The 57,671-nt window shown below is 43.3% G+C and carries 53 protein-coding genes, 3 pseudogenes and 1 riboswitch (1 of these 57 only partly in view); of the genes and pseudogenes, 43 read left to right on the top strand and 13 right to left on the bottom strand.

Going from position 1 to position 57,671, the window contains the following annotated elements:
- The 7 genes and pseudogenes from AC787_RS12485 to AC787_RS12455 form a co-directional block, all read left to right on the top strand.
- Window positions 1–417, top strand: the 3' end of a protein-coding gene (locus AC787_RS12485) for a low temperature requirement protein A (RefSeq protein WP_054025089.1). Its footprint begins 711 nt before the window's first position; only the last 417 of its 1,128 coding nucleotides appear in the window; its start codon lies beyond the left edge, outside the window; it ends in the stop codon at window positions 415–417.
- 162 nt (window positions 418–579) lie between these two features.
- On the top strand, window positions 580–1,521 hold the full coding sequence (locus AC787_RS12480; RefSeq protein WP_054025088.1) for a hypothetical protein: 942 nt from the start codon (window positions 580–582) through the stop codon (window positions 1,519–1,521).
- Between the two features lie 82 nt (window positions 1,522–1,603).
- Window positions 1,604–2,674 (top strand): DUF4037 domain-containing protein, encoded by a 1,071-nt coding sequence (locus tag AC787_RS12475; protein ID WP_054025087.1) that lies wholly within the window; start codon window positions 1,604–1,606, stop codon window positions 2,672–2,674.
- A 193-nt stretch (window positions 2,675–2,867) separates the two neighbouring features.
- Window positions 2,868–3,197, top strand: a complete 330-nt coding sequence (locus AC787_RS12470; protein ID WP_054025086.1) for a PadR family transcriptional regulator — start codon at window positions 2,868–2,870, stop codon at window positions 3,195–3,197.
- Window positions 3,198–3,211: 14 nt separating this feature from the next.
- Window positions 3,212–3,739: pseudogene (locus AC787_RS35360) on the top strand (pentapeptide repeat-containing protein); the annotation flags it as partial.
- Window positions 3,740–4,092: 353 nt separating this feature from the next.
- Window positions 4,093–4,854: an ABC transporter ATP-binding protein gene (locus AC787_RS12460; RefSeq protein ID WP_054025084.1), complete on the top strand. Its 762-nt coding sequence runs from the start codon at window positions 4,093–4,095 to the stop codon at window positions 4,852–4,854.
- Window positions 4,855–5,622, top strand: coding sequence for an ABC transporter permease (locus AC787_RS12455; protein WP_054025083.1), 768 nt, complete (start codon window positions 4,855–4,857; stop codon window positions 5,620–5,622).
- Window positions 5,623–5,727: 105 nt separating this feature from the next.
- Here AC787_RS12455 and AC787_RS12450 read toward each other — a convergent pair whose 3' ends face one another.
- Window positions 5,728–6,621: an AraC family transcriptional regulator gene (locus AC787_RS12450; protein ID WP_054025082.1), complete on the bottom strand. Its 894-nt coding sequence runs from the start codon at window positions 6,619–6,621 to the stop codon at window positions 5,728–5,730.
- Between the two features lie 149 nt (window positions 6,622–6,770).
- Here AC787_RS12450 and AC787_RS12445 point away from each other — a divergent pair, with 149 nt between their 5' ends.
- The 4 genes and pseudogenes from AC787_RS12445 (at window position 6,771) to AC787_RS12435 (ending at window position 9,285) form a co-directional block, all read left to right on the top strand.
- Window positions 6,771–7,679 (top strand): DMT family transporter, encoded by a 909-nt coding sequence (locus AC787_RS12445; protein ID WP_200930743.1) that lies wholly within the window; start codon window positions 6,771–6,773, stop codon window positions 7,677–7,679.
- Window positions 7,680–7,829, top strand: a pseudogene (locus AC787_RS35355) (tRNA-binding protein); the annotation flags it as partial.
- A gap of 632 nt (window positions 7,830–8,461) precedes the next feature.
- Complete coding sequence (locus tag AC787_RS12440; protein WP_063847515.1) at window positions 8,462–8,821, top strand: hypothetical protein; 360 nt, start codon at window positions 8,462–8,464, stop codon at window positions 8,819–8,821.
- A gap of 116 nt (window positions 8,822–8,937) precedes the next feature.
- On the top strand, window positions 8,938–9,285 hold the full coding sequence (locus tag AC787_RS12435; protein WP_054024936.1) for a hypothetical protein: 348 nt from the start codon (window positions 8,938–8,940) through the stop codon (window positions 9,283–9,285).
- A gap of 456 nt (window positions 9,286–9,741) precedes the next feature.
- Here the strand turns inward: AC787_RS12435 and AC787_RS12430 are convergent, their stop codons facing one another.
- A complete protein-coding gene (locus tag AC787_RS12430; RefSeq protein ID WP_054025080.1) occupies window positions 9,742–10,398 on the bottom strand; it encodes a prepilin peptidase in 657 nt (218 codons plus the stop codon).
- A 72-nt stretch (window positions 10,399–10,470) separates the two neighbouring features.
- Window positions 10,471–11,571 carry a tyrosine-type recombinase/integrase gene (locus AC787_RS12425; RefSeq protein ID WP_054025079.1) on the bottom strand — a complete coding sequence of 367 codons (1,101 nt, stop codon included), beginning with the start codon at window positions 11,569–11,571 and terminating at the stop codon, window positions 10,471–10,473.
- Window positions 11,572–11,887: 316 nt separating this feature from the next.
- Between AC787_RS12425 and AC787_RS12420 the strand changes: the two genes are divergently transcribed.
- From AC787_RS12420 to AC787_RS12370, 11 genes are all read left to right on the top strand, one after another.
- Window positions 11,888–12,868 carry a helix-turn-helix domain-containing protein gene (locus tag AC787_RS12420; protein WP_054025078.1) on the top strand — a complete coding sequence of 327 codons (981 nt, stop codon included), beginning with the start codon at window positions 11,888–11,890 and terminating at the stop codon, window positions 12,866–12,868.
- Window positions 12,869–12,947: 79 nt separating this feature from the next.
- A complete protein-coding gene (locus AC787_RS12415) occupies window positions 12,948–13,376 on the top strand; it encodes a GIY-YIG nuclease family protein (protein WP_054025077.1) in 429 nt (142 codons plus the stop codon).
- A gap of 144 nt (window positions 13,377–13,520) precedes the next feature.
- Window positions 13,521–14,339: a hypothetical protein gene (locus AC787_RS12410; protein ID WP_054025076.1), complete on the top strand. Its 819-nt coding sequence runs from the start codon at window positions 13,521–13,523 to the stop codon at window positions 14,337–14,339.
- Window positions 14,340–14,903: 564 nt separating this feature from the next.
- Window positions 14,904–15,368, top strand: a complete 465-nt coding sequence (locus tag AC787_RS12405) for a hypothetical protein (RefSeq protein ID WP_054025075.1) — start codon at window positions 14,904–14,906, stop codon at window positions 15,366–15,368.
- 45 nt (window positions 15,369–15,413) lie between these two features.
- Window positions 15,414–16,031: a VanZ family protein gene (locus AC787_RS35350; RefSeq protein ID WP_082360734.1), complete on the top strand. Its 618-nt coding sequence runs from the start codon at window positions 15,414–15,416 to the stop codon at window positions 16,029–16,031.
- Between the two features lie 432 nt (window positions 16,032–16,463).
- On the top strand, window positions 16,464–16,715 hold the full coding sequence (locus AC787_RS12395) for a hypothetical protein (protein WP_054025073.1): 252 nt from the start codon (window positions 16,464–16,466) through the stop codon (window positions 16,713–16,715).
- 396 nt (window positions 16,716–17,111) lie between these two features.
- Window positions 17,112–17,444, top strand: a complete 333-nt coding sequence (locus AC787_RS12390; protein ID WP_054025072.1) for a hypothetical protein — start codon at window positions 17,112–17,114, stop codon at window positions 17,442–17,444.
- Window positions 17,445–17,851: 407 nt separating this feature from the next.
- Window positions 17,852–18,283, top strand: a complete 432-nt coding sequence (locus tag AC787_RS12385; protein WP_054025071.1) for a hypothetical protein — start codon at window positions 17,852–17,854, stop codon at window positions 18,281–18,283.
- Window positions 18,284–18,577: 294 nt separating this feature from the next.
- Complete coding sequence (locus AC787_RS12380) at window positions 18,578–18,970, top strand: VOC family protein (RefSeq protein WP_054025070.1); 393 nt, start codon at window positions 18,578–18,580, stop codon at window positions 18,968–18,970.
- A gap of 180 nt (window positions 18,971–19,150) precedes the next feature.
- Window positions 19,151–19,657 carry a hypothetical protein gene (locus AC787_RS12375; protein ID WP_054025069.1) on the top strand — a complete coding sequence of 169 codons (507 nt, stop codon included), beginning with the start codon at window positions 19,151–19,153 and terminating at the stop codon, window positions 19,655–19,657.
- Window positions 19,658–19,825: 168 nt separating this feature from the next.
- Complete coding sequence (locus tag AC787_RS12370; protein ID WP_054025068.1) at window positions 19,826–20,206, top strand: hypothetical protein; 381 nt, start codon at window positions 19,826–19,828, stop codon at window positions 20,204–20,206.
- A gap of 305 nt (window positions 20,207–20,511) precedes the next feature.
- Here the strand turns inward: AC787_RS12370 and AC787_RS12365 are convergent, their stop codons facing one another.
- On the bottom strand, window positions 20,512–21,846 hold the full coding sequence (locus AC787_RS12365) for an APC family permease (protein WP_054025067.1): 1,335 nt from the start codon (window positions 21,844–21,846) through the stop codon (window positions 20,512–20,514).
- Window positions 21,847–22,112: 266 nt separating this feature from the next.
- A riboswitch (guanidine-I (ykkC/yxkD leader) is annotated at window positions 22,113–22,220 on the top strand.
- A gap of 78 nt (window positions 22,221–22,298) precedes the next feature.
- Between AC787_RS12365 and AC787_RS12360 the strand changes: the two genes are divergently transcribed.
- The 6 genes from AC787_RS12360 to AC787_RS12335 all read left to right on the top strand — a co-directional run bounded on the left by AC787_RS12360 (window position 22,299) and on the right by AC787_RS12335 (window position 30,421).
- Window positions 22,299–23,021 carry an urea amidolyase associated protein UAAP1 gene (locus AC787_RS12360; protein WP_054025066.1) on the top strand — a complete coding sequence of 241 codons (723 nt, stop codon included), beginning with the start codon at window positions 22,299–22,301 and terminating at the stop codon, window positions 23,019–23,021.
- 1 nt (window position 23,022) lies between these two features.
- The gene (locus tag AC787_RS12355; RefSeq protein WP_054025065.1) at window positions 23,023–23,694 is read left to right on the top strand and encodes an urea amidolyase associated protein UAAP2; all 672 of its coding nucleotides are present in this window, start codon (window positions 23,023–23,025) and stop codon (window positions 23,692–23,694) included.
- Window positions 23,687–27,301 carry an urea carboxylase gene (gene uca / locus AC787_RS12350; protein ID WP_054025064.1) on the top strand — a complete coding sequence of 1,205 codons (3,615 nt, stop codon included), beginning with the start codon at window positions 23,687–23,689 and terminating at the stop codon, window positions 27,299–27,301. Before AC787_RS12355 ends, uca begins: the two co-directional genes overlap by 8 nt.
- Window positions 27,298–29,040 (top strand): allophanate hydrolase, encoded by a 1,743-nt coding sequence (locus AC787_RS12345; protein ID WP_054025063.1) that lies wholly within the window; start codon window positions 27,298–27,300, stop codon window positions 29,038–29,040. Before uca ends, AC787_RS12345 begins: the two co-directional genes overlap by 4 nt.
- Window positions 29,041–29,706: 666 nt before the next feature.
- Entirely contained in the window at window positions 29,707–30,189 is a 483-nt protein-coding gene (locus AC787_RS12340; RefSeq protein WP_054025062.1) for a DUF2975 domain-containing protein, read from the top strand.
- 10 nt (window positions 30,190–30,199) lie between these two features.
- The gene (locus AC787_RS12335) at window positions 30,200–30,421 is read left to right on the top strand and encodes a helix-turn-helix domain-containing protein (RefSeq protein ID WP_054025061.1); all 222 of its coding nucleotides are present in this window, start codon (window positions 30,200–30,202) and stop codon (window positions 30,419–30,421) included.
- Between the two features lie 151 nt (window positions 30,422–30,572).
- On the opposite strand, the gene AC787_RS12330 is transcribed toward AC787_RS12335, so the two are convergent.
- The 3 genes from AC787_RS12330 to AC787_RS12320 form a co-directional block, all read right to left on the bottom strand.
- On the bottom strand, window positions 30,573–31,034 hold the full coding sequence (locus AC787_RS12330) for a DUF2269 family protein (protein WP_054025060.1): 462 nt from the start codon (window positions 31,032–31,034) through the stop codon (window positions 30,573–30,575).
- Between the two features lie 12 nt (window positions 31,035–31,046).
- The gene (locus tag AC787_RS12325) at window positions 31,047–31,775 is read right to left on the bottom strand and encodes an NAD(P)-dependent oxidoreductase (protein ID WP_054025059.1); all 729 of its coding nucleotides are present in this window, start codon (window positions 31,773–31,775) and stop codon (window positions 31,047–31,049) included.
- A 238-nt stretch (window positions 31,776–32,013) separates the two neighbouring features.
- Window positions 32,014–32,346 (bottom strand): winged helix-turn-helix transcriptional regulator, encoded by a 333-nt coding sequence (locus tag AC787_RS12320; protein ID WP_054025058.1) that lies wholly within the window; start codon window positions 32,344–32,346, stop codon window positions 32,014–32,016.
- Window positions 32,347–32,543: 197 nt separating this feature from the next.
- On the opposite strand from AC787_RS12320, the gene AC787_RS12315 reads away from it, so the two are divergent.
- The 4 genes from AC787_RS12315 (at window position 32,544) to AC787_RS12300 (ending at window position 34,918) form a co-directional block, all read left to right on the top strand.
- Window positions 32,544–33,044 (top strand): DinB family protein, encoded by a 501-nt coding sequence (locus tag AC787_RS12315; protein WP_054025057.1) that lies wholly within the window; start codon window positions 32,544–32,546, stop codon window positions 33,042–33,044.
- Window positions 33,045–33,070: 26 nt separating this feature from the next.
- Window positions 33,071–33,466 carry a VOC family protein gene (locus tag AC787_RS12310; RefSeq protein WP_054025056.1) on the top strand — a complete coding sequence of 132 codons (396 nt, stop codon included), beginning with the start codon at window positions 33,071–33,073 and terminating at the stop codon, window positions 33,464–33,466.
- Window positions 33,467–33,818: 352 nt separating this feature from the next.
- Complete coding sequence (locus AC787_RS12305) at window positions 33,819–34,352, top strand: hypothetical protein (RefSeq protein WP_054025055.1); 534 nt, start codon at window positions 33,819–33,821, stop codon at window positions 34,350–34,352.
- A gap of 131 nt (window positions 34,353–34,483) precedes the next feature.
- On the top strand, window positions 34,484–34,918 hold the full coding sequence (locus AC787_RS12300) for a hypothetical protein (RefSeq protein WP_054025054.1): 435 nt from the start codon (window positions 34,484–34,486) through the stop codon (window positions 34,916–34,918).
- 104 nt (window positions 34,919–35,022) lie between these two features.
- Here AC787_RS12300 and AC787_RS12295 read toward each other — a convergent pair whose 3' ends face one another.
- Window positions 35,023–35,916, bottom strand: a complete 894-nt coding sequence (locus tag AC787_RS12295; RefSeq protein WP_054025053.1) for a carbohydrate ABC transporter permease — start codon at window positions 35,914–35,916, stop codon at window positions 35,023–35,025.
- A gap of 15 nt (window positions 35,917–35,931) precedes the next feature.
- Entirely contained in the window at window positions 35,932–36,900 is a 969-nt protein-coding gene (locus AC787_RS12290; RefSeq protein ID WP_054025052.1) for an ABC transporter permease, read from the bottom strand.
- 188 nt (window positions 36,901–37,088) lie between these two features.
- On the opposite strand from AC787_RS12290, the gene AC787_RS12285 reads away from it, so the two are divergent.
- The 5 genes from AC787_RS12285 (at window position 37,089) to AC787_RS12265 (ending at window position 45,647) form a co-directional block, all read left to right on the top strand.
- Window positions 37,089–38,648 (top strand): response regulator, encoded by a 1,560-nt coding sequence (locus tag AC787_RS12285; protein WP_054025051.1) that lies wholly within the window; start codon window positions 37,089–37,091, stop codon window positions 38,646–38,648.
- Window positions 38,623–40,353 carry a sensor histidine kinase gene (locus AC787_RS12280; RefSeq protein WP_054025050.1) on the top strand — a complete coding sequence of 577 codons (1,731 nt, stop codon included), beginning with the start codon at window positions 38,623–38,625 and terminating at the stop codon, window positions 40,351–40,353. Before AC787_RS12285 ends, AC787_RS12280 begins: the two co-directional genes overlap by 26 nt.
- Before the next feature lie 140 nt (window positions 40,354–40,493).
- Window positions 40,494–42,131 (top strand): ABC transporter substrate-binding protein, encoded by a 1,638-nt coding sequence (locus tag AC787_RS12275; protein WP_054025049.1) that lies wholly within the window; start codon window positions 40,494–40,496, stop codon window positions 42,129–42,131.
- Window positions 42,132–42,349: 218 nt separating this feature from the next.
- Window positions 42,350–42,565 carry a GH36 C-terminal domain-containing protein gene (locus AC787_RS12270; protein ID WP_161807535.1) on the top strand — a complete coding sequence of 72 codons (216 nt, stop codon included), beginning with the start codon at window positions 42,350–42,352 and terminating at the stop codon, window positions 42,563–42,565.
- On the top strand, window positions 42,558–45,647 hold the full coding sequence (locus AC787_RS12265; protein WP_054025047.1) for a discoidin domain-containing protein: 3,090 nt from the start codon (window positions 42,558–42,560) through the stop codon (window positions 45,645–45,647). The genes AC787_RS12270 and AC787_RS12265 overlap by 8 nt, the downstream gene beginning before the upstream one ends.
- A gap of 114 nt (window positions 45,648–45,761) precedes the next feature.
- Here AC787_RS12265 and AC787_RS12260 read toward each other — a convergent pair whose 3' ends face one another.
- Window positions 45,762–46,649, bottom strand: coding sequence for an AraC family transcriptional regulator (locus AC787_RS12260; protein ID WP_054025046.1), 888 nt, complete (start codon window positions 46,647–46,649; stop codon window positions 45,762–45,764).
- Between the two features lie 119 nt (window positions 46,650–46,768).
- Between AC787_RS12260 and AC787_RS12255 the strand changes: the two genes are divergently transcribed.
- Window positions 46,769–50,110, top strand: a complete 3,342-nt coding sequence (locus AC787_RS12255) for a DUF5107 domain-containing protein (protein WP_054025045.1) — start codon at window positions 46,769–46,771, stop codon at window positions 50,108–50,110.
- Window positions 50,111–50,246: 136 nt separating this feature from the next.
- On the opposite strand, the pseudogene AC787_RS33250 reads toward AC787_RS12255, so the two are convergent.
- From AC787_RS33250 to AC787_RS12245, 3 genes and pseudogenes are all read right to left on the bottom strand, one after another.
- Window positions 50,247–50,381: pseudogene (locus AC787_RS33250) on the bottom strand (IS3 family transposase); the annotation flags it as partial.
- Window positions 50,382–50,399: 18 nt separating this feature from the next.
- Complete coding sequence (locus AC787_RS12250; RefSeq protein ID WP_054025044.1) at window positions 50,400–51,368, bottom strand: metal-dependent hydrolase; 969 nt, start codon at window positions 51,366–51,368, stop codon at window positions 50,400–50,402.
- A gap of 51 nt (window positions 51,369–51,419) precedes the next feature.
- The gene (locus AC787_RS12245; protein WP_054025043.1) at window positions 51,420–52,604 is read right to left on the bottom strand and encodes a glycosyltransferase family 4 protein; all 1,185 of its coding nucleotides are present in this window, start codon (window positions 52,602–52,604) and stop codon (window positions 51,420–51,422) included.
- Window positions 52,605–52,893: 289 nt separating this feature from the next.
- Between AC787_RS12245 and AC787_RS12240 the strand changes: the two genes are divergently transcribed.
- The 5 genes from AC787_RS12240 to AC787_RS12215 form a co-directional block, all read left to right on the top strand.
- Window positions 52,894–53,847: a D-2-hydroxyacid dehydrogenase gene (locus AC787_RS12240; RefSeq protein WP_054025042.1), complete on the top strand. Its 954-nt coding sequence runs from the start codon at window positions 52,894–52,896 to the stop codon at window positions 53,845–53,847.
- A gap of 40 nt (window positions 53,848–53,887) precedes the next feature.
- Window positions 53,888–54,220, top strand: a complete 333-nt coding sequence (locus tag AC787_RS12235) for a cupin domain-containing protein (protein ID WP_054025041.1) — start codon at window positions 53,888–53,890, stop codon at window positions 54,218–54,220.
- A complete protein-coding gene (locus AC787_RS12230; protein WP_054025040.1) occupies window positions 54,220–55,218 on the top strand; it encodes a Gfo/Idh/MocA family protein in 999 nt (332 codons plus the stop codon). The genes AC787_RS12235 and AC787_RS12230 overlap by 1 nt, the downstream gene beginning before the upstream one ends.
- Window positions 55,219–55,754: 536 nt before the next feature.
- A complete protein-coding gene (locus tag AC787_RS12220) occupies window positions 55,755–56,546 on the top strand; it encodes a class I SAM-dependent methyltransferase (protein WP_054025039.1) in 792 nt (263 codons plus the stop codon).
- Window positions 56,547–56,876: 330 nt separating this feature from the next.
- Window positions 56,877–57,671: helix-turn-helix transcriptional regulator (locus tag AC787_RS12215; RefSeq protein WP_082360731.1), on the top strand; the 795-nt coding region annotated here is incomplete at its 3' end.

Here is a 57,671-nt window from a genome sequence, read left to right as displayed (position 1 = left end):
ATATTAACTTTTTTATTAATTATTGCTATGTGGTGGCAATATTTTGATAATGTTGAAAAGAAAGTGGACAAGACCATAGAGACCGCCGGGCAAACCATAATTTATGGCCATTTATTTATTTATATATCCTTGTGTATGATTGCAGCTTCGATTCAATTGCTATTTTTAGAACAATTAAATTATACATTTATGTTATGTTTTGTTTTTGGGTCTGTACTGCTCTACTTCTTCTCTACCTCGTTGGTCTTCCATAAATATAGACACTTACATCAAAGATTAGGGATATTTCATTTAGCGTTATTATTAGGCTTGCTTGGAGTTTTTTTTACAGTAGATTTGTTTTTCCTTATACCAAATTACCTGATCATTGGAGAAATGATGTTATTCTTTGTTGTATATGCAAAACTAACGACTTGAATTCTTGTTTGTTTGATTCTGATAAAGATCCGATTTTCAGGACAAAACACTGGCATAATTTGGAATGAATACGAAGTATCGAGGCATTGGTTTCTTAGATACTAAGGCGCCTCCAATTTTGGGGCGTTTTTTATATTTATTTAGCAATGGAGGGTGAAATTTATGGAACCTACGCTTTCAGCCGATCTTGAAAGAATCCTGCGAAAACTTGAAAAAGCTGATTTAATTAATCTTTTAGTTGATAGGATATCCTCAAGTGACTTGAATTCACTTCTCTTAAAAGTATTCAGCGAGAAAACAAAAACATCTTCTCCGAATGATCTACTTAAAAGATATCGGGAAAACCGTTTTGTACACCCAGCTGAGGTCGATGTAATCTTGCTTAAGAAGTTGGAGATGGACGTTTTAGAAATTGCTTCTAAACATTATATTTCACCAATTCAATTATCTCCCGTTGCACCTTTGGGTTGTTCTTCTGTGCTAGGAACGGTTGATCAAAACAAAGCGATCTCAGCCCTTAGAGGAACGGAAGTTGTATCAGATGCAACTAATCTCTTAGCATTACATATCAGTGAATTAATAAAAACAAATAATTCAAAGAATAAGAGAGATAATTTTATTCGTTTCTGTACAACCCATAGACATGTCCGAGCGCAATTCTTTGGAGATGCTCCAGGGATGCTGCCACATTTCCATTTATTTTGTATGGTGACTTCTGGAGTAGATGAAGGTTCCTACAGCTTCGAAAAACAATCATTATGGGAACATATAAAAGTTTACCAAAGTATATTCAAAACTCTTTTTGGATCTGAAATCGAGATCATCTTAAGTGCACGTAATGGTTACAAAGATACTGATGGTCTGGTTTCTAGGATCATAAAACACGGGCATGAACTGTCAATGAATGTGTCGGTAATTGCAGGTGAGCCGAATAAGGAAAACCAGTATTACAAAGGATTGCAATTTACTTTAAAGACATTTATAGGTGAAACGGAGTATTTCATTGGCGATGGTGGCTTTGTAGATTGGACACAAAATATGTTAGGTAGCAGGAAAGAGCGGCTATTAATTAGTGCAATTGGTCTGGATAGACTAATTTTATAAATTTCTACAAGCTGGAGTGAACATTTACCCAAACAGAGTTCGATCAGGCATGAGAATTTCATTAGACGTGGGGGGAATGAAGATGTCTTTTATAAATGGAATAGAATTATGTCGTCGATTTCATACGGAAGTCGTTGAGCCTGTCATGACGGACTCCTACCCTTTATTGTCCTATTCATCGGCTCTAATGGGTCCCGGCAGTGAAGTGCTGGGATATGATACGGAAATGTCAACGGATCATGATTGGGGACCCCGGGTATATCTTTTTCTTAACGAACAAGATTTCGGGTATTCCGAACGAATTCAAGTATCTCTACTCGGGCGAGCTCCGGGACGGTTTTATGGCTTCCCGGTTGATGTACGAATGAGCGTGATTACAACGGTGCCAAGGTTTATTGAAAGCTACTTGGGTGTTAACAGAGATGAACCCATAGAGCCAGTGGATTGGCTAACTTTTCCTTCGCAGTCGCTTCTTGAGATAACAAGGGGAGCAGTTTACAGGGACGATCATCGTCTACTTTACACGCTACGCAATCAACTCGATTATTACCCACAAGATGTTTGGTTGTACCTAATAGCATCAAATTGGCAGCGCATTGGTCAAGAAGAACATCTGATGCTTCGTTCCGGCTTTATAGGAGACGAACTTGGCTCAGCTATTATTGCTTCACGCCTTGTCCGTGATATCATAAACCTTTGCTTTCTAATGGAGCGTCAATATGCCCCTTATCCGAAATGGTTTGGTACTGCATTCAAGCATTTGAAATGCAGTGATCAATTAATGCCTTATCTTTGGACTGCGCAAACGGCAACTACATGGAGAGAACGTGAGCATGCATTTAATAATGCTTACAAACATTTATCAAATATGCATAACGGACTAAAGGTCACAGAAAAGATTCCTAATGACGTTTCATACTTCTATGATCGCCCCTTCAAAGTGATGGATGGTGAAGGAGTCGCTGGACTTATTGCGAATCAAATTGTAGATGCTGATATTAACCAGTTAGCAGAAAAACGTTTGATCGGTAACATAGATCAGATTACAGACAATACTGATTTTAGAAAAATAAATTGCTGGTCTGATGGAGAAGGACAATACGCAAGAACGGCTTTGAAAAATCTATTTATGCCTATAAAAAGAGATCAATAGTTCCACAACCTGATCTGCGACGGCATACTTTTGTTAAGCTAACTGGGAACGATAGTTGAATAATACACATTAATGAGCAGGTGCTACGGTACCCTGCTCTTTTTATTTTCCTAGGCAAAGTAATCAATTTAAAATACTACCTTGACAGTCATAGTAGTATGTCGTATTATAAAAATGCGAGGTGAACATATATATGAGTGAAAACAAAATTACATCCGACCTGCTGCGTGGACATACCGATACGATGATCTTACGGCTCTTATCCGAAGCTGACCGCTACGGTTACGAGATCGTCAAACTGATTGCCGATCGCTCGGGCGGCGAGTATGAATTAAAGGAAGCCACGATGTACTCCAGCGTCCGACGGCTTGAGGCGGACGGTGATATAGAGTGGTATTGGGGTGATGAATCTCAGGGTGGACGTCGTAAATATTTTAGAATTACCGAAAAGGGTAAGACTGCTTACGCCCGCAATAAAAGCAACTGGGAGTATGCGAAGCGCGTGCTTGAAGACTTATTATAAGGAGAGATGAAGTTATGAATCAGAAATTGACGAATTATTTGAACGGTGTATTTATGCCATACGATGGAGTAAAAAGCGCCACCGAATTAAAGGCCGACCTACACTCCGATTTACAGGAGCGGTTCCGTGAACTCAAAGCTGAGGGCAAGGACGATGAAGCAGCGTTTAAGATGACTATTGAGAGTATCGGCGACATCGAGCAAACGATCCTGGAGGTCGCCAACCTCTCCCGCTCGCTGGAACGTCAGGTAGTGACAAACTTTAGCGCAAGCAACCTGGCGAAAAGCGACTTTGCCGGCGTTACGGCCCATAAAGGACAGTTTAATGGTAGCGCGTTGCACGGTTCCGACTTTTCGGGCGCAGATTTGACCGGCAGTTCGTTTAAGAGCAGCGACGTACGCGAAGCCATTTTTGACGGCGCGAATCTGACGGACTGCAGCCTATCCGCACTTGACCTGACAAATGCAAGCTTCAATAAGACGATCCTTGTACGAACCAATTTCAGCAAGTCGGGGCTTGACGGAGCGAAATTCACAGGAGTAAGACTGACCGACGTGACGTTAACGCTGACCGATCTTAGCAAAACGATTTTTGAAGGTTGTTTATTTGATGGGGTTGACTTCAAGTACTCCGCCTTGGGTGGGCAGCGTTTTGACGGGCAAACCTTTATCGGCGTTAAATTTGACAAGGCGGCATTAAACGAAGTTTCGTTTAGGGGAGCAACGCTTAAAAATGTGTCTTTTATTTCAGGTTTTACGTTAACGAAGAAATATTATCGCATCATAAAAACGATCTGCTTTGACGGAGCGATGATGGATAAGTTGACTTATGCCTCTCTTAAGGGCATGGAGGCCAATCTGTCTAAGGTTACCGTAATTTAAGGGGGGATAAAAATATGCTAAACAAATCAATTAAAGTAACAGGACTCATAAAGTCCTATAAGGATCTTCACGTCCTGAAGGGTGTAGATTTTGAGGTGGAAGAGGGCAGTATCTTCGCGTTGCTCGGGTCCAACGGGGCAGGCAAGACTACGGTTGTCAAAATCCTCACCACGCTGCTCAAACAAGATGGCGGATCCGTTACCGTAAACGGATTCGATGTTGCTTCAAAACCCGAGAATGTGCGACAAGCGATCAGTCTGACCGGTCAATTTGCCGCCGTTGACGAATTATTGACCGGACGGGAAAATCTTATCTTGATTGCCAAGTTACGATACCTTAAAAACCCACGACAGGTTGCAGACGATTTGCTTAAAAGCTTCGGCCTGACAGAAGCCGCAGACCGTAGAGTATCCACTTATTCGGGTGGTATGCGCCGCAGGCTCGACATCGCCTTGAGCCTTGTGGGAAAACCAAAGATCATATTCCTCGACGAGCCGACCACAGGACTCGACCCTGAGGCACGTATCGAGGTATGGAAGATTGTCAAAGAGCTTGCGGGCGGCGGTACGACGGTTCTTCTAACCACGCAGTATCTGGAAGAGGCAGAGCAGCTTGCCGACAAAATTGCCATTTTGCATGAGGGTAAGATTATTGCCAGCGGCACGCTTTCGGAGCTGAAAAAGATGTTCCCACTCGCAAAGGTGGAGTATGTTGAAAAACAGCCGACATTAGAGGATATTTTCCTTGCAATCGTCGGCAAAAGGGAGGGAAAGTAAATGGAGGGAGTAAAGAAACACTTCTTTAGCGATATGAGCATTATGCTAGGACGTTCTATGCGTCATATTTCTCGCAGCATGGACACGATTATTACGGTCACCATCACGCCGATTGCGTTGATGTTGCTGTTCGTCTATGTGTTCGGCGGTGCCATTCAAACGGGAACGGATAACTATGTGAATTACTTGCTACCAGGTATACTTCTAATTGCCATTGCTAGCGGAATATCCTACACGGCTTTTCGACTGTTCAACGATGTGCAGAAGGGCATATTCGAGCGGTTTCAAACCATGCCCATTTCACGTTCCGCATTTCTTTGGGGACATGTGCTCACCTCACTAGTATCCAACGCTATATCCCTTATCATAATCATTCTCATAGCTTTGATTATGGGCTTTCATTCGTCTGCGGGGATACTGTCGTGGCTTGCGGTTGTCGGCATACTCGCTCTGTTTACGCTGGCATTAACTTGGCTAGCGGCCATTGCAGGTCTGTCAGCAAAAACGGTCGATGGCGCAAGTGCCTTTTCCTACCCGCTTATCTTCCTACCGTTTATCAGCTCGGCATTTGTTCCGACCGAGTCGATGCCGAAGGTCGTTCGCATCTTCGCTGAAAATCAGCCGGTGACCTCGATCGTAGAGGCTATCCGTGCGCTGCTGTCAGGTCAGCCGGTGGGCAATGATATATGGGTCGCTCTTGCTTGGTGCGTCGGAATTTTGTTCGTAGCCTATTTCTTTGCAATGAGGGTGTATAAAAAGAGAGTGTGAAGAAGGACATCATTGTCCGAATGAAGTCCGCGGAAACCGCGGGCTTTATTTTGTTCTTTGTTTATAGTGAAGTGAAGGTATAAATGTAGTGTCATCCTTTTTGATTTAATGAGTCTGTTCATTTCTAATTTTTCTGAACTCCTTAGGAGTTATGTTTAGATGTTTTTTAAAAGACTGAATAAAGTGATTTGCATTATTGAAACCAACTCGCTGTGCGATTTCAGTTATCATATAGTCAGTTGATATTAACAACTCACAGCTTTTTTTAATACGATATTTAACCAAGTAGAAATACGGAGTCATATGGATGCTTTTTTTAAAACCGCGAGTGCACTCCGATACACTTAAATGCGCTACATCAGCTATTTCCTTCAATGTCAAATGGTTAGAATAGTTTTGGTGAATAAAGCTAAGCATCAATTGCAGTCTCTCTTGGTGGAGTCTGTTGTATTTAGATGACTCATCGGAGGAAAGTGGAAAATTTGATATAAGAATTAACCATAACTGAATCGTTTTGATGGAAACCTCATACTCCCACCCCCAGCTTTTTTTCGATTCAAATTCTTTTTTCATATCCCAAAGAATTTTTAGAATTTGATTATGCCAATCTGTATCCCCTTTGATTTCTATACTCAACAAGAAAGAATTGGTATACGGAAGTACATATTTTTTTTCCATAGCACTATCTGAATAAAAAGCGAGCAACTTCTCTGGGAAGTTAAAACTGACATATTCACCATCTTGGTTAAGGGATGTAACAATGTGAAGAACGCTCTTATTAATAAATATGGCCTGGCCCGTTTCTAAATCATAATTGATTCCATTGACTTGTATTGTTAGTTTCCCTTTGGTCACTAAAGTAATTTGTAGTTCTGCGTGCCAATGTAGATCGTTAACGCCTCTGCCTTTAGGAATAGATCCATGATTGGTATGAGTGTACATGATGTATGGAAATGCCTCGTCAGGATACTGAATGGCTTCGTGTAATTGTTTATTCAAAGTAATTCTCCTTATTAGACGATATTTCGATATAAATTAAAGATTTAATTGCACAAAATAGGCGCCTGTGATGATATTATTATATCCAGCTTAGGCTTATCATTCAATTCTGTGCACAGGAATTATATCTACATCTTGGAGGAACTATGATTAGTTCAAATAAACCTTCTTTACGATTTCATCCGTTTATTTTGTTATTTATCAGTATATTGTCCGTTTCTATCTCTTCCATCATGATTAAATTTTCAGATACACCAACTTCTGTGGCTGGGATGTACAGATTGTTTATTACCGTAATCATCATGCTCTTTTTTGTACCTTGGAAAATGTTTCGCTCTATTGAGATGAATAAAAAAGAGTGGAGTATCGTCATTTTAGCCGGCCTTTTTCTAGGGTTACACTTTTTATTCTGGATGGAATCATTAGTCTATACATCAGTTGCAAGTTCCATGGTCATCTTAGCGTTACAGCCATTATTTGTTATGACCGGTTCCTACTTTTTGTTCAAAGAACGTGTTAAACTACTGACCATTTTTTGCTTGATCGTTGCTCTTTTGGGTTCAATCGTTATTGCGTGGGGAGACATAGGGATTTCGAAAGATGCGCTAATTGGTGACGGATTATCGTTAATAGGCACATTCTTTGCTTCAGCCTATCTGTTGGCGGGACAAAAAGTAAGCCGCAAAATCAATGCAAATGTGTACAGCATTTTCGTCTTTTTTATTGGTGGCAGCGTCATGCTCGTCTACAATTTGATAAATAATTTCTCATTAATTGATTACGACACATCAGATTGGACTTATTTTTTATTGCTTGCAATAATCCCAACTATTTTTGGACAATACATTTTTAATCTTTTATTAAATTCAATTGGAGCTACAACTGTCTCGGTTGGTATTATTGGAGAACCGATTCTTGCCATTATTCTTGCGTATTTCTTATTAGGTGAAACAATTTCTTCATTTCAGTTCTTAGGTGGCATGATGACCTTAATCGGTATGGGAATGTATTTTTGGTCAAAATCTTTAAAATACAAGGTGCAAGATGTAACTGATTAGAAACAAATCATAGGAGTGGTTAACTTTCCAGCTCGAAATATTGCGGGTTTCCAATCAGAAGTATTAGTTCTTGGAGGAATACCGGAAAAGGGGGAAGTCATTCTCTTGAAACCAGATATCAAATTACTTAATGGGACGCCTATTGGGTGATTTAGGGGAAACGTAGTATTAAACTAACGAGGAACTATAGCTTAACTACACACAACGATGAGCAGGCACTGCGGAAGCCTGCTCATTTTATTATACTAACGGGCAGTTAAACGTAATTACAAGAGCATGAATAGGTTGGTTAATTCCAATATGTGGTATTATAGTCTAGCAAGTGTTTGTACGTATAATTATTGAATGGGGAAGTCGTATTTTGAACCAATGGAGAGAGTTTACGGACAGAAAGTGAAGAAGTATATGCTACAGTGTCGGATACATCATCAATAATTTCTAGGTTAGGGGAAAAAACTAATGGCTTTTTTATTTGCTTTATTGGCTTTTTTATTTATGTTGTTTTTTTTAAGTACATTCCGTGCTCTTATTAATAAAGAAAACAGTACTCAATTGACTATTATTACTTCATTACTTTTTGGGGGGCTATTTTGGGTATGTATACTAATTTGGGATCAATAGAGTTTTTGAACTAACGGGCAGGATAGTTTAATAACTTCGCGAATACCTTAGGCAAGGCGATTTTACTAACTTCGCGAAAAAGATGTTAGAAGAAATCGGTGGAAGCAATAAAACCACCATTAAAGAACAAGATATTAGACTTTTAAGAAGGTGGGTTAGGTTTGAAATTTAATGAACTTTCAAAAATATTTGTTAATGAATTCCCAAAATTCAAGCTTAACCTTATTGAACACGAAGCAAAATTTAAAGAAGTTCTTAACCATGTGTTTTTTGGTGACTTAAATGATTATTTAATCCGATTACTAAGAAAAGATATAGAAACCGAGTTACTAGTACGATTGTTTGAATTTTATGAGAGGATGGAATTAAAGGGGGATACATTAGTTAAAGAAGTTTTGTCTTGTACTATTCTAGAGAGGCTTGGGGACGAAAAGGAAATACTAGAAATTGCTTATAAATATATGGGTAAGGAAACAAGAAAAGCGTCTGATAATATTGAAAGAGAATGGGGGAGATTATGAGAGCAACGAGCCATTCGGAAAGATTTATTACGCTAACGGGAAACGATAGTTCAATAAACTTCAGCTCCTTATCTATCTATCTATATAATCAAAATGATTCATTATGGGGGGAGAGTATGCCTTGTGCCCATGAATTTGGGATACTTGATGATTTAGACAAACTGAAAGATTACAATGATTATGAACCACTCAAATATAACTGTATTTCTGTTGATGATGAGAGTATAACTWGTGTAAATAAACATTTATCTATCATGAAAACCTACTTTCATTCTTTTAATCGCCCTGAATTTGGTTTAGCCTATTGGGGAATTACAATTATTCCACCTGAGTCATTGTCATTGTTTTATGATGTTGTCACGTCTTTAGAGCACTTTAAGAAATCAGTTGGGCTTAATGAACTAGCATCAAAAATTTTACAAGCAAAAGAAAAACAGAAATATATGATACATTTCGGAATTTGAACTTAATGTATTGTGTGGTTATTGAACTAACGGGTAACGTTAGCTCAATAAGCACGAAGAAACGGCAGCTGATACATGGCTGCCGTTTTCTTACAGGATCTTCGAAATTAGGAAATATGAACTTTAAGCGGAGATCGCATCTCGGTATATAATCGGGTAGAGATCGCGCACTGTAATCTCTGTTAATATTGTTCTTTTTCATATTCACTACGATCTCCCTCTATTTGAAGAAGATGATATGCAAGCTTACTTTGCTCGAGTAAAGACAATCTATCGAAAGGTAGATCACTTAAACCAGGCTCTAACTTCATTAGTAGTCCGCTTAGTTTTTTGAACTCATTTCTTTTCAATTTGTCCTTGAAGATCTGAATGATATTTAATCATGTAAAATTTAATAAATAACCCCTTAGTGTTGTCCCCATTTTCTTGATAATGCTTCGGCCTTCTTACTCGAGACTAATAGAAAGCCGCCCAATAGATCATATGATAGAGATTATCTCCCCAAATGTAGCTGATAAAACTTGCTGCTGTAATAAAGGGGCCAAATGGTATGGTTGTATCTTTTTTATAGCCACCAATAATCAATAAGTATAAAGCGGCAAATGTACCCATAAAACAAAATAATAAAAATGACAAAAGGGATAGTTGTATACCAAGAACTAATCCAGTTAAAAAGAGCAATTTTATATCACCGCCGCCAATGACAGGAGCGCGATTTTCTTTATAACAAATTAATGCAATAAGATAAAATATACCCGCTCCAATTAACGCTGCAAATAAGTAGTTCCAATAGGGGAGTGGATGAATAAAGATTCGAATGAGTGTTAGGAATAGTATACCTGGTAAGATTATTATATCAGGTATAATTTTCTGGCGTAAATCAGTTATTGTCACCATAACGGCAGTAAGTACAAACGGTAAGGCAATTATCCATTCTGTTGAGAACTCGTAAAAAAATCCAAGTATTCCAAATGTAGCTCCTAACAATAAACGAACTCTGAGTGTGGAAGTTGAGTGAAGATTATTGTGAATAAGCCTATTACAAATATGATCGACTTTTCCGCCAATCATAAGACCGAAGAGCAAGGCGAACAATCCAAATAGTAGATACATTATATTTCACTTCCTGCAGCAAATTTATTGTTTAAATGTCAGCTTGTCTTGGAAACAAATAACCAAACAAAATTATTCTTGATGTTCACCAATATCAAGATCTACAAAATCACTTACATCTCTTTCTTTCTTCAGTAGTTTGCTGAGGTAATTTTCTTTAGTAATAGTGGAAGAGGAGTGACCTAATGTCTCGGAGATCCAATCCAAAGGAGCTCCTTGTGTGTAAGCAGTTTGAGCGAAATAATGTCGAAGATAATGGGGGGTTACCCGTCCACCGTAAATTGTCGTCAATTTAGCATCTGCCATTTGTTTAGATAAATAAGTCGAAAGACTAGATAGACTATAATGCCGACCAAACCGATTTGGATAAAAGGGTGTTTGATCGTCAGCATTGATAGCTATATTTAAGCCAAGCCGTTTCCTGTATTCAATTAGTACCTTAAGCGCATAATCCTTTATATGAGCATGACGCACCTTATCCCGCTTCGTTAAGGTTTTTAAGTAATACCTTCCTCTTTTCTTGTCAAAGTACAAATCTCCCCACTTAGGAGTAATGACTTCATTGAGTCTTAATGCACTTATTCCTAGAATGATAAGTAATGATTGTGTTTTGGGATGATCTGCGTAATAGATAATGGCTCTCTTTAAATCCGACTCCTCAATATCCCGCTCCGGTATATTAGGTTTACTACTCGCGATCGATCTTAGCCCTCTACTAATATTCTTAGTAAGATATCCTTCTTCAAAGCACCAAGTGAGAAACGAACGTATGATGACTAATTTCTTTTCACTTGTTTTAGGTTTTGTATATTTACGAATAAGAAGAGAGTGTAAGGTCTCCATGTCAAATCGGGAGAGTTCTTTTATATTTGCTTTTCCGATAATTCGAACATACTCAATAAATTTCAATAACTCTCGTACGTATTCAACCTTGGTCTGGATTTTACGTTTTCTTCCACGGTTATGTACATACAGATAGACCATGCCAATATTAGAAATAGAAGAATAATCGTAATTCCCTTCTGAGTCCTCACTGATAGAGATACGATCAAGCATATCCTGCAGGTGACGACCATCCAAAACCATTTTCTTAATTTGAATATAAGGTTCATCATTTGAGACTTCTATTAAATTAGAATTAGTATTTTCTATTAATAATTGATTTGAATACATACTTTATCACCAACCGAATCAAGGTATATATTTCTATTATATCAAATAATCTTTCGAAAAGTATTTCGATAGATAAAATTCGAAATATAAATCTAAACAAAAATAATAGATTATTCTTTTAGGTTTAACATAAGTATCTAAAAGACTTATTAACTGAATAGAGAATTCATTAGTTTAAAATATCTGTAATTAAGTAATTAAGCGTTACTCGAAGCTGTGGTATACTTAATAGTACATAATAATAATTGATAAATTTTAAGAATTGCATTCAATGAGTAATATAGAATTAGCTGAAGAGTAAGGGGAGAGAAAAACGATGAGTGAATATCTTAATGTAGCAGAAGCCGCAGAGGAAATTGGAGTGACTACAACGTCACTCTATAAATTGGTTAATCATTCGGATCAATCAAAGAGACTAGAACCAGTTAATAGACAGACTCATCGCGGAGATGGGGGATTTCGCTTCACAAGAGAAGAGATTGATCGTGTTAAAGTGCTCTATAAGAAGGATGACTTAACTTCAGCTGAAGCAGCTAAACGGATGGGACGATCAACTACTTATATCCATAAGTTAATCAATGATAATTCAATTGAATTTTACGAAAAAGAGTATCGTGGAAAAAAAACATATTTCATAAAAGAGGTTGATCTGAATCATTATTTAGAACTAAACCCCGATGCGGGAAAAACGGAGACACTTTTTGATAAGAGGAGTGGTATATTTCTTTACCAGCCATATTCCAAAGAAGGTAATATAGCACGTATTACGCGGTTAAAACGAATAAATCATCGTAAAGTAGAAGCCTTCCTTCAAACAAATGACGATCGTATGATTACACATGATACGGCTATCAAAGAAGGTTGGCAGCCAGTTATTCAACTCAAGGAAAAGAAGACGTTAACTTCCTATGGTTATGCAAAATTCATATTTCCAATTCCGAAGACGCTGGACTCGGTTATATATGCCGTTCTAGAAGAGTTTTTCATACACGCAGGGCCAGCAAATATGAGAATATCTGTTGAAGATAAACTTGTAGTAGAAGTTCGTAAATCAGTTTTGCTTGGTATCATGCCTGCGACACATCCAGATTTAATAGACAAGTTAAAACTTTTCATCGTTGAGGGCGAAGTAATACCGAAGTACGATGGCGTTCTCATTGATACTGGATTGTCACCCATCACCTTTTTCTTACCGGAGCAGCAGAAGTATGCACTTAATATTTTAGCTGCGAAGGAAGGGGTAAGTTTACAGGAGTGGATCGCTAAAAAAATATCTTTAATAGAAGAAATTCACTAGGTAATTAGGGATAAGTTGGTTTTATAGAACGTAAGGTGAATAACTCAGAGTAAAGCATGTGTTAAATAAGGAGGAAATCATGAAAATTGATACTGAGTGGAAGAATCAACTTGAGGGATCGTTAGACCATTTTCTTCAATTAACACCATTGATTATCAATACACTGAATAGGTCTGATTTTCCTCTTACCGGTGGCTTATATATGTTCTCAAGACTTGATGATAAAGAGTGCATTTATATCGGGAAATCAGGAAATCTACGTAACCGTGTATTTGATGCCCATTTAAAAGGGAACGGAAAATCAAGTTTTAGGAATGCGTTACTCGGATTAAAGAAGACTAGGAAACATGCAGCAGTGACAACAGAAGAAACGCTTGATGATTATATCAAAACGAATTACATTCTACGATTTCAAGAAGTAACGGACATTTTATATCGAGGCTGCCTAGAGGATTACGCTAATGCAGTGCTAAAGCCAGAGTATTCTGTGTCATTAAGTATGAAGTAGTTTATGTGAGTTTTGTGGTAATGAGGATCTTCTGATTTTTGGAAGGGGAAAAATGAACGATGTGTTTGACGATCACTAGAAAAGTAGAAAAAGTAACACTCGTTTATAACCGTTGATCATTCATCATTGTTGTTGGAGGAAGCTATGGATAAAAAGGAAATTTTTCTTAATGATATAAATTTCATAAATAGTAAATGGTTAAGAATTTTTGTCGTTTGCACGACAGTATTATTTATAATAACCGAATTCCTGTTTATTACTAGGGTGGAAGCTCCGGAACCTTACATATTTAACACTGCTGCTGTGTATATACTTATTCAATACTTCGCAACGCTCTTCGTAGATGATTTATATGAAGGCATGACCGGTTTAATGTTTAAGTATGCTGTCTTTCCAACATTTATTCCTCTTATAGTTACATATTATCTAATAAATGCAAATGAGCCATTGGCTGATAATTCGCTTATATTGTTTGTGAGCTGTATGTTATCGTATTCGCTACTTCAAATTTCGTTTCTATGGTTTAACACATATAGAAAGTTCAGTGGACACCGACATCTAAAAGAAGATGACTTAATAATATATCAATTTACGTTAGATAAGGTTAAAGCATCTACAGGTTTTGTTGCACCTATTTTTGGAATTATAGCACCATTTGTACAGTATGTTCCTGGTGTCACAAGTTATATTGATAAAGTGACGTATTTTATATCAATCGGTATCTTTCTAGGTATTTCTGCGATTTTCAGGGCTTTTATTGACTTATGGTTACTGGAACTTAATAACGAACGTAAGAAATATGTGGTGAGAACCGATAATCCAAGAATAAAAAATAAAAAATGGATAATATATAGGCGTAAAACGAAAATACTTACAAAAATACAATTAATCCAAAGTAATGATAAAGTGAATTCTGATGAAGCAGCAGTTGACTCTTTGGTTACAGACAATGGAACGTGTTGATGTTGTCGTAGACTTGGTGTTCTTGGCCATGTAATGATTTAATAGCTTCCGCATTGGAACATATTTCTTGCAGCACGCGATGAAACGACTCCATAAGAGCGTTTATAATAGGTGTACAAGTTTTACCTATATAGAATTAATCATATATTTGATTTAATGAGACTATGACACTGGACGACGTTTTTGGTAGAATAACCCGTTTTTCGTAGTAATAGAAGGTATGAAATCAAAAAGCGAATTTCCTTCAAGTTAAGCATTTCTCAGGTAAATTAAGCTAATTATATTAAATCGATAAAAGATATCTAGAATGAATATATAAAGAATTTTTTTGAAAATTGAAGACTTTTTAATGCGTATGTTAGAAAAAATACAGATTTTTCGGTATTTTACATGGGAAAAGTACAGTATATTTCATTTAATACAGTATTAATTTGTGTAGTTTTAATGTGATAATAATGACTCACAGCGAAGATAGTGGAGAGGAGAAAAAAAGCTAAGGACTGAGTAGAATCACAACTACCAGTTATTTCAACAAACTGCATACCAAGAAAGGGGTTTATTGTTTTGTTTAAAAAAATAGGACACGGATTGTTTATGTTGGTTACAATGGTTACCGTACTTGCGTCAGTTCCAGTTTATGCTGCTTCTGCTTCCTGGAGTATAGACATGTCATTTTATTTTCTTGATGGACAAGCAAATGGTCAATTTCATAATTTGGCAGACACATCTAGAGGAATAACGGTTTCAGGCACTCTTAAATCAGCTGAACGGTTACCCGGTAGTACCCCCAGTCCTCGAGAAATTTCTGTTAACATTAGTGATGATGACGGGGCTTTCGGTGATGATTTTATTGGGAATTTCAAGGTCAAGCCGGCCGCAAATGAAGGTGCTTCTATGACGTTTAGTGAAGAATTCCCTTCGGCCTCATCGGTAGATGATGAAGATAACATCGGTGAATATTATATGGTTTGGAATAAAGGTCTGCATGATTATTGGAGAATTACGGGTTCGGGTACAGTTACAAATTAAAAATTAGGATCGGGTAAAGGACCGTGAAAACGGTCCTTTACCTTTATGGAGGATATGTTACGCATGATAGATATGAGTCTTACATTGCTTTATATCTACTTCTTTCCATTACTTCTTGTGATTTTGTTAGTCGGGAAGTTTCTAAAAAAAATGAGCTTAGAGTACTTATTCTTTTTATCGATATTCTTTTTTTACATGTTGTCCGTATTAAAATTAACTTTATTACCTATTCCCTTCGGTGGCCTCTTAGAGAGTCTAAGGCAAGATGTTGAGGGCACACTGTTATTCATTAATTTTAAGCCACTTTGGCTAAAAGAGCATTTTTCATTTCTGTCCAGAGAACAACTATTAAATGTTCTATTACTAGTCCCATTTGGTTTTTTGATAAACTATTTAATTAACTCAACATGGAAAAAAGTAATATTAAGCGGACTAGTATTGACGTTAACTATTGAAAGTCTTCAATTAGTATTGTCTCTGTTGTTACGTTATCCTTATCGGATAATTGATATTAATGATATATTTTATAACTTCGCCGGTTCTTGTATTGGTTTCATTTTCTTCAAGCTATTTTCATCTGTATATGTGAAATATGTAAAAAAATATAATGTTAAATTAGATCCTTTCTCACAATATATATTCAATGCTGGAAACAAGCCATGATAAGAACATCGTCGATTTGGAAGGGCATAAAGGTAGCGCTAACAATTTGACGTTTGTATACATAGCCTACATTAATGACACTAAAAAGGGGCTTCAGATTAGCGATCTGAAAGCCCTTTTTATGCTCTTACCAAAATAATGCTTTTCTATGAAACTTTCATTGTGGTATAGAACTGCCGCTGTTTTATTGAACTAACGGGCAGGTTTACGTAACTTTCCAAGGTTTGGAACCGTATAAACTGACTATAACAGTCGGTACACGGAGGTACACGAAACTGTATCAATATTTCATCAATATTTTACACAATCCTTAGTGCGCTTCTGCTCATATTAGTCGTAATGTTTGTAATTAAAAGCTTTAGGAGAAAAAAACTAACCCCTTTTAGAGCTCAAAATTAGAATTCGAAAGATTTTCATTGAGGAGACAGAGACTTGAACAAGTTTGTAGTCCATATAGTTACATGTGTCTTATGTATAATAATACCGCTAGTCGGCCTTGTATATGTGTATTGGGATATTCATCAACCTAAAACAGGACCTGTAGGAGACGGCAAACCAAATTATCCCACGATACCTCAATTGTTACCTATTATATCTTGTTTTCTTCTTGGAGTTGGAAATTTACCTCTTGCAATTATGCGCTACAAACAAAACATAAAGAATCAAAAAGACAAAAAGATTTAATTTATTTGTTTCGCTAACGGGTCACGATAGTTCCACCCCCGAAGGGCTGCTTTATGGCAGCCCTTCGCTACGCTAACGGGCAGTTTGACGTAATAAAATGCTTTTATATACGTTTAATGTTATAAGAGGTGAACACAATGATAAGTATTTCAGACACAACCCATACTTGGCAGCATCGAAGATATCCTTTGCATCTAGAGTCCACAGTCTGATGACAACGGAAGTCGAAGATGATGAATAGCTTCGTCTATCACTCTACGGAGGGAGATTAGGCGAACTTGCTTATCTAGCTTTATGAGAGGGATATGCGAGTGAGTGGATTAGGAGTCAGCTGAAACCACTTAAAGATACTTTAAAACCATTTATTGAAATATCAATTCAAAGGGGTGTTATAATTTGGATTCTCTTTCGTATATCGAAATAAATAGATCATCACAATATGTAAATAAAATAAGGAACTATATAGTTATGATAAATGATTTCGAGAAGGGAACGATTGAAGACGGTGGTGCTCTTAAAATTGAATTAGAACCAGGAAAATATGAAGTATACTTGAAAATTGATTGGTGTAGAAGTAATAAATTGAAAATAATAATAAAAGAAAATGAAATTATAAAACTAAAATGTGGAAGTCCAATAGAGGGATTGAATTATCTAAATCCTTTTATCATGCCATATTATATTTTCTTTAATAGAGATAAATATCTGTACGTAAAGAAATATGATTGAAGCCCATTCGAAGAAGATGTGGCATCAGTTAACACAACATTCCTACTGCGGGCATTCGCCTTTGATCGTTAAGAAGGATTTCCAAGAAGTTTATTCAGGCGATACATTCAACCAGCTAAGTCTGACGACCCGTTCCCTGCGGTCACTTAAGCTGTTTGGACGTCGGTAATGCACGAACGTTACCTGAAAAATCTGGAGAGGAACATTTAAAGAATTTGTGCTAACGGGTAACGATAGTTCAACATCGAGAGGGCTGCCACTTGGCAGCCCTTCGCTCAACTAACGGGCAGGATAGCTTAATCAGTTCGCGAATACTTATGGAAAGAGTAATTCACGAAGTTCGTAAATAAGACGTTATGTGAAATACAAGCAAAGCGTGAAATATATAAATGCCAAGGAGTGAATTAATGAGAAGATTTATGCAGATCCTGCTTACATCTATTCTAATTTTAATTCTTATTGGATGCAGTAAGAATAATCCACCTGAAGATGTGGTCGATGACGGTTTAGTTATTAATTCAATATCTTTTGGTCTAGGTGGAGATTTAAATAAAACCCTAGTATCTTATAACTTTAATCTTTGGAATAAAACTAGGAAAGCAATATTAATAAAGACCGTTGAGCCCATATTATCAGACGATCTTCGTAAAAGATTAGAAGACAATGAGCTAATAAATGAAATTAACAAAACCATTAATGGAAGTTCTTCAGAAGTAATTTCGGGCTCATTTTATTTAAATACTCAGGGATTAGATAAACAGGGGATTGAAAAACTGAATATCGAATTGAAGGAATTTAGAATTAACTCAGAACAAAAAATAGGAATTGAAACACATTAATTAATCTTGTCAGTGATTTCAAGAAGGCTTGTACTTCACATAATACCATATTCACGCTTCGCTCCTTTAGGGTGGTGGGGCGTCGTGAATACAAGAACGTTAAGCTAACGGGCAGGTTAACGCAACGATGTATGCCGAAATTTAATTTTATATCACTGAGATATGGTAATATTTAGTGCGTAAGAGGAATCATCAACAAAGGCTACCGGTTAAGTGGATAAGTGGATCTGGTAGCCATAGGTGTAAATGAATTTCATTTTTATCAAATCTGATTACAGAAAGGAATGAAGCAAATTGATTGAGACTATTGTTGAAAGCGTTTCACACCTACAGGTTCCAGTTAAAAATCTTGAGGAATCTACCGAATGGTATATAGGTAATCTGGGATTCAAGGTTCATTGGAAAAGACCGGACAATAAGATGACTATTCTTACGCTTCCTTCAGGTCCGTCCATTTTTCTGTGTGAAACGGAATTGCACCAGGGAATGATGTCTGTCGTTATCGGTTTTGAAGCAGTAGATATTCGGAAGTTGTTGACCGATTTGCAGAGTAAAGGGGTACAGATTGGCGAAATCAGAGAAAACAGAGGGGTAGTCGAAGGTGAAATTCTAGGAATGGATTTTGACTTCTTTGATCCCAGCGGTAATATGTTAGTGGTACATGCCACATCTAAGTTCGTTGAGTAGATTCTATTGAGTATTCTCATTACGCTAACGGGTACGATAGCTTAATGACGACACAACGGCAGCCGGCCATGGCTGCCGTCGTTGCGCTATCGGGCAGGCTTACGCAACCCAGCGACGCGTAGTTAATGCACAACATTGTTTTTGTTGTTTTCGTCTATAATTACAAAAGGGGGCGATTACATGGCGGGAAATATTCTCTATTTTTTCTATAGTGGTTTATTGTTAGTTGCTTTGATTGTAATCATTGTGATTTTCGGCATTAAAAAAGATTTAGGTCCGATGAAAAAAACTCTCCTTGTCACAACACCGCTGGTTGTTTTATGTGGATTTTACTTTTGGAATGCGGAATTCAACAATTATGTAAAAAGTTATTTTTTCTCCAGCAAGGTTTATGAATGCGACTATAAGGCGGAACTGACACATATATCAATCCCACTCCCCAACAGAACGGTTCTTAAGGGAAAAGAAGATGCCTGTTCCCCTTTTTACTTAACCTATGCTAATGAAAAAACATTCATGGATTTCTATGAAGAAGAATTAAAAAAAATAAGAAACAGAGAGTTTATTAAAACATTTCATACCGTGGAACAAGGATTCATGATTGAACTTATGTCTGGCTCTACAATAGATATTTTACTGAACGAAGGTAATCGGTCAATGTGGATTGACTACAATCGGAAAAAATAAACAGTGCATGTTGCCTTTTCTGCGCTAACGGGACACGATAGTTGAATAACGTATTGATGAGCAGGTGCTGCGGTGGCCTGCTCATTTTATTAAGCTAACGGGCAGTTATGCGTAACAAATCCCTTAGAGTTTACGTATAGGATGTAAATGGAAATAGAGGTGTGAAAAATGAAAAATATATCACAGGCAACTATAACTATTATTCTTATGATATCGATAATATCAGGATGCTCAAAAGGAGAGAAAATAACATTTAAAGGTAAAAGCGAGAATTGGAATGTTGTCTTTGATATTAGTATGGCTACAAATGACAAAGAGAAGAATGAGGGGAGATACACAATAAAATACACAGGAAATAGTGTATATGAAGGTAAGATCGATTACGAAATTAAAGGGACTTATTTAAATGAAAGTGGAACTTTTCCTTTGAAAGAAGGAAAAGTAGAAAGTTCAACTATAGATAATTATCCATACCAACTTGAAGAAGAAATCTCGATTAGAATTATTTGGGATGGGAAAGAAGAAAATATAAAAATCACTAAAGAATAATAGGGAATGAGAAAGAGAAGGATGGTGTTTGAATACGATATTTGAATAAAGCTTCATTTAAAGCACAACCAAGAGTTTGTGTTTTTCTTTTATGCCCGAAAGTGGACTCCAGGAGTGGCAAAGTAATTTTTCTGTAACCAACTTTTGATTAAGCTAACGGGGAACGATAGTTCAATAAATCAGCGGCAGTCTTGGACTTTATTTCTCGTCCACGGCTGCCGCTGTTTTCATAGTTGGGTCCAGTCTAATACTTTATTTTCTTTCTACAGAGAGTATTTATTCATGGCTCAGGTGGGACTGTACGGTTATACGACGTTCTCAAGGTCGGTGATAGCCAGGTTCTGATCCATTTTCTTGAACCGTTTGAAAGCGTAGTAGACGAGGCCGAGAGCCAGCCAGCCGGAGCCGAGTAGCAGTGAGGCGGAATCTAGCAATGTGATGAGATAGAAGACGAATGCCGCGCCGATCAGCGGGAAGAGCAGGCGAAGAATGAGATCGCTCGCCCGCTTTCGCTTGTTTCTGACGATGTAATGGAAAATGACGGACAAGTTGACGAACAGGAAGGCGGTTAAAGCGCCAAAGCTGACGAACTTGATCGCAATCTCAAGACTGATGAATAATGAACCAAGCGTAATGATGCTGACGAGCAAGATGTTGAATACTGGCGTGCGGTATTTCGCGTGAACAGAACCGAAGCTGCCTTTCGGAAGTAATGACGTCCTTCCCATAACGAAGAGCAGTCGCGATACGGTCGTCATTGAAGACATGCCTTGGGACAGAATGGAAAAAATAATGACGAAGGTGAAAATAGCCGCGAGCGTGCTGCCGCCAATCGTCTGCATAAGCTCGTAGCCGGCCGCATCGACGTTGCTGAACGAAAATGTCGGGTATATTTGCTGAATCAAATAGGCTGTTGCGAAATACATGATGCCGGCGAGAAGGACGATAATCATAATGGCGCGCGGGATTGTCTTCTGCGGGTCCTTCGTTTCTTCGGCCATTGTCGTGATGGAATCGAATCCGAGGAATGAGAAGCATACGAGCGAAGCGCCTGCCAGCAGTGTGGACAACGATATGCCGCCGTTTGCCGGAAGCGGGTTGAAGCCCGCCGTGAAGCCGTTCTTCACTGCTTGATAGACGAGCAACGCGCAGAAGCCAGCAATGAACAGCACTTGAAGCACAACGAATATTTTATTGACATTAGCCGAGGTTTTAATGCCGATGATATTAATGACCATTACGACAATGATCAGCAGAATGATCCAGACGAAGGACGGTACCGAAGGGAATTGGGCATTCAGATTAATGCCGAACATGAGAGCGGCAATGATGCAGGAGAATAAATAATCGAGCAATATCGCCCAGCCGACGACGAATCCTAAGAAGGGATTCATCGACTTCGCCACGTACGTGTACGCCGATCCAGATACGGGGAATGCCTTCGCCATCTGGCCGTAGCTGGCGGCGGTGAACATAATGGCAATAAATGCAAGCACGTAGGCACCAAGCAGCAAGCCTCCCGAGCCTTCATGCAATACACCGAAGCTGGTGAAAAAAATCATCGGCGACATCCAGGCTAGCCCCATCGTGACGACGTGAGATAAAGATAAGTTCCGTTTTAACTCAGTAGATTGTTGCATCGGTTTCATCCTCCTTTTTACTCCAAGCCATTCCGTTAAAAATTACGCGTCATGTTTCCTAACATTGTTGCAGGTAATTTTTCAAAAAACAAGAGGGTAACTTCCGAACAATTCGAAACAGATATCCCGGAAAATACGATAAAAACCATATACATCAACGCTTTGATTGTAATTTTGAGGAGAAATAAAATTTTTTTCAAAAAAAATGTGTTGCCACTTAGAAAAACTGATGTTAGAATACGTTACATAAGATTATAAATTGCATATGAGAAGTTTTCTAGGGTTCCGAATCGCAAACCGCGATTGACTGGTCCGAGAGAAAACGCATCGATCCTAAGTATCGATGTACACGGCGGGAAAAAAGCCCGGGAGAATGAATCAAAAGAGTTTCTTTTGATATTCTCTCGGGCTTTTTTCTATTTTTTTTATTCAAACCTTTAGGAGGAACTTATATGACAGTATCCTACACGACGACAATCAAGGCAGGCGGCAAATGGTCAGCCTATGTGAGCAAGGGCAAGTCGGTTCGCTTGACAGCTGAAAGGGACAGAGCCAATCTCGCTTGCCTGCTCTTTCATGCGCCTCAACCAACCGAACGCTATAACATGCCTGATACCCTTAAGGCACAGCATACTGCGTTATTGACTTCAGGCCATGTCCTGATGAGCGACCAAGGAAGGGTGCTTGCTTCGATTACGGACGATACGGTTGGCTGGCACGATACGTTGTCCGGTTATACAACCCGCGAGAGTATCGATGCGAAGTACGGCATGACGCGTTATCAGAGCGAGAGGAACGAATGGCTGCGCAGCACAGATGAGAACTTCAAAGTGGAGCTGTTCCGATACAATTTGACGAATAGAGATTTGACTATTCCGATTAACTTCTTCTCGAAGCTTGTGTGTGAGCTAGATGGCACGATGAGATACGTGGCCCAAGAGACGGCTGGAAGGTCGGTGACGATTCGGACGGAGATGGATCTTCTGGTCGTATTCTCCAATACACCTAACCCGATGGACCCTGCAGGTCAATATCCGGATGCCGCAGTGGAGCTGCTCATTACAGACGCAGAGCCGATCGGCGATGACGACCTATGCGTGAATCATTGCGGCGAGAATAGACGCGCATTCGAAAATACTTGGAACGCTTACGCGTTGATGAAAGGGGCTTACTAATATGACCACAACGGGCCAACTCACGATTAGCGAACGGAATGCAGCGAACACGATTTACGAGAAAACGATTTTTGCCGGCGATGGCTGGATGTACGATCTGATCGAAGGCCAAGTGCTTCGCATCGTCGATGTGGAGGGCAACCAGGCGGTGGATACGTTGTTCTACTCGTCTGAAGATCCGACCGATCGTTATAGCGCGATTCGCACGGTGACGAAGCAGCAAAATCTGTACTTAACGACGGGCTCGGTGCTCGTAGCCGAATCGGGTCGCGAGCTGCTCCAAATAACGGCTGACACTTGCGGTCGCCATGACACAATTGGAGGTGCTTGCTCAGCGCAAAGCAATACCGTCCGTTACTCTCACGACACGCTACCAATGCACAACTGCCGCGATACGTTCATGCTCATGTTATCCGGCCGTAGCGAATATACGAAGCAAGACCTCGCGCCGAACGTGAATTTCTTCATGAACGTGCCTGTAACACCGGAAGGCAAGTTGACGTTCGCCGACGGCGTGTCAGGGCCAGGTCGATACGTCGAGCTGAAGGCGCTCGCGCCGGTCACCGTATTGATCAGCAACTGTCCTCAGCTCAATAATCCATGCAATGCCTATAATCCTACACCTGCGCAAGTTATCATCTGGGATGCCGAAGGGGGCGAAGACGTTGTTTAAAAAAGTATTGATCGCAAATCGCGGCGCCATTGCCGTCCGCATTATCCGCACGCTTCGCAAGATGGGGATCGCATCGGTTGCCGTCTATACGACAGCCGACCGCGACAGCTTGCATGTCGAGCAAGCCGATGAGGCTATATGGATTGGCGAAGGACCTGCCAAGGAAAGTTACGTCAACGCCGAGCTGATCTTGAAGACGGCGGTGGAGACGGGGGCGGATGCCGTTCATCCCGGTTACGGCTTCCTAAGCGAAAATGCGTCATTCGCCAGAGCATGCGCGGAACGCGGCATTGCGTTCATCGGACCTGCGCCGGAGCACATCGAGCTGTTCGGCCTTAAGCATACCGCTCGCTCGATTGCTCAAAAGGCTGGCGTACCGCTGCTGCCGGGCACGGAGCTTATCTCCACGCTTGAGGAAGCGGTGGAGAGCGCGGCTCTTATCGGCTACCCGGTCATGCTGAAGAGCACGGCGGGAGGCGGCGGCATCGGCATGCGGATATGCGGCGACGAGGGTGTGCTACGGGAAGCTTTCCATTCCGTTACGCGGCTTGCGCTTGCGAATTTTAATGACGGAGGGGTATTTCTGGAGAAATACATCGCCCGCGCTCGTCACGTCGAGGTGCAAATTTTTGGCAATGACTACAACGAAGCGGTAGCGCTCGGTGAACGCGATTGCTCGGTGCAGCGCCGCAACCAGAAGATTATCGAGGAGACCCCGGCGCCGCTTCTTCCGGCAGCCATTCGCAGCGAAATGCAAGAGAGCGCTAGACAGCTGGCATTAACTGCCGGCTATCGCAGCGCAGGCACGGTTGAGTACTTGTACGATCCGGAGCTAGAACGGTATTATTTCCTCGAAGTGAATACTCGCTTGCAAGTTGAACATGGCGTGACCGAGGAAGTGCTTGGTGTCGATCTCGTGGAGTGGATGGTTAAGGAGGCTGCCGGCGTTCTAACGAATCTATCCGGGCAGGTAGGCTCGCCGCAAGGCCACAGCTTGCAAGTCCGGCTCTATGCAGAGGACTGCATGCGCGATTTCCGTCCAAGCGATGGCATGATCGATCAAGTGACTTGGCCGGTGGGCACGCGCGTCGAGACTTGGATTCAGCAAGGCGTTCATGTGACGACGTTGTACGATCCGATGCTGGCGAAGATTATTGTCCATGCACAGACGCGAGAGGGCGCAATTGACAGCATGCTGGCAGCGCTGAATGAGTTGCGTGTGTATGGAATTACGACGAATCAGTCTTATATCGAATCTTTCCTCGATACGGCTCCTTTTCGTGAAGGGCTTGTGTACACGAACATGCTGCGAGCGTTCAGCCCGAGCGAGCATGCGATCGAGGTGCTCGACGGCGGCGTGCAGACGACGGTGCAGGACTATCCGGGCCGCGTTGGCTATTGGGACATCGGCGTTCCGCCGTCCGGTCCGATGGATCGTCTCGCATTCCGCATCGGCAACCGGCTGCTAGGCAACGACGAGCAGGCCGCAGGTCTTGAAATGACGCTGCGCGGCGGCTCTTATCAGTTCCGGGAAGCGATGACATTTTGTCTGACGGGCGCTGATATGGGAGCAACGCTAGGCGATACTGCCGTTCCTATGTATACGCCGGTGAAGGCGGAAGCGGGATCGACCTTAACGCTGGGAGAGGCCACCGTCGGCATGCGTTCTTACTTGCTAGTTGAAGGCGGTCTCGATATGGCTATCACGCTTGGAAGCGCGGCAACATTCACGCTTGGCGGCTTCGGCGGACATTCCGGCAATGCGCTACGTCCGGGGGCTGTATTAAGAGTGCGTCAAGGTGTAGTCGCGGAGCCGCTACCTGCATTAGCTGTCAGTTCCCAGCCCGAGCTTGGCAAGGAATGGACGATCGGCGTTATTCCGGGGCCACATTGTACGGAGGAGTATTTGCTTCCGGCTTACTTGGACCAACTGACGGAGACGGCATGGAAGGTTCACTTCAACAGCTCAAGGACGGGCGTACGCTTGATCGGACCTGCGCCGTTATGGGCTCGCGAAGACGGCGGCGACGCCGGACTACACCCATCCAACATTCATGACAATGCATACGCCGTAGGCGCGCTTGATCTTACGGGCGATATGCCGATCCTGCTCGGTCCTGACGGTCCAAGTCTTGGCGGCTTCGTCTGCCCGGTAACGACGGCTTCGGCCGAGCTATGGAAGATCGGTCAGCTTCATCCCGGAGACACCGTTCGTTTCGTTCTCCTTACGGTCGAGGAAGCCGAGCAGCTTCGTTTCGAGCAAGAACAATATTTGAACGAGCTTGCGAGCAGCCCCGAACTGCCTTCCGTTCCAGCGAAGTCGAACGGAAACTATATGCCGCTGATCGCTTTTGAAGAGGAGGGACGAAGGTTCCCGATAGTGGCTCGCTGCTCCGGCGACGAAAATTTGCTTATTGAATACGGTGACCGCGAACTCGATCTGCTGTACCGTTTCCAAGTGTACGTACTCATGCAAGCGATAAAGGATAGCGGTGCGATCCCGTTCGTCGAGCTGACGCCGGGCATCCGTTCGCTGCAAATTCATCTCGATCCGGCTCTCATGACGGTGAAGGAAGCGGCGGCGATCGTGTTTGAGCTTGACCACAGCCTGCCTTCTCTCGATTCGATCGAGGTACCGTCACGCATCGTGAAGCTGCCCTTATCGTGGGACGATCCGGCGACGCAGCTCGCGATTGAACGCTATCAGCAAAATGTCCGTCCCGACGCGCCGTGGTGTCCAAGCAACCTTGAATTCATCCGCCGGATGAACGGGCTCGGCTCGCTGGAGGAAGTAGCCGAGGTCGTGTTCAACGCATCGTACCTTGTCATGGGTCTGGGCGACGTTTATCTGGGAGCGCCGGTTGCCGTTCCGCTTGATCCGCGTCACCGCCTGGTGACGACGAAGTACAATCCGGCCCGTACATGGACGCCGGAAAATGCGGTTGGCATCGGCGGTGCATACTTATGCGTCTACGGCATGGAAGGCCCCGGCGGCTATCAGTTCGTCGGACGTACGGTGCAAATGTGGAACAAACACCGCTCTACGCCGAACTTCGAGCAAGGCAAGCCTTGGCTGCTTCGTTTCTTCGATCAAATTCAGTTCTATCCAGTATCGCAGGAGGAGCTGCTTCAGATGAGGGAGGATTTCCCTCGCGGCGATTTCGTCGTGCAAGTGGAGGAAACGACGTTCAAGCTAGGCGAATATCTCGCTTGGCTGGATACGATTCAAGAAGGAGCATCAACCTTCCGCCATATGCAGCAAAGCGCCTTCCAGCAAGAGCGCGCGTATTGGAAGGAGCTTGGCATCGCCGAGCATGTCTCCGAGCCGGATACCGTGGCTTTGGGGGAGAGGGAAGCATTGCCTTTAGGCAGCAGGGGCATTAACTGCCTAATGTCCGGCAGCGTTTGGAAAGTACTCGTCGAGCCAGGTCAGGAGGTTCGCAAAGGCGACGTTATATTAATAGAAGAAAGTATGAAAATGGAATTCCCGCAATGCGCGCCTATGGACGGCGTCATCGCATCGATCTTCGTAAAATCGGGAGATCTAGTACTCGCAGGCGATTGCATTGCGGCAATCTATCCGCAAGAGGAGGCTGTTCTCGTATGACGATCGAAGCTGTGCCATTCGAATTGACGATTGACGCTTTGCGGCAAGGATACAGGCTTAATTATTTTACGCCGGAGGAGGTTGTTGAAGCTATTGTTCGGCGCTCGGAGCGAGACCAGAAGATGAACATATGGATCACGCCGCCTTCTATGGAGTTAATCGCGCCTTATTTGGCGCAGCTGGAACAGCTTGATCCGGCGACGAGCCCGCTATGGGGGATTCCGTTTGCAGTGAAGGATAACATCGATGTCGCTGGTTGGCCGACGACGGCCGCTTGTCCGGCATACGAGTATACGCCGGAGGAGCATGCGGCCGTCGTTGAGCGGCTCGTAGCAGTGGGAGCGATCCCGATCGGCAAGGCGAACCTGGATCAGTTCGCGACAGGGCTTGTTGGGACGCGCAGCCCATACGGCGACACACATAATGCGCTTCGTCCGGAGATGATTAGCGGCGGCTCGAGCTCCGGCTCGGCCGTATCGGTAGCGCGGGGGCAAGCCACCTTCGCGCTTGGCACGGACACGGCTGGCTCGGGACGCGTGCCAGCCGCTTTGAACAGGCTTGTTGGTTACAAGCCTGCAGTGGGCGCATGGCCGGCTGCCGGTGTCGTGCCGGCCTGCCGAAGCATTGATTGTGTGACGGTATTCGCACGCAATGTAGCTGATGCGGAGGCGGTGGATCACGCTGTCCGCGGCATGTTTGCCAGCGATCCGTTCTCAGCGGATCGACCGCTCTCGCGCTCGGCGCAGCCGAAGACATGGCTGCTGCCGCAAGAGCCGCTTGCTTTCTACGGGCCGTATGCCGCTGAATACGAGCAGGCATGGCAGTTGGCCAAGCAAGCGGTCATTCATTCGGGCGTCACGGTGAAGGAAGTCGATGTGACGCTGCTGCAAGAGGCAGCCGCTCTGCTGTACGAGGGACCTCTCGTGGCGGAAAGGTGGGCGGGACTTAGCGACTTCGTGGAAGGCCATCCGGGCGAGACGTTCCCGGTGACAGAGGAGATCCTTCGCTCGGGCGTTAAGCCTGACTTCGACGCGGCTTCGTTATTCCGCGCCCAGCACCGTCTGCAGGAAATCAAAAGGCTGGCGCGGCAATTGCTTCAGAACGCCGTGCTTGTGCTGCCGACTTGCGGAGGCACATGGACGCGCGAGCAAGTGAACGCCGATCCGATCGCATCGAACAGCAAAATGGGGCTATACACGAACCATTGCAATCTACTCGATCTTAGCGCGATTGCCATTCCAGCCGGAGATGCCGCCGAGCAGCTTCCGTTCGGCATTACGTTGTTCAGTTTACCGGATGAGGAAGCAAACCTAACCGCGGCGGCTGCAAGATTCATGCGCGAGCAAGACCGGATTACGATAGCGGTATGCGGACTTCATATGCGCGGCTTCGCGCTTGAACCGCAGATGACCGGGTTTGGAGCTGTGTTTGTGAAGGAAGCGGCAACGGCCGCGAGGTACGAGCTGTATAAACTGCCGACTGCGCCATATAAGCCGGGACTTGTTCGTGCAAAGGATGGCAGCGCCGGCGCATCGATCGCGGTTGAGCTGTGGCAAATGTCCGCAGCAGCGTTCGGCGTATTCACCTCCGTCATTCCATCGCCGCTCGGCATCGGCAAGGTAGAGCTAAGCGACGGCTCAGTTGTACCGGGTTTCGTATGCGAGGCCTACGCTGTGGAAGCAGCGGGCGCTTTGAACATCACGGCAGCGGGCGGCTGGCGGGCGGCGATGAAGGATTAGGTGCATCATGTGATCTGGTAAGCAGATTTGTCAGCACCGCGCGCTGCTCCCAACGCGCGGTGTGGCGTTACAGACATTCGCGTACTTATTTTGGTTAAGAGTAAGCGGAAGTAAGGGTAAGGAAATTATCTTGCCTTAATGTTGTTTTTGAACTTCTCTAAATTTCTGTCGGCATCTCCGCGGCAGCCTTGGACTGATATGCTCCCCTTGCGGTAGACAGGTTAAACAATAAAACCTGCAACTGTAAGGGGAGATTTTCATCTCTAGAGGAAAATATTAAGACGCCATTCCCTCAAGATTATGCTCAAACCGAAAGATCTTTCTGTGCGGTACTCCTCGGTCAGTGAATGCTTGTGCATGATTTTCTCCTTTGGAAACATCCAGTCCAATGACAGGATTCCTGTAACCACTCCTTGTTTTATACTCGCTGTTAGCCCCTAACCTTCTTGTCGTCCACATTATCGCATGTGATTCGGGGTCATGCCCCAACTAGACTAATCATGGTTTAACAAGTTTTGGTAATGAGGAATACTTTTTATCTTTGTCTAAAAACAAATGAATATTTAATTAACAACAATAATATAACTATAATCGGTAATTGTATATTGCAAAACGATAAATCGTGTATTAAAATCAAGTTGACAATAACTAAGTGAGGTGCTTTTTATGAAACGTGGAACAACACTCTTTTTAAAGATTGCTGTTATTCTTATTGGAATCCCAGTTCTTGCTTTGTGTATATTTTTGGTGCCTGAGTTAGGGAATTTTGCAGCAGAATTGTATCCAGATAGTGCTTATTTAAAATATCTCGTCTTTATTGATTTGTATGCAACGACGATACCTTTTTACTTTGCTCTGTTTCAAGCGTTTAAACTTTTAAGCTATATTGACAAGAACGAAGCTTTCTCGGAATTATCTGTACGAGCTTTAAAGAAAATAAAATACTGTGCCATCATAATCAGCGGCTTGTTTGTGGTAGGCATGCCACTCTTCTATCTCATAGCGGAGAAAGACGATGCCCCAGGTATAATAGTAATCGGACTGATCCTGATTTTTGCCTCCATGGTGATTGCTGTCTTTGCTGCTGTGCTCCAAATGCTTTTAAAAGAGGCTATTGATATAAAATCAGAAAATGACTTAATAGTCTGAGGTGAATAATATGGCGATAATTATCAATATTGATGTGATGTTGGCTAGAAGGAAAATGAGCGTAACAGAACTTTCGGAGAGGGTTGGAATAACAATGGCTAACCTTTCTATATTGAAAAATGGTAAGGCCAAAGCGATTCGATTATCAACTTTAGAAGCCATTTGCAAAGCATTAGAATGCCAGCCAGGAGATATTTTAGAATACAAAAGTGACGAGAACACTCAAGGATAATAAAGTAGATTGTGATATTCCATCATTCATTAAAAAACGGAGCCTGCAAATCTAACGCAGCTCCGTTTTTGATTGGATGCCATTGTAATCGCCCCGCTTGTTCAGAACAACATGAATCACGGGCCGATCGTTAAAAGGCTTGACGGCTTCTTTAGAATGGCTTAAGGACCATAAGCACGGTTATGGCAATCATCAGCAGCTGTGACGCCGTCTCGATGGGTACGATCTTTTTCATCAATCGACCGAGCTCGGCGGGTACTTCATCCCCATTGCCTTGACTTATAGATGCCATCTGCATGATCTTTTTAATGCGCGGCCCGAGCAATCCGTCGATCGTGGCGATCATGAGCAGCGATAAAAGGACCGATATATTTAGCCACATTTGGGACAACCCCATCCGGGTTATGATCATTAGCCAAACTCCAGTAATAATAAGTACGGTTCCGCCAATTTTAGGCAGGATGGCAAGCTTGCTCGTTACATCTAAAGCAAAGCGCAACTGGCCGGCGGTTCTAGCGGACCTTCGAATGACGGGTACCACGAAAGAGGGACCGATTACCGCGATAGAAGCCAATATATGCAAAACGAGGAGCCATTCATACAAACTGATCATCTCCTTCTTGCTCTAGCGCACCGGAATATCGCTTTGATAGGCGAGACCGACCCTTTTTCTCTTAAAAGGCCCTCCGAGCTCGATATGGTCCAGCATGCATTTCACGACATCATCATAAGCAACATCCAGCTCTTGAAGCCGGCTGAACAAGTAACCGGCTATATCGGCCTCGGAAAGTTCCTTAATCGTCTTCGGTATTGATAGGGGTAAGGTTTCCGTTGTCACATTTAGATGAACCGACGCCGGAGGCTCTATCGAATCAATCATAGTTCCCGGACACATAATTGACCAATCGAGCTCAGACTGCAGCAGTCGTTCAAAATTCCGGTTGTGATTTTTATACGCGGGTGGGAAGCCGGGCAGATTGTTGCCAATGAGATCAGTATATGGAATATCCAGCAGGCCGGCACCTCCCATTACCCATACCCTCCCAGAAAAACTAGGGTGGACTTCACATTGGCTTATAATGTTATCTACGAGACGAATGAACTCATCTCCTTGACCTGCATGGCCGGCAGCAATAATAGCGGCGTCTTGATGCGAGAGCGCCTCGCCGACGCTTACTGGGTTTATGATATCGTCCACGATCACCTTCACATGTTTTGCGGAACGCTCGCCTTGCTGTTCATAAAACTTCTCAGAGTTTCGCACGAATGCTGTCATTTCATGTCCCATTTTCCCCCCTTGCTCCAGCGCTCTTCTCCCTGTATTTCCCGTTGCTCCGAAAACAATAATTTTCATCATTTTTTCCTCCTTTTATTAATGCTCCCGATATTTCATCTTTGGATTGACTCAAGCGTAACATCGTTTCAAATTCTTGATAAGAACCCACTTTAATGTAGGGTACTTACTTAAAAGTAAGCATAAGCAGAAAGGGATAGGAATGCTGACTGTAAATGAGAAAAAGCTGCCAGGTCAAATCCCGTGGCAGCTTTTATTATGAGTGCTTGTATTAGTGTACAATTTAATTGAACCATCTTTAAGAAGCAGGTTCTTCATATTTCCGCTTATTATGCTTTTCTCCCCAAGCACACATGACTTCTGCTACAGGAATCAATGTTTTGCCATATTCACTAAGGGAATATTCTACTTTTGGAGGGACGGTGGGGTAGACCGTTCTATCGATTATGCCCTCTCGTTCCAAGTCCCGTAGATGTTGTGAAAGCATTTTTTGAGAAACATCAGGTATAAGCTTTTCCAGATCGTTGAATCGCTTATTGGATGTTATCAAATTCCATAAAATCATTGGTTTCCATTTGCCACCTAGAACATGAATGATTGTCTCCACTGGACATTCAAGCTGATGAATCATTGATAAATCATCCCCTTACCTTTAAGTAAGTTCATTACCTTAAAGCATACACTTAACAAAATTTTACAGGATGTTTGCAATCCGGTCAACCAAATAAAATTAATCTTAATACATCCTCAACTTAGCAATTAATAAGAAATTACAATATTTTCTTATGGTAATATGGAATATATATTCGGAGAAAGAGGTGAAGCGAATTGAATTACACCGAGCTAATTGAGTCATACAAAAGCGATTTACAGTGTTATTCCTTGGATCAATTAAGGTATGTATCTGAGAAAGGGGTTTGGTCTTTAGGCCAAATGTACGATCACTTGAAACTTACTGCGCTCGATTACCTTGATAAAGTGGTGAAATGCGCATCATCTAATGAAGAACAACCTCAAGGAAAAACGGCAGCTGGCGATCAATTGTTTAATATAGGCGCCTTCCCTCCGATCAAAATCAAATTGCCGGACGGCCCCGAAAATAATCCCAGTAATTCGGAAAGTAAAGAAGACCTTTTGGGTGGACTGGACTTAGTACTAAAGAGAATGTCTGAATGCGAGGAGAAAGTAAACACGATAAACAAAAATTATAAAGTCAGACATGACGGCTTTGGGTTTCTCAGCGCGCGGGAGTGGTTCGACTTGGTTGGCATGCATTTTCGCCATCACCTCCACCAGAAGGTCGAACTGGAACAAAAGCTTGTCTCTTGATTAAATCTGAATGAAGGGGTGAACGTATGAGGGCTTTAGGGTCGATGAATGTTGATGTTATTACAATATTTGTGGAGGATTTGCAAAGAGTAAGGGCGTTCTATCAAGAAGTATTTGGATTTTTCGCTGTATATGAAGACGATGTGTCTGCGGTATTCGACTTCGGAAATATGAGCATTAACCTCTTGGATATTTCCGAGGCATACGGTCTTATCCATCCTGGAACAGTCGCAAGCCGAGAATCCGGATCTCGGTTCCAGTTTACCATTCGGGTGGATGATGTGGATGCAGTATGTAACGAATTGAATACACGAGGCGTTGCTATTCTTAACGGTCCAGTGGACCGTCCGTGGGGAGTACGCACTGCTGCCTTCACAGATCCGGCAGGACATGTCTGGGAGATTGCGCAGCAATTGACATAGATTTAAAGTTTGTTTGCGCATTGAACTCTCTTAATATAAATTTCAATCTGTTCAAGCATGCGCAGCGCTAAGTTATACTCTTCGAGGAGTTGACCTAAGTGCAACTTGTAAGCATACAAAGCTATGCAAAGTCCAAAATATTCGTTTTACAGGAATTCTAACGGGTAACATTAGTTGAACAGAGCAAGGAGCAGTTACTACGGTAGCTGCTCCTTGTTTTTATTAAGCTAAAGGGCAGTCTAGTGGAAAATGATACAAGTATTCAGTAAGAAAAAAAGCATGCTAAAGTAAAGAACTGAATCGCTGAGCATCAAAAACTTCATAAGCATACCGATTCGAGAAAGAGGTACTTATGTTAACAAAACGAAATGGGATAATTATTTTGTTTTTAATGATTATTGGATTGGCTGTATGGCAGAACTATCAATTGCGTATGGAACAAAAAACAGCTAAAGAACACGTTACAAAAACAGCTTTTACCACAGTCCAGTTTTTAAAAAGTGCTGCAGCGACATTCGAAAACATCAATAAAGAAAATCAATGGGACGACCTAAAAACTCGAAATAGTCAGCAAATTTGGTTGTCATATACTTTTCAGAGTCTCTCAGATGCCAATAATTCTTGGCAGGATTATGCTAACCTTATTCCGAATTACTCCAGGCAGAATATCAATGATGTTTTTTTCAGTTTCTCCAATTGGTTTGAAAAGGCAATGGATATTCTCGGTAAAGAAGGGGTTGTAACTGCCGAAGAAAAAGTAATTCTATTAGAATTAAGCGAAGTGGTTTCAAAGGTGGATTTGCCACAGAAAGTGAATGATTTCAACGGGATATCTGTTGTGTTTGAACGGCTTGCTATGGAGTTGAAGAGCGTGGATATAAGCTGAAAAACTATAGAACTCCTCCTCGTTGGAACTTTTCCACTTCGTGTTCCCACCTAAATTTCAACGCCAAACCGAGCATTATGATGAACGTTTGATAAATGTTGAAGAGCAAATATTTTTCCGGGGGTAATCGGATGCTTTATATGGTTGGTGTCTATAAAAACATGAATAACGGTTCAGTCATGTTGAATGCTATGGCAATTAGTGAGATAGGAACTGCTGCAGCAACAGATACAATTAAAATGTTACAAAGCCCAATAGAGTCAGTTGAATTGGGAAATGCTCTATTAGAATTGCTGAATGTATGTATTGAGCGGCCTAATTGGACACCTGATATGGGGGGGAAGATTCACTCTCTGCTCGGTTACAGTACTTATTCAAAGTTTATAAAAGAACATCTACTTGTATCAGCAGAATTGGAAGACGATAAAAAGTCATTAATTTTGAATTCAACACTTCATCAAGGCCATGGCTTTGTTGGGAATGATTTTCAAATTACTTTGACATTGTCAGACGAAACTGAAAAAATTGGGATTAGTCTAATGAAAGCTCTTGAAAAATCTAAATAATACAACCAAAGCAAAAGAATAACCCGGAAGATGATTCTTCCGGGTTATTCTTTCTATATACGTTGAACGAATGAATCCCTAAGTTCAAGTGCTTTCCACTAGAGTTAGCTTTTAATTGCTCCCATCATAATGCCTTTCACAAAAAATCGCTGCAGAAACGGATAAATAAGAACAATAGGGAGGGTGGCCACCATCGTTACTGCCATCCGGACGCTCTCGCCGGATACCGGATTCCGTTTCGAGCTGTTCGCTAGCTGCTCTGCTTCCGATACCATGGCCCCCGTCTGGAACTGATTCAAAATCTTGACCAGGATAGCCTGAAGCGTTTTCAACTCCGGCTTATACGTATAGATATACGAATCGTACCAGGAGTTCCAATGCCCGATGCCGATAAATAGTGCGATGGTGGCCAGTACAGGAACACAGAGTGGAAGGACCATCCGGCCGAAAATTTGCAGATCATTCGCCCCGTCAATCTTGGCGGATTCCTCCATCTCCGGCGGCAGCTGCTCGATATATGTACGAACCAATATCATGAGGAATACCCCAACCAGACCTGGGAAAATAAACACCCAGAATGAATCGATCAGTCCCAAAGATTTGATGATCATATAGGTGGGGATCAATCCTCCACCGAAATACATGGTGAAGATGAAAAACAGCGTAAATGCTCTCCAGGCAATAAGCTCGCGCTTACTAAGCGAATAGGCCATCATGCTGATGACCAGCACGGAGAGCGGAGTCCCGATGATCGTCCGCAGGACGGTGACCTTCACTGAATTGATCAACTCCGCATTACGGAATATCGATTTGTAACTTTCAAGCGTGAACTGCCTCGGCCATAAATATAATCCCCCACGTACCGAATCGGTGGCATCATTTAAGGACACAACAAGGATATTCCAAAAGGGGTAAAACGTAACGAGAAAGATGACGATGAGAAAGAGGTAAATGAACAGATCGAAAAGCTTATCCGAAAGCGAGTGTATTTTTGGCATTGTTCATTAACTCCTTTAAAATAACGATTGGTTGTTTAATTTTTTGGAAGTAAAATTGACGATTACGACCAGAATGAAGGCGACAACGGAATTGAATAAACCAACAGCTGATGCATAGGAGAACATAGAGTTTTGCAATCCGTACCGGAATGAATAGGTTGACAAAACATCGGAATATCCTTGATTCAAGCCGTTGCCGAGTAAATAATGCTGATCAAAGCCCGCGTTGAGCACGCCTCCGAGAGAAAGGATGAGAAGAATTACGATTGTCGGCTTCAAATGCGGCAGGGTTACATACAAAATCTGCTTGATCCGGCCGGCACCGTCAACACGTGCTGCCTCGTATAGTTCTAGATTGATCGAAGAGATTGCTGCGAGATAAATAATCGCGCTGTACCCCATCTCCTTCCATGTGTTTCCAATCGCCACAATCCACCAGAAATATTTGCCTTCCTGCAGAAAGAAAATGCTTTTATCCGTCAAATGCAGCCACTGCAGCATTTTGTTGACAATTCCGTCTGATGAGAGAACCGTAACGATGATATTCGCCGCAATAACCCAGGAAATGAAATGGGGGAGGTAGGACACGGTTTGAACCGTTCTTTTGAATACTGCTCCTTTGATCTCATTCAGGGCAATCGCAATGATAATTGGAGCGGGAAAGGATATGACCAGCGTAAGTAAAGTGGATGCCAGCGTATTTCGCATAATGATCAAGAAATCACCGTTTTTGAAAAAATAATTGAACCAGTCCATGCCAATGAATTCGCTTTGGAATAAGTTGCCCCAAAAATTTCCAAGCGAAGGTTTATAATTGACAAATGCCATATACAATCCAGCCATTGGTAAATAAGCGAAGAAGATTGCCCAGATGATCGCTGGCGTAAGCAGCAAAAGAAGATACCGCTGCTCAAATAACCGAATTTTGAAGCTTTTTTTTGTGACTGTATTTTTCTTGCTTAAAGCATTGACGGCCGTACTCATGTAAGCACCTCGTTCCCTGGTAATGTACAAAATTATACGAGTCGCCGATCTCTGGTAGCAATATTACAATGTGAAGAAACATGCGGGAAAACGCCTATCATTGTGTAAAAAGAATGTGAAGCACTACTTCGAGAGATATGCCGGTGATATAATGGGAAATATTATTCGGATAATGGGAGAGATGCGGATTGTTGACTATTTTTCTAGTGGAGGACGAATTTATCGAGTTGGATCTGCTCCAGAACCACATCGATTGGGCTAGCATGAACATTAGAGTAGTTGGAGCCGCCAAAAACGGAAAGAAAGCTTGGGAGCAAATTCAGCAATTACAGCCGGATATCGTGCTTACTGATGTGAGAATGCCGATTATGGATGGACTGCAGCTGGCGACACTTATACAAGAACGTTTCAATTGGATGAAAATCATATTTTTAAGCGGGCACGATGAATTTATTTATGTAAAATCAGCCCTTCATGCAGGGGCCGTTGGTTATCTTTTGAAGCCGATTAATCAAGTCGAATTGAAGGATGTAATAGCTAAAGTTAAGGAAGAGGTGGAGAAAGTCCATTTACTGCGCCGTTCCAAGCAGATCCTGATTGAGAAACGTATTGAGGAACTTTACAAAGCTGCGAGCAACGATGGAAGCTTAGAGCAATCGTGGACAGAGCTCATCCTAATGGATCAGCAGTTTGTTAACGATCATTATGTAACCGCTTTAATTTGTATCGATAACTATTTTGCATATAAACAAAGTTCTACTGTGCGGTTGAAAGAGAAGAACGAGATACCAATGATCATCAGTTCGATGTTGAGCAGCTTTTCGTTGGAAGGAATCACCTTAAAGGCAGATGAACATGAATGGCTGCTCGCTGTCAAATTTAATCCTAGCATGGATTACGAGTTATTTTGGCAAGAACTATCCGACGCCATTAGGCGTGAATATGACTGGACGGTTACCATCGGGATTGCTGACACGGTAACTTTGCTGAAAAACGCGAACTCTATGTTCGAGGAAGCGGAGAAAGCGGTGGGGGAACGTTTTTATACCGGTCATGGGAACATTATTCATTCAGGGCAAGTTAAGATTGAGCGCGATGCTGCATTTAACTCCGAAGATGAGATGCTTCTGAGGCGATTAAATTTGTCCGATTTGTCGGCATTTCTAATTGGAATTGACCATTATTTCGATACGTTGGTCCGGATGCACGTAAAAAGGGAAAAAGTTTATGAAGTTTCGATGGATGTATTGAAAGGGATAGCCAACTTATGTACGAAAATCGATGATCAGGCAATCAAAGGGATCGGAGGTCTTCATGACTGGAACCGATCAATTCTGCAAGAAGATTCCATTCGAGGAATCAAAGATTTTATTCTGGGGTTGATGGATAAGATCCGACGTTATCTTGAGGATAAACAGCAGGATCGGCATATGCTGCTGGTGCAGGAAGTGGTCGATATAATTGACAGCGCTTACTTCGAACCTCTAACGATCGAACATCTCGCGGAGAAGGTGTACATCTCTCCCAATTATTTGAGAGCCTTATTCAAGGAGAAGAAGGGCTGTACCATTCATGAATATTTGACAAAGGTCCGTCTTACGAAAGCAGTGGAATTGTTGCGCGACAAATCATTAAAGATTCATGATGTGGCAAAAAAAGTGGGATTCGATAACTCGTCTTATTTCAGTTCGTTTTTTTATAAAACGCAAGGAGTCACTCCAAATGAATATCGCAAAAAATTTTTATAACATCTGCAAAAGAATTCGACTCAATATGATCAACAGACGTTTGCGAAGCAAGTTATTTATCGTGTATCTACTTGTTACGATACTGCCCATCGCTTTCTTGGTTTTCTATTCCTACCAGACGATTAAAGAACAGCTAACCCGGCAGGCGGTCGAGAACGTAGGAAATACGATTGATCAGATCAATAACAATATTGAAAATAAGCTCGACATCTACGCCCAGAATGCCACATTAATTTACTTGGACACTCAGCTCAGGAATTACTTGCTGAACCACTATGAAAAAAACGATATTTCGGTGCTTGACGCGTACGACTATATTAATCAAACGCTCAATAAGATTCTCGCGATGAATCCTAATCTGCTGTCGATTACGATTTATACAGATAATCAAACGCTTCATTCGGACGGACTTTTTGTAAAGCATATGGATGAGGTGCCAGCAAAGCTGGTCACGCAATCGCTGCATGCGGAAGGACATATTACCCACTTTTTCCCGGCAGATGGAGCTGTGAAGGATCGTGTGGTGACGCTTACGCGTTCACTGAACTATTTGAGTCTAAACTTTCCTTACGGCATTTTGACTATGGACATTTCGGAGAGGGAAATCTTCTCTCTCATCGAGAAAGAGAGCAATAACAAAGCGATTATTGTGGCGGATGAGAACGGAAATATTATTACGTCAGACCTCAAACATGCTAAGTTCCGAAACGCTGCCGAATTGTTAGCCCAAAAGAATGAAAACTCGATCGTCATTCAAAAATCGTTACACAACGGCTGGAATACGATTGTCATTCTGCCTTATGAGGAATTGCTGATGCAGGCTCGAGCAGCCTCCGGTAAAATGCTGACCATCTCGCTCGCATGCGTATTCGCTGCCATTGTCCTGATATACGGAACTAGTCAGTTAATGACGAAGCGCTTCGAAATACTGCTCCATCAAATTCGCAAGGTGGAACGCGGAACATTCGATTTAACATTCCCGCCGATGGGGAATGACGAAGTAGGCCAACTGTCTTTTGCTCTAAAGAAGATGGCGATAAAGATAGAAGATTTAATCAATGACGTGTACAAGAAAGAGGTTCTGAAGAATGAAGCGGAGATGAACAGTCTCCAAGCTCAAATAACGCCGCATTTTCTCTACAATACACTGGCTTCCATTTCGGCTTTAGCCATTAAACATAATAGTGGTCATGTGCATCGTATGGCAGATGATTTGGCAAGGTTTTACAGGATCTCCTTAAATAAAGGGAAAAAAACGATCACAATTGAACAAGAAATTAAGCTTACTGAGCACTATCTTTCCATACAGGAAACCAGATTCCAAGGCTTATTCCGGGTACATTATGCATTGGACCAGTCGCTATTTCAATTTACAACGTTGAAGTTAATCGTGCAGCCTTTTATTGAAAATTGCATTAATCATGCGATTTGGGATGATGACTGCGGGATTACGATTATCATTAAGCTCTTCTCAGAGGGAGAGGATTTGTTGTTATCCGTTATTGATGACGGTATGGGGATGCCTCGCGATGTTTATGAACGGATGCTGGAGAAGACGGATCAGCCCGCGGGTTACGGAATTTATAATGTGGACAAGCGAATTAAGCTGGCATACGGTGAGCGTTATGGCGTGGAGGTGTACAGCAGGCTTGGTATAGGCACTTCTGTGCAGATCCGAATTCCGAAGACGATTATGTATTTATGATAGTCGTTTTCCGTCATGTTTAATAACAAAGTTGTATAGAATCGAGACCGGTCTGGTGTCTACAATAAAGTCTAAGCAAAGCGGTTTCGACGATTGTTGAACTCATTTGCATCCTAATTTCAAGGAGGAACAGATCAGCTATGAGAAAAAAGGGGCATGTCCGATTTACGGGTCTGATTTTTTTATTGATGGCACTGCTTGCAGGCTGCAGCAGCAATGGGGAACCAACAAACGAGGGTAAAGCTAATACGCCTGCAGCAGAAGAAGAAGGTGAAGCCGAGGGAAACTCGCCGATCAAATTCACTTTTTTTGACCGTAATGTCGGTGATTCGTTTGATAATTTAGTAGCCAAAAAAATAAGCGAGAAGACTGGCGTTTCCTTGGAAATTCAACAGCCAACCGGCAATCCGGCCGAGAAATTAAATCTGATGCTGGCAAGCAACGATCTGCCTGACTTGATGGCGATTTCACGCGGCGATATTCTCGACAAATATATTGCGGCTGGGGCGCTAATCCCTCTCAACGATCTAATTGACCAATATGGACCGAACATTAAGAAAATGTATGGCGATATGCTGAACAAGACCCGGCACACGGACGGTAAGAACTATTACCTTGCCAACTGGTATGGGCTGGAGCAATATCCGGTTTTCGGATTTATGATGAGAATGGATGTAATGAGAGAGCTGGGAGCCGGGGATAAAGTGAACAATGGTGAGCCCTTCACCGTTGAAGAGTTTGTCGGACTGCTCAAAAGCTTCAAAGAGAAGTATCCGACAATTGACGGCAAACCTTCGATGGCCATGACATTTAATGGTGAGAACATGGGCGCGATTTCGGGCACGTTCAAAGGCATGTACGGTATTATGCCTTATTATGAAACGGGCAATGAACTGAAAAGCGACGTGAGAGATCCGAAGTATTTGGACATGATCAAATTTATGAATTCCTTGTATACTGAGGAGCTTATCGATCCGGAATGGGCAACGATAAAAACACAGCAATATGAACAAAAGATGGCATCGGGCAGCGTATTTGCGACAACGGATGCCTTTTGGAATCTGGGCAAGCCGAATACGATATTGAAGGAGGAAGCGGCGGATCAATCCAAAAAAGACGAAAGTCAATTTTATCCTTATAAAGTCGTTGCACCAGGCATCGATCCGCAGAAAACGACCTTTGGACCGAAAAACTCGCTCGGATGGGATGGCATCGGAATTACGACGAAAAATGCCGATCCGGTCCGTGCTATTAAATTCCTTGATTTCCTAGCTAGTGAGGAAGGTCAATATTTGATGATGTGGGGTATTGAAGGAACGCACTGGGATATGAAGGATGGCAAGCATGTTCCTAGGCCTGAAGTTCTGGAGGGTTTTAAAAAGGATTGGGCGGGTTATTCCACGGAAACTGGTATCCGGAAGTGGACCTGGACAGTCAAGAACGGTCCAGGGTCGGATGGAACGCCATATGACTTAATCGGTCGGTACGAGACGGACGCAGTAGCCGATCTTGCGATCAAGAACCTGGCAGATTCGTCGTATGACACGGCTCTTTATGACAACTTGGGTCCAAGCGGCGGCACTCCTGAAGCAATTATGCAAACGAAGGTCGGCGAGACGACTAATAAGTATTTCCCTAGGATGGTAATGGCGCCTTCCGAGGCGGAAGCAGTCAAACTATACGACACGATGATGAAGGAATTGGAAACGGCAGGACTTGCGAAGCTGGAGAAGATTTATACGGATAATTACAACAAGCGAAAAGAACTTTGGAATTAATATCATAGTATGATGTGACAGAATTGCCGATAATCGTTCAATCGTTCATGAAGACAAGCATCTATTTGAAATTCAAACCGTGCGGACATCTTATGTGTTCGGAGTGAACGAGAAAGGGATTCTCCAGCACTTGTATTGGGGAGAGACGATAGCGGCGCTTGATTGCGCCCATCGTCTCGGCTCTCAGTTCCACAGTTCATTTGATGCCGAAGTGGAACGTGAGTGCGAGGAATTTAACTTCTGGGGCGGAGCGAGAATCGATTTCGCTGCAGGGTCTTGCCGGCGGCATGGTATATGATGTGGAGGGACTGGTGAAAGATACTGTTCAGCTGCATGGAAGCACGTTAATGAACGCAGGTATTCCTCTTAATATGCGAGGCGATTTCGATAGTGTCATGATTCGAAATAAAATTCGGGAGGGAACACATGAATAAAATGGCGTTAAGAAAAGTGATTGCAATCTTATTAGTATTCGTTATGGGGGTTGTCATGCTGCCTTACGATAGTTTCGCTAAACCGCAAAAGTTGCAGATTGAACAGAAAAATGGGATCGTGAAAGCCTCGAACGGCCAGTATACGCTCACTTATAATCTATCGACCGGACAAGGGAACGTCACCTGGGGCGATCGAATGGTTCTGCAAAACTTTCATTCCAATTATAAGCTTGCCGGTAATGATACGAGATTTCGTTCAACCGACCCTGCGGTTCGGACAGCCGAATGGAGTAATATCGGGGACGACGGCTACGGACATAACGGTGTGAAATTGACGATTAATAACGAATTGAATGCTGGCTCCGCGATCGTGACGCAGTTCTATCTCTATTCGGATAAATCCTATTTTTTGACCGATATGCGTGTAGTCAGTCCGGCTTCCCAAGCCGTGGAAGTGATTGAACCGGTTTCGTCCTCCTTTCTTGATATCGGATCAGGCACGGACAAACGCATCTTCACCACTCCTTATTCGAATAACTTTGATTTCGGGGTAGCGCCTGTCAATGATTTTGGCAACAGTCAGAACGGCGCCGACCGGTTCGAAGGCGAGCAGTTGAAATGGGAGCCATTTAACGGCATCAGCCACTGGGTTGCGGCCATGTTCGACAATACGTCCAAGCAAGGCTTCGTGGCCGGCGCTGCAACCGTGAAAAATTGGAAGAGCAGCCAGAAGCTCGGGGAAGCGGAACAGGCAAATGGACCATTAACCTCGTTCAGCCTTTATAATTGGGGCGGCACGCAAAGCGGGGAGACAGTCTCATCTGATCGCTTCTTCATCGGATATTACGGAGATTATCAGGCCGGCCTTGAGGAATACGGCAGCGTGTACAACATCGGGGAGCCTCGCTTGGAATGGGACGGCGAGGTGCCTATGGGCTACAACACGTATTACTCGCATTACAACTATGCGACGGCCGAAGCGATGTATCCGCTAGTCGATTATATGGCTGAGCATCTTAAACCGCTCGGTTACGAGTATTTTAACTTGGATGGAGGTTTCCAGCCGGTCTCGGATCTGCCTTTCGAAGAGGGGATGCAGGCCTTTGCGGATTACGTTCATGGGAAAGGCTTGAAGGTCGGCGGCTATCAAACGCCGTTCACGATCTATGATGCCTGGCTCGATCTGCCTATTCCGGGGACGGAATATAACCATAGGGATATTTCACTAAAGGATGAGAACGGGCAGCTGATCAGAACGTATTTGGGTACCTATGCGATGGATATTACCCATCCAGCGGCGCAAGTGGCGCTGCGCAGCGCCATACAGAAATATATCGATTGGGGCTTCGACTACCTTAAGCTCGATTTTATTGACATGGGCATGTACGACGGGCTGAGATACGACCCGGCGGTAAACGGCGTTCAAGCTTATCGAATCGGCATGGGGATTATCCGGGATGCGGTTCTTGCGGCCGATCGCCCGATCTATATTAATGAATCGATTGCGCCTCTGCTGCCTGCAGCGTTTGCTCACGGCAGAAGATCGGCATGCGATACGACGATAGGAGTAGATGGTTATTCCGGCATCGAACGGCAGGCTTTCAACACAGCCGCTTCGTGGTGGACGAACGGTACGCTGTATGAATACAATGATGCCGACATGATTATTCCGGAAAATTTTTCTCAAGGTTTCTGGTACAAATACAGTCAAAGTGAAGGCAAGCTGCTGGCAACGACTGTTGCGCTGGGCGGGGGACATTGGCTTGCAGGCGATAACTTCCCATTCCTGTCAGAGGAAAGGATGAGCATCCTTGAGAATAAGAACCTGCTGGAGCTCGTTCGGAAGGGCAAAGCCGCCAAGCCTTTAGACATGCCGAATGTGTATCATAAAGGGGAACATTCCCCGTCGGTTGTTTATATAACTGATGACGGCGGCGATGTCATTGTCGGCCTGTCTAATTGGAACGCCAAGGAAGAGAAGCAAATTACGGTCAACCTCTCCGAACTTGGATTAAACCCGAATGCCAAGCATACGTTAACGGAGCTTTACTCCGGGAAGGTGCTGGGCAAAGTATCCGGAAAGTTTACGCACACGCTCCAGAAGAATGGTACGGCCATTATTCGAGTATCAAAAGGCGGATCAGGCAAAGACAAAGGAGACGCTTTGGTCAATCTTGCCCTCGGCAAACAAGCTGGAGTATCCTCGACCTGGAGCGATACGGGATATGAAGCGGACAAATTGACGGACGGCCTTTCATCCACGAGATGGAGCGCGGCCGAAGGGCAGCTGAACGATCAATGGGCTGAAATCGATTTTGCCAAAAAGACATCCGTCAACAGAGTTGTCATTAAAGAGCATAAAGGCTCTAGTTTCCAGATCGCCAATTATGCGCTTCAGTACTGGGATGGTACGAAGTACGTTGACATCACAAAAGGGTTTACGGTTGGTGACAATAAAGTCATTAATTTTGAAACCGTGTCAACATCAAAAATAAGATTGTTCATGAAGACGAATTATATTATCCCGTCTATTGAAGAGATTGAAGCCTATTATGTCGAGGGGAATAGCGGTCCAATTATTGACCAGGACAACAGCAATTCGGATTACTCGAGCTATTCGGACATTCGAGCCAAGGTACAAAGGATGCAGGTGTTCAAGCTGAACGACAGCACCCTGCCGAAGATCGATCTGTATATTTATGAGAGCTATGTAAATACCGTACCGGCGGACGCTTATTACTTCGATATCGTCATGCTGGATGAGCAGGACAACCCGCAGGAGACGATCTTCTCCGCGTCGCTCCCGGCCTATAATATCCCGGGGAGCGTGAGTCCATATTCCATCTATCCGAAGCTGAAGAATTTGGATACAAGCAAGAAATACGGCTTTATCTTGAAATCGCCGAAATCGGTTATGACCGAATCTACGAATAATAACTACGGGTTTGCCTATAACGATACAAATTCTTATCCGGACGGGTATGAGCGGATCTCACTGGACGGCGGCGAGACATGGACTACGGAAAATAACGGAGAGCGCGATTTGATTTTTACCATTTATTCAAGCGGTGAGGGCGAATAGCTCTCACGGTACAAGGGGCGATCGATAGTGATATCGGTCGCCTTGGAGCATCGTGAACCTGAAAATGTGAACATCGAAGCCCCGATGATGCTATCATCGGGGCTTGTTAGTTTATTACCCTTTCAAATGGTCGCGATAAGCAGCTGGAGATACTCCAATCATTTTTTTAAACAATCGAGAGAAGTAATAAGGATCATTAATACCTAGAGACAGGCTGATTTGTTTGACGCTGCTATCTGTTAAATCAAGCAATTCTCCAGCACGCTGCATTTTTAATCGTAAATAATAGTCAATTGGCGGACAACCTGTTGACTTTCTAAACAGATGATTGAGATGCTGCTTCGATATGCGTGTATACGCAACAAGGTCCTCAAGTGTCAGATTAGATTCAATCTTTTCCTTCATATATCGAATGGCGTTTTCGATGAAATCATCTGCGTTTCCATCTTGTTTTCTTCTTGGAATTAGTCCTATGAAGCTGAGTAAGTATCGGATTGTATAAGAGACATGAATATGATGCGGGAGCGAGTATGCTTTGGCGGACAACAAATCATAGCATTGGTGAAAGAATTCCAACAAAGTCTCAGCTTCGCTTAACGATAATTGAAGTGATCCTGTTTCGAGCCCAACGTTTTTAATGAGCATCTCGGTTTGACTCCCTTTAAGATGAAACCAGTAAATGCTCCAAGGATTTGTTTCTTCTGCGCCATAAGAATGCGGTTCGTTAGCAGGAATGAACACGAGCGTCTGCTTCGATACACGGATCTTCTGGTCAGAACCGATCTTAATCCATCCCTCGCCGCTTGCACAGTAAATTATAATATGGGAGTCACATCCAACAGGTCGTTTGCGATAATGGTGTTCGGCGCGAGGGAAGTATCCGATATCAGTAATGTAGGTTTCTCTAACTATAAGATGAGATTCCATTTCATTAAGCTGGTAACGGGGCAATACGATTATTTTCTCTGCATCGAAACCTGTTGCTTTCTTCAACAGCTTCATCACTTCCTATAATAAGAATATAATCCATCATCATCAGTCTTTTGTGAATGGTATGCACTCCCTGACTACTGTAAGGTATACGTATAGCATAACTCAAATGATGATGAGGAGTGAATACATTGGCAGCATTTACTGAACGTTCACGGGTATGGGAGGAAGTTGTACAAATTCCCACTTACGCGGTTGGCAAACCAGATAAAAATCCGATGTTTCTGGAAAGGCGTGTCTATCAAGGAAGCTCAGGCAGAGTGTATCCGCATGCGGTAATTGATAAGATTGAAGACGAAAAGCTACCTAAAGCATACAAAATGGCCATCCTTGAAAATAAATATTTACGTATTGAGATTATGCCGGAAATCGGGGGGAGAATTTATCGGGCAGTAGATAAAACAAATAATTATGATTTCGTGTATTACAATCGTGTGATTAAGCCGGCTCTTGTCGGTTTGGCAGGACCATGGATTTCAGGCGGCATCGAGTTCAACTGGCCGCAGCATCATCGTCCAAATACCTTTGGCCCAGTTGAATACCGTCTAGAGGAAAATGATGATGGCAGCGCAACCGTGTGGGTAAGCGAGATCGATCGTATGTACGGAACAAAAGTAACGGCCGGTTTTACCTTACATCCTGACAAGGCGTACTTGGAAATTCATGCGCAGCTCTATAATCGAACTTCAGAGCCGCAAACATTTCTATGGTGGGCGAACCCTGCGGTGGCCGTTAATGACCACACACAATCGGTATTTCCTCCCGATGTCAATGCAGTATTTGATCACGGCAAGCGTGATGTATCGAAGTTTCCAATTGCAACCGGCACCTATTATAAAATGGATTATTCTGAGGGCGTTGACATTTCTCGTTACAAAAACATTCCGGTTCCAACCTCCTATATGGCATATAAATCTGACTATAACTTTGTCGGCGGATATGATCACTCGGTTCAAGCGGGTTTGCTGCATGTTGCCAATCATCATATCTCTCCAGGAAAAAAGCAATGGACCTGGGGAAATGGCGAGTTCGGGCAAGCATGGGATCGCAGCTTAACCGATGAGGACGGTCCGTATATTGAGCTAATGACAGGTGTATACACGGATAATCAGCCAGATTTCACATGGCTGCAGCCCTATGAGGAGAAGTCTTTTAAGCAATATTTCATGCCTTATAAAAATATTGGAGTCGTCAAAAATGCTTCAATCGATGCAGCAGTTAATCTAGAGGTTAATTCTTATGAAAAGAATGTGACCATACAAGTCTACGCGACCTCGGACTTCGAGGCAGCGTTAATAGAGTTGAAAAGCAAGGGCAGGGTATATGTGCAAGAAACGGCAGACCTAAGTCCGAACGGAACGTTTACTTCCATAGTTCCATTGTATGAGGATGATCAGGCTCATGATTTATTGCTTACCGTAAAGGATGCTTCTGGTCGTGTACTAGTCAGCTATCAGCCCAAGAAACCACAAATTGAAGAAATTCCGGATGCAGCTAAGCCGATGCCAGAGCCGCAGGAGTTGAAAACTAACGAGCAGCTATATTTGGCTGGCCTGCATCTGGAGCAATATCGGCATGCCACTTTTGAACCGGAAGCCTATTACCTGGAAGGTTTGCAACGGGATGAGAATGATATACGGATAAATGTGGCTTACGGAACGCTGCTGCTGCGCAGAGGCCTGTTTCGAGAAAGCGAAGGATATTTCCGGAAAGCAATTAGCAGCTTAACTTGGCGAAATCCTAACCCTTATGACAGCGAAGCCTATTATCAGCTGGGCGTATCGCTTAAGCATCAAGATCGCTTAGATGAGGCATTCGCAGCATTTTATAAATCAGTATGGTCGGCAGCTTGGCAGGACAGCGGTTATTTCTCATTAGCTCAAATCGCTTCAGAGAAAGGCGCTTATGTTGAAGGGCTTGAGCTTGTTGAGCGTTCCTTGATTCGCAATGCACGCAACTACAAAGCACGCGATTTAAAAGCCGCTTTGCTTCGCAGGTTGGGAAGATTGGAAGCAGCTAAGAAATATGCAAAAGAAACGCTTACGCTGGACATCGCTGATTTTGGGGCGTATAACGAACTTTACTTAGTCTATATGTTGGAAAATGACCATGATCGTGCGAATAAAATACGCGGAGATATGGATGTCCTCATGCGCAAGGATTCACATAACCATTTGGCGCTTGCCTCTGATTATGCTGGAGCAGGACTATATAACGAAGCGATACGGGTTTTACACTGTATTGCACCGGATGATCAGTCAGACGCTTACCCAATGATTCATTATGCTCTGGCTTACTGTTATGCAAAAGATGGTCAGACGGGCTTGTCGGATTGTCATCTTCATGCGGGCAGCACATCGATGCCAGACTACTGCTTCCCTAACCATTTATTTGATCTTACGATACTTCGATTTGTTATTGAGATGCGTCCGAATGATTCCAAGGCTCATTACTTTTTAGGCAATTTATATTACGACAAGAAACGGCATCTTGATGCCGTGGCGCATTGGGAAACGTCAATTGAACTTGATCCTTCCTTCTCGACCGCACATCGCAATTTGGCTCTGGCCAGCTTTAATAAAATAAATGATGCTGATAAAGCACAGAAGTCATTAGAGACAGCTTTTGCATGCGATACTTCGGATGCACGTGTCTTCTATGAGTTGGATCAACAGTATAAAAAAATTGATATCGAACCAGCGCAAAGGTTGGATGCCCTTGAGCGTCACATCGCTTTAGTTCAAGAACGTGATGATTTGTATTTGGAATATGTAACCCTTCACAATACGCTTGGTCTTCATGAACAAGCCATTAATCTGCTCGAATCCCGTCAATTCCATCCTTGGGAAGGTGGCGAAGGTAAGACCCTAGGGCAATATGTTCTGGCATGCGTAGAACTTGCAAAGAAGGGGTTAGTCGAGAAACGTTATTTAGATGCTGTGAACCTGCTTAAGAAAGCGCTAAACAATCCGGAAAATCTCGGAGAAGCGAAGCTGGCGGGAGCGCAAGAGAATAATGTATATTACTTTCTGGGCTGTGCACTAGAAGGACTTGGTCAGGAGACTGAAGCCAAAGAAGCCTTCAAAATGGCTTCACAAGGTCTCGAGGAACCTGCGAGCGCGATGTTCTATAACGATCAACCGCCTGAAATGATTTTTTATCAAGGCTTGGCATGGCTCAAACTACAAAATGACAAAGAAGCAAAACGCAGGTTTAACAAGATGATCGACTTCGCGGAAAAACATCTGTTTGATGATGTCAAAATTGACTACTTTGCCGTATCGCTTCCTGATTTTCTCGTATTCGAGGAGGATTTGAACAAGCGTAATGTTATCCATTGTCGTTTTATGATGGGCCTAGGTTTCCTTGGTTTGGACCGAAAGCAGGATGCAGTTGATCAATTCGATCAAGTGATTAAGATGGAACGTAATCATCAAGGCGCTATCATTCATAAACTTTATTGTTCGATTTAGTTAAAAATGGTGTCCATTGAAATAAACGAAGTGCACTGAATGCGGCAAGTCGAACAGGCTGACTCGGCGTTTAGAATAACACTCAATGTTGAGCAGGCGCTGCGTGAAGTGACCCCTTAAAGTTAGACATATTTTTTTAGGCAAGCTGTTGGGCATGGGCTCGGTATTGTACCGGGCTCATGCCTTTTAATTTTGACTTGATTCGTTTGTGATTGTAGTACTCAATGTACTGGGCTAGTTCTTGCTTGAAGTGGTCAACACTTTCAAATTCGCTCAGCCTTATCGATTATCAGGCAAAAGGCGGCTCCCACATCTTTTTCCTCCACCCGATCGTGTCCCCGGTCACCTGCAGCCGTTCATCTAACGTTACATCCATGCCGAAGGGGAGATTATGGCCATGTCGAAAACGGATGTCGCGCAGCTCGACCCTATATCCGTTCTGAAGTTTCTGACAGGAGACATGAACACGATGCGTGAATAGGAGAAACGTGCGCACTCCGTCGCTGCCCATCGCCGCCTGAATCACATCGTTCTGTTCCCCTTTTTCGAAGATGACTTCTTCCTCCAGATTCAATCCGCAAATCGAGCCGGTGATATAGGCCTCCCCGGTTTCATGGACGTATTTCCACTTGAAGGGGAGTCCTTGCGGAATTAGGAAGGAATAACCGGCAATTCCGTATCGCCTGCGGACGTGATGCAGCATGATGTGGCCGATCAGGATACGGCATCCGAGAAAGAGAAAGGTTAAAGCATAGATGAGCGGGAAAATAGCTGCTACCCCGAAGACGCCGAACAGCCATAACAGCAGCCCCGCAGCATGTAGAACGAACAGAATCGGATCGAAGATTGGGACGGTATTTGCGTGGAACCATTTACGTGAAACCGGTCTGAAACATTGCACGCCGTATGCATTAAAAAAATCGAGGAAGACGTGGAACACGACCCCGGCCATCGTCCATAGAAATATCGGGATCAGATAGGCCCAGGCGTGAAAGGCGAGGGCGATCAAGGGGGCGAGGACGACTGGCCACCCCGCAAGCATAAGCAGCGAATGACTGAAGCCCCTATGATGCTGCAAGTAAGACTTATACCCGCGAATACGTATGACAGCATCGAAATCAGGGGCGTTCGACCCAATGATTGTCGCCGCGCATAATCCGTAAACGACGGTCGAATGACTGAAGAGAGCGGGATCGGCAAGAGAAATCGCCAGTCCGCCCAAAGTGGCGCCAATAAGAAGATGAGTTCCGGTATCCATATCCCTGTACCTCCTATTGAAGTTCAGATGTGAACATACCCCGTTCTATCTTCAAGCAGTCTCGCCTTCTTCCCGCATGCCGGCCATCGTTTGACTTGCGGCGGCCAGCTGATTATGCTCCGTTTCTGCGATCTGCAGGCAGCGTGTATAAATTTGCTCCATCGCGAGATCCCATGTGCGCGTGAGCGCAAAAGCTCTTGCCTGTAACCCGAACTCCTGCCATCTGTCCGGATGGTCAATCCAATCGGTCAAGGCCGCAAGAAAGCTCTCTGAATTTCTCGCCTGTACATGCATCCCGGTCTTCCCATGTTGAACAATCTCAGTCACGCCTCCGCTATCGGCGACAATAGCGGGAACCCCGGACGCCGCAGCCTCCAACACGACGTTACCAAATGTTTCGGTCGAAGAGGGGAACACGAACAGATCCGAGGAGGCGTAAAATTCTGCTAACTCTTCTCCGCTTTGATAGCCGGCGAACGTTGCATTCTGAGGAGCCTCCAGCTTGGCCTGCTCCATCATTGGGCCGTCGCCGACGATGAGCCAGTGGACTTGCCCGCGCATCTCTTCAGGCAGCCGCTGCATCAGTTGGAGCAGGATATCCAAATCTTTTTCCGGCGCCAGACGGCCAACAAACAGGAGCAGATACCGCTCCTTGATCCCGTAAATCTCGCGAATACGGTCCGATCGTTTCTCAGGCGTGAACAAATCGCAGTCCACCCCCCGGGTCCACAAAGCAAGATTGCGCAGCCCTTTGTCTTCCAGTCGGTTGATCGTCTCCAGCGAAGGAGCGAATATGGCGCGGCAGGAACGGTGGAACCATTTGATATACGGCCAATAACAAGCCCGGGCGAACGGAAAGCGATAGGAGTCCAGATAATTGTCGAAATGGGTATGGTAAGAGGCGATTACAGGAATGTGCAGCTTCTGGGCTGCAGATAGACCGGCGAGTCCGACATTGAAGGGGGTCGCGATATGGACAAGATCAGGTTTGAACCGGGAAAGCTGATGCCGAATACGCAGCAAATTGGGAATGGCAAACCGATGTTCCGGATAGAGCAGGAGAGGAATACTGGCGAGCCTGCACACCTCATCTTCATAAGATGGGTCCGGTTCGGTAGGCACAAACAGCATGCATTCAACACCATGGTCGGACAAATAATCGGTCCATCGCTTCAAAGTAAGAGCAACACCATTGATCTGCGGGACAAATGTGTCTGAAAACACGGCAATTCGCATATGATCACTCCTCTTCCAGGATGATATCCTAACAGTAGTGCATGATTATTATCTCTGATGCACATTTGCGTAAAGAAATCATGAATTTACGATCTTGTCCTGTGATTGGTAAGAGTAAGAGTTAACAATGACTTTGTGCATAAAAAATGGAGCTACTTCATACGTGGCTCCATTTTATGTTTTCACTTAATCCATAAGTTAGTGTACTTAAGAAAAGCTCTTTCTTACCGGGCGGCGATTCTTTATACTATAGAAAAATCCATTGTTTAGGAAAGAAGAGGAAAGCCATATGCCTAAGATCGTATTCTTGTTTCCACTGTCCCAGAAACAGCTTGATCAGATTTATACGGTTATTCCCCCGGAATGGAAAGTGACTCATGGCGATAAAGAGCAGTGGGCTCCTCATCTGAAGGAAGCCGAAATTATTGTCGGCTGGAACAAGACGGCCGCGGAGCAATGTTTGAATCCGAATACGAAATTAAGATGGATACAGAATTGGGGGGCAGGTGTGGACGGATTTCCGCTTGCCGAGATGGCAGCCCAAGGGATCGTATTGACAAATGCCAGTGGCGTACACGCCTTTCCGATTTCCGAAACGATCTTGGCGATGATGCTTGCTTTTTCCCGAAAACTTCATCTTTCGATCCGCCATCAAATCCAAAATACCTGGAAATCGACGGGAGAGTTGAACGAAATTCACGGCCGAACGATGGGCGTGATTGGAGTCGGGGAGATCGGAGAGGAAACGGCCAGATTGGGCAAAGCATTCGGTATGAAGGTACTTGGGGTAAGACGATCTGGGGAGCCTTCACAATATGTGGATCAAATGTTTGATAATCTCGGACTCGATGAGGTGCTCCGGCTAAGCGATTACATCATCGTTACACTCCCGTTGACTCCGGAGACGTATCGTTTATTTGGACGCAGGGAATTTGCTCTCATGAAAACTTCCGCACACTTTATTAATATCGGCAGGGGCGGAACGACGGATACGGATGCTTTGCTTGAAGCGCTGCGTGAGGGCAAGATCGCCGGTGCAGGCTTGGATGTATTCGAGCAAGAGCCTTTGCCCGAGACGAGTCCGTTGTGGCAGATGGACAATGTCATTATCACGCCGCATAATTCGGGCTCAACGTTGTATTATGATGATAGGGCTATGGAAATTTTTATGACAAACTTAAAGTCATACCTTCATAACGGTAAACCGTCCTACAATCTAGTGGATTTTGATAAGCATTATTAAATAGAAACTTATACATTCTCTTATGGAGAGGTGCAAACTTATGCCAGTCATTCGTGTAGACAAGCAGGAGTTGGAATTGTTTCCAAAATGGAGCGAGGTTAACCATTACGGGATTAACCATTTGCAGGTGGGACAGGAAGTACCTCTGCATTATCACGAATGTAACGAATATTGGATTATCGTGAGCGGAAGAGGAATTTGTACAACCGAAGGCGATACCTATGAAATCGGTCCTGGAGATATCGTACTGACGGAACAAGGACAGGAACACTCTCTTGTCGTAACCGAGGAAATGACAGCGGTCTATATCTACGGCGTCCTGCCTCCGGGCGCTAAGATCGGATATTTATATCGCAATAAGGAGGAAAAGTAATGAGCTTGAAGATTATTCAAGTCGGTCTAGGCATGCATGGACGAGGCGTTGCCAGCAGCTTTGTCGTTCCCTCCCCTGATTTTGAATACGCCGGCTTAGTTGATTTAAATGACGAGGTTTTGGAAGGATTTGCTGAAGAGCATTCTCTCTCCAAACAAATCCTGTACACGGATTATAAGAAGGCCTTCCGTGAACTGGATGCCGATGCCGTATTTATCTCCGCGACCTCGCCGGTCCATTACCAGATCGCTAAGGAAGCGTTGGAACAGAACCTTCATGTTCTGATCGAGAAGCCTTTCGTGCAGACGATGGAAGATGCCCGGGAACTTGTTAAGTTGGCGGCTGAACGACACCGGAGCTTGATGATCAGCCAAAACTATCGTTATCTGCCAAGCGTGGTCACATTGAAACAGACGATCCAAAATTGCGGTTTAGGAAACATACAGTTCGTTCAGTCACAATTCTTCTACGATCATGACGGAAAAGGCTATCAACGTGAGATGGATAATTATATTCTTCTGGAGATGTCCGTCCATCATATCGATATGATGCGCTTCTTGCTAGGCAGCAATATTACGAGTGTATGGGGAAAAACCTGGAACTACCTTGATAGCGGTTACAAAGGTGATCCTAACGTGAATGCGGTCTACCAGACCGAGAGCGGGATAAACGTATTCTATCTCGGCAGCCTGTTAGCCAAAGGAATCCCGGTGCCTTGGGAAGGCGTGTGGAGAATCCAGTTCGAGCAAGGGTCCGTCTATATGGATGATATGGGCGAGGGATACGGCATATATGTCGTTAGCGCCAAGCAGACCAAAACCCGTATTCCATTTATCGTTCCGGAGAAGGAAAGCATTCATGGCGTACTTGCCGAATTCGCCCAATCGATCAGAGAAGAACGAGAGCCGGCTATTTCGGGCCGCGACAACTTGAACACCATGGAAGCGCTGCTCGCTACCAGTGAATCATCCGCCAAGGGAATCGAGATTAAGTTATAAACGAACATCTTATTGAAAGAAGCAGCCCTGGGCTGCTTCTTTTTTTTGTGTAGTTTCATATCACCAAGCGCTTCGTTTTTTTGCTCCATATTTTAAGATCTGCATGCCGTGGTAGCTCTAGAAAATTTGATGAAGAACTATGCAGGTACAATCATTTATATATCTCACGATTTCCGTTTGGTGGAGAACGTAGCTGATATGGTATTTGAAATTGATGATGAAAAAATCATTCGCAGTTGAATGTCGTTAAGCGTTAAGCTAACTGGCAGGATAAAAGAGAAGTTTAACTTTACGTTAAAGGAGGTTTACGACGGTACGATGATAATGATTGGCTTCGTTCAAAATCTAAACGATAAGAAGTGGCTCCGTGCAAACGCATAAGAAGTGAGGGCATAATTCAGGAAGTAGAAAATATTTGGATGATCGTCCGGTGCGACTTTTTGTGTAAAATTTATTTTCTAGTTGATTATTAAACATTCAAAAGGTTCCGACCTTGCTATAATCTTATTAACAAATTATTGAAGGTGGGTACCTAAATGGATAATGTAAAAGGAATATGGAATGAATGGTCCGAAACATGGTATCAAAGGTATAGAACAGATAAGGCAATAGCAAAAATAATACAAACCCCTGAATCGGCATTTCATCGTACAACATATTCAATGATTAATAAGGCCTTGCCGAATTTGAATGGAAAGAAAGTATGTGTTCCTTCAAGTGGAGATAACCATGCAGTCTTCGCTTTTCACTTAATGGGGGCAAGCGTCACATCGTGCGACATATCGGAAAGACAAATAGAAAACAGTTCGAACTTGGCTCGAAAAAATGGATGGGACATAGAATTTATATGCGATGATACAATGCAACTAAGTAACATTAAAAGTGATGAATATGATTTTGTATATACATCGAATGGAGTCCATGTATGGATTAATGATTTAAACTCCATGTACAACAATATAAGAAGAATTCTTAAAAGAAATGGTGCGTACATCATGTTTGATATTCATCCATTTAGTCGCCCTTTTGCTATAGAAAAAGAGAATATAACTGTAGTAAAGCCATATGACTCAATTGGACCTTTTCTTATAGATGAGGTTCCAAGACTTCATTGGCGTATACAGGATATAGCGAATTCTATTATTTCATCAGGTCTATGTGTTAAGCGTATCGAAGAAATGTATGCAGAGGATGGCTCATTTTGGATCGATGAGTCAAAAGATGAAGGGAAATCGCTCTCAAAACAAGAACTAGATGATTTGTGTAACTGGAAATTAAATCCTATAGCAGCCCTTCCTCAATGGTTTTCGATACATGCAGTTAAGTAAACCGGTTCAGGTAACTCATTATGAGCAGGTGCTGCGGTGGCCTGCTCATTGTATTAAGCTAACGGGCAGGTTAATGGAAATGATTTGTAGAAAAAACCTATAAATGAAAGCGACAAAAGTAGTGTGGGTCGGGTGGATTCCAGATCTCGCATATGCTGCGGGATCATCTGGCTACCCTCTCTGGCGATTTTCAATCTGGACAATTCTACCGGCAGTTGAATAATGCGGATGTGACAATTCAACCAACGCTTGATAGAATCACGTTTGCGGAAATGCTATGCTGTTTTCGACGGTGCGCACTGTACATTTTGTTTTTTCGGAGGTAATAGGATGCTCGACTTACGTAAAATTGGAGCTTATATTTCGAAGCTTCGCAAAGACCAGGATCTGACCCAATTGGAACTTGCAGATCAACTGAATGTAAGTCATCAAGCGGTATCGAAATGGGAACGGGGCGACTCGCTACCGGATATCGGAACGCTTCCGCAGCTTGCGAGGTTATTCGGCAAAACGGTAGACGACATTATTAATGCAGGAGAAAACGCAGAAAATCGGGAGCACCAGCACCTAGGAACGATCGTTGAGGAGATCGCAGAGAACAGGCCAGAACAAGTTGCAGAGATGGTCAATACCGGAGAGGTGGAGGTGGAAGAGCTTGTAGAAGTAGCGCCGTTTGTAAAGGCAAGCGTTCTGCATAAGGTTACTGAACGATTAGACAGCAACGTCTTTAARTTAGACGTGATCATGAGGCTGGCTCCGTTCCTTGGAACAGATACATTGRATGAACTGGTTCGTCAGGCAGAAGAGGGCGAGATTGTGTGGAATGTCATTACCGGACTCGCTCCGTTCGTCAGCAGTGACACATTAAACCGACTGGTAGATAAATCGATTGACGGTTCCTTAGAAGTGCACAATCTTGTTGGAATTGCGCCGTTTCTTGGAAGAGARCATGTAGATCGRTTGGTACAACAAGCAGAAGAGGGCAGCTTGAGCTGGCATTCCGTTCAAGGGCTGGCACCCTTTATTAGCAGAGAGACATTAAGTCGTTTGGTAGACCGGGTTGTAGACGGCACCATCGATGCGAACCGGATCATAAGCCTCGCACCTTTTCTGGACAGGGAAAAT

This window comes from Bacillus sp. FJAT-28004 (assembly GCF_001280845.1).
Classification (GTDB): Bacteria; Bacillota; Bacilli; order Paenibacillales; family Paenibacillaceae; genus Pristimantibacillus.
This window is presented reverse-complemented; position numbering and strand designations above follow the sequence as displayed.

Bases quoted from the DNA above. Each gene is read 5' to 3' on its own strand.
- AC787_RS12370 (WP_054025068.1), top strand. From the start codon at position 19,826: ATGAAAAATATATCACAGGCAACTATAACTATTATTCTTATGATATCG.
- AC787_RS12340 (WP_054025062.1), top strand. From the start codon at position 29,707: ATGAAACGTGGAACAACACTCTTTTTAAAGATTGCTGTTATTCTTATT.
- AC787_RS12275 (WP_054025049.1), top strand. From the start codon at position 40,494: ATGAGAAAAAAGGGGCATGTCCGATTTACGGGTCTGATTTTTTTATTG.
- AC787_RS12220 (WP_054025039.1), top strand. From the start codon at position 55,755: ATGGATAATGTAAAAGGAATATGGAATGAATGGTCCGAAACATGGTAT.
- AC787_RS12325 (WP_054025059.1), bottom strand. From the start codon at position 31,775: ATGAAAATTATTGTTTTCGGAGCAACGGGAAATACAGGGAGAAGAGCG.
- AC787_RS12235 (WP_054025041.1), top strand. From the start codon at position 53,888: ATGCCAGTCATTCGTGTAGACAAGCAGGAGTTGGAATTGTTTCCAAAA.
- AC787_RS12360 (WP_054025066.1), top strand. From the start codon at position 22,299: ATGACAGTATCCTACACGACGACAATCAAGGCAGGCGGCAAATGGTCA.
- AC787_RS12455 (WP_054025083.1), top strand. From the start codon at position 4,855: ATGGAGGGAGTAAAGAAACACTTCTTTAGCGATATGAGCATTATGCTA.
- AC787_RS12375 (WP_054025069.1), top strand. From the start codon at position 19,151: ATGGCGGGAAATATTCTCTATTTTTTCTATAGTGGTTTATTGTTAGTT.
- AC787_RS12300 (WP_054025054.1), top strand. From the start codon at position 34,484: ATGCTTTATATGGTTGGTGTCTATAAAAACATGAATAACGGTTCAGTC.
- AC787_RS12310 (WP_054025056.1), top strand. From the start codon at position 33,071: ATGAGGGCTTTAGGGTCGATGAATGTTGATGTTATTACAATATTTGTG.
- AC787_RS12475 (WP_054025087.1), top strand. From the start codon at position 1,604: ATGTCTTTTATAAATGGAATAGAATTATGTCGTCGATTTCATACGGAA.
- AC787_RS12330 (WP_054025060.1), bottom strand. From the start codon at position 31,034: ATGATCAGTTTGTATGAATGGCTCCTCGTTTTGCATATATTGGCTTCT.
- AC787_RS12335 (WP_054025061.1), top strand. From the start codon at position 30,200: ATGGCGATAATTATCAATATTGATGTGATGTTGGCTAGAAGGAAAATG.
- AC787_RS12355 (WP_054025065.1), top strand. From the start codon at position 23,023: ATGACCACAACGGGCCAACTCACGATTAGCGAACGGAATGCAGCGAAC.
- AC787_RS12415 (WP_054025077.1), top strand. From the start codon at position 12,948: ATGAAAATTGATACTGAGTGGAAGAATCAACTTGAGGGATCGTTAGAC.
- AC787_RS12420 (WP_054025078.1), top strand. From the start codon at position 11,888: ATGAGTGAATATCTTAATGTAGCAGAAGCCGCAGAGGAAATTGGAGTG.
- AC787_RS12240 (WP_054025042.1), top strand. From the start codon at position 52,894: ATGCCTAAGATCGTATTCTTGTTTCCACTGTCCCAGAAACAGCTTGAT.
- AC787_RS12230 (WP_054025040.1), top strand. From the start codon at position 54,220: ATGAGCTTGAAGATTATTCAAGTCGGTCTAGGCATGCATGGACGAGGC.
- AC787_RS12320 (WP_054025058.1), bottom strand. From the start codon at position 32,346: ATGATTCATCAGCTTGAATGTCCAGTGGAGACAATCATTCATGTTCTA.
- AC787_RS12385 (WP_054025071.1), top strand. From the start codon at position 17,852: ATGAGAAGATTTATGCAGATCCTGCTTACATCTATTCTAATTTTAATT.
- AC787_RS12265 (WP_054025047.1), top strand. From the start codon at position 42,558: ATGAATAAAATGGCGTTAAGAAAAGTGATTGCAATCTTATTAGTATTC.
- AC787_RS12460 (WP_054025084.1), top strand. From the start codon at position 4,093: ATGCTAAACAAATCAATTAAAGTAACAGGACTCATAAAGTCCTATAAG.
- AC787_RS12480 (WP_054025088.1), top strand. From the start codon at position 580: ATGGAACCTACGCTTTCAGCCGATCTTGAAAGAATCCTGCGAAAACTT.
- AC787_RS12410 (WP_054025076.1), top strand. From the start codon at position 13,521: ATGGATAAAAAGGAAATTTTTCTTAATGATATAAATTTCATAAATAGT.
- AC787_RS12290 (WP_054025052.1), bottom strand. From the start codon at position 36,900: ATGAGTACGGCCGTCAATGCTTTAAGCAAGAAAAATACAGTCACAAAA.
- AC787_RS12250 (WP_054025044.1), bottom strand. From the start codon at position 51,368: ATGGATACCGGAACTCATCTTCTTATTGGCGCCACTTTGGGCGGACTG.
- AC787_RS12280 (WP_054025050.1), top strand. From the start codon at position 38,623: ATGAATATCGCAAAAAATTTTTATAACATCTGCAAAAGAATTCGACTC.
- AC787_RS12305 (WP_054025055.1), top strand. From the start codon at position 33,819: ATGTTAACAAAACGAAATGGGATAATTATTTTGTTTTTAATGATTATT.
- AC787_RS12345 (WP_054025063.1), top strand. From the start codon at position 27,298: ATGACGATCGAAGCTGTGCCATTCGAATTGACGATTGACGCTTTGCGG.
- AC787_RS12425 (WP_054025079.1), bottom strand. From the start codon at position 11,571: ATGTATTCAAATCAATTATTAATAGAAAATACTAATTCTAATTTAATA.
- AC787_RS12260 (WP_054025046.1), bottom strand. From the start codon at position 46,649: ATGAAGCTGTTGAAGAAAGCAACAGGTTTCGATGCAGAGAAAATAATC.
- AC787_RS12365 (WP_054025067.1), bottom strand. From the start codon at position 21,846: ATGCAACAATCTACTGAGTTAAAACGGAACTTATCTTTATCTCACGTC.
- AC787_RS12245 (WP_054025043.1), bottom strand. From the start codon at position 52,604: ATGCGAATTGCCGTGTTTTCAGACACATTTGTCCCGCAGATCAATGGT.
- AC787_RS12430 (WP_054025080.1), bottom strand. From the start codon at position 10,398: ATGTATCTACTATTTGGATTGTTCGCCTTGCTCTTCGGTCTTATGATT.
- AC787_RS35350 (WP_082360734.1), top strand. From the start codon at position 15,414: ATGGAGGATATGTTACGCATGATAGATATGAGTCTTACATTGCTTTAT.
- AC787_RS12295 (WP_054025053.1), bottom strand. From the start codon at position 35,916: ATGCCAAAAATACACTCGCTTTCGGATAAGCTTTTCGATCTGTTCATT.
- AC787_RS12470 (WP_054025086.1), top strand. From the start codon at position 2,868: ATGAGTGAAAACAAAATTACATCCGACCTGCTGCGTGGACATACCGAT.